Here is a 46894-nt window from a genome sequence, read left to right as displayed (position 1 = left end):
ATAGGTGTTCTCCAGCAACTTGGCCATCTCCGCCTCGCGCGTGCCCTTGGCCCGGACGACCCGCTCCACGAACTTCTCGTACAGCGCCGACGCAGCCTGTGCGCACGACGGTGTCAGCCCGCCCACGATCTTCGGAGTGTTGGCCACCCCGAACACCGGGTTGCCAGGGTCGATCCGCTCGGGAGAGAACGCGAGATGGAAGTCGGCCCCCGCCACGAGCCCCGACTTCTCCAGGATCGGCCGCACGACCTCGTCGGTCGTCCCGGGGTAGGTCGTCGACTCCAGCACGACCAGCATCCCCGGCGCCATCCGCGAGGCGACGGTCTCGGCGGCGCCGCGCACCGCGGTCAGGTCCGGCCCGCCGTCCGCCGACAGCGGCGTCGGAACGCAGATCACCACCGCCCGCGCGCCGTCCAGGATCGCCTCATCCGCGCTGGGCCTGAACCCCTGCGCGAGCATCTCGCTCACTTCGCCCGCCGACACGTCGTCGATGTGCGACCGGCCCGCGGCCAGCGCCGACACGACGCGTTCGTCGCGGTCCAGCCCGCCCACGCTCAAACCGGCGCGGCAGGCCTCACGCACCAGCGGCAGCCCGACGTAGCCGAGCCCGATGACCACCAGATCCACGCTGGTGACTCCTTTCAGTACGCGCCAGAACCGCGGACGACGGCGGCGACGGTCTTCCAGAGGATCTGCAGGTCGAGGATCAGCGACCAGTTCTCGATGTAGCGCAGGTCGAGCCGGACCGACTCCTCCCACGACAGGTCGGAACGGCCGCTCACCTGCCACAGCCCGGTCATGCCGGGCTTCACCGCGAGGCGCCGGAACACGTCCTGCCCGTACCGGCTGACCTCGTCGGGCAGCGGCGGGCGCGGGCCGACCAGCGACATCTCGCCGCGCAGCACGTTGACCAGCTGCGGCAGCTCGTCGATCGAGTAGCGGCGCAGCCGCGTGCCGATCCGGGTGATCCGCGGATCCTTCTTGATCTTGAAAAGGACCTCGTCGTCCGGCACCGCGTGGTCGAGGTCGGCGCGCAGCCGCTCGGCGTCCACGACCATGGTCCGGAACTTGAGCATCGTGAAGTCGCGGCCGTCCCGCCCCACCCGCTGCTGCGAGAAGAACGCCGGGCCGCGGTCGTCGAGCCAGATGAGCCCGGCCGTGACCGCCCAGACCGGCGTGAGCACGACGAGCGCGACGGCCGCGGCGGTCCGGTCGAAGACCGTCTTGATGAGCCGGCGCGCCCCGGTGAGCTCGGGGTGGTCGACGTGCAGCAGCGGCAGCCCGGCGACCGGCCGGATCGAGGTGCGCGGGCCGGCGATGTCCAGCAGCGCCGACGCGACGAGCAGTTCGGTCTCGCTCTTCTCCAGCTGCCAGGCGAGCCGCCGCAGTTCCACCCCGGCGAGCTCGGGGCAGGCGAGCACGGCGACGGTGTCGGCGCCGGTCCGCCGTACGACGTCGGCGACGTTGTCCAGCCGCCCTCGCACCGGGACGGTGAGCACGTTCTCGGTGCCGTGGTCGGCGGGCAGGCAGGCGGCGACGATCTCCATGCCGAGGTGCCGGGCGCGCCCGAACTCCCGGATCAGCTCGGCGACGGCCTCGCGGTGCCCGACCGCCACGGCCCGCCGCAGGCATTCGCCGCGCGCCTGCCGCCAGTGCAGATGCTTGCGCAGGCGGTAGCGCGCGAGCAGGCTCAGCGCGGTCACCGCCGGCAGCGTCACCACGACGAAGCCGCGCGCGACCTCCGCCTTGGTCGCGTACGAGACGATCGCCACGGCGGCGGTGAGGCTGACCCCCGCGTCCAGGATCCGCCGGTACTCCTCCGATCCGGCCCCGAAGAACCGAACGTCGTAGGCGCGGGCGGCGGCCACCCAGCAGACCCAGATGAGCGGCAGCGCGGCGGCCAGCAGCGCGTCCGGCCGCGGCGGGCTGCTCGCCTCGCCGAACCGGAACAGGTATCCCACGAGCCCGGCCGTGAGCGCGCAACAGAAATCCGCGGTAATCGTCAGATGAACGTGACTCGAAACCCAGCGCCGCGATCGGCCCGTCGCGCCGAGCGCCCGCATCGGTACGGTCGTTTCCTGACGGTCGACGACACTCATGCAGTCATCCCCCGACCCTTCTCCCCTGACCCGCGCCCGCTCCCCCTCCAAGGGCGAATGCGGGTCTGACCCGACAGTTAAGCTGCCAGTTTCCGCAGTTAAAGGGAAGCTAAAGGGCACAGGCCGGACGTGGCCGGATTAGAAATGCGTGGTCATTACCCGGGTCGCTGGCCGGATTCGGCCGATGAGTGGCTGATGAGCGAGCGTCACAGTCAGGCAAGCCTACTCTTACGACGTGGTCCATGTCTCCAGATCAGCGGTTGTGACAGCGGCTTCGGCCACCCTTGTCGCCATCGCGGCGGGCGCCTTCATGCTCCGTTCCGACGAACACGGTTCCGGGGAACACGACAATGTCCCGGGCAAAGCGCCCATTGCCACTGGGACAATTGTCCTGGACCACCCGGGACAATTGTTGTTCCGGCAGGCGGGCGGCGGCCCGGACTCCGGCCGCCTGGCCGCCGTGAAGCTCGGCGGGAGCACCGGCGCACCCGCCGTTCCGGCCCCCGCCACCCGCTCGATCAGCGATCTTTCCTGCGTACGGGTGTACGGCGCGGCCGGCGCCGGTGCGTGCCTGACCGTCGAGCGCGGGGCGGTCGCCCAGACCTACCTGATGCTGCTGGACGGCCACCTGAAGAGGACGCAGCTGTTCCCCGTCGACGGCACCCCGAGCAGGACGCAGATCTCCGCCGACGGCCGGATGGTCTCGTGGACGACGTTCATCGCCGGCGAGACCTACACCAACAAGGCCATGGCCACGCGCACCGGGATCTTCGACCGGAAGACCGGCCGCATGTGGCGCGACCTGGAGAAGTTCAAGCTCTACCGGGACGGCACGTGGGTCACCGCCCGCGACCTCAACTACTGGGGCGTCACCTTCACCCGCGACGACGACCGCTTCTACGCGACCGCGCGCACCGGCACCACGACCTACCTGGTCGAGGGCAAGGCCAGCACCCGCACGATGAAGTCGCTCCGCACCAACGTGGAATGCCCGTCGCTGTCCCCCGACGGCACCCGGCTGGCGTTCAAGAAGGCGACCGGGGATCCGGCCCGTCCGTGGCGGCTGCACATCCTCGATCTGGCGACCATGCGCGAGACGCCGCTCGCCGAAACCAATTCGGTGGACGACCAAGCCGCGTGGATCGACGACAAGACCGTCGCCTACGGACGGATCAGAGGTTCCACGACCGACATCTGGTCGGTACCGGCGGACGGCTCGGGTACACCGCGTCTTCTTCTGGAAAACGCATTCTCCCCGGCCGCAATTCACTGACTGCATGCCCGTATAAAGGATCACGCGGATGGGTTCTGTAAGCGTTGTCCATGAGGGTGGGATCAGCGCACCACGACCACCGGACCAATCCGCTCTTGTACGTACGACGCGTTGACTGCTTGATGTTTTACCCGTGGCCCTGACCGAGGTTGGCCACCCGCATCGCTGGCCTTTTACACGGCATCCGTATCAATAATGAGCCGAGTCATGGACGGGGGTAGATCGATTGAGCCGGCTGCACGCATTCCGGAATCGTTTCGTGGACGCGCCGGGTTCCCTTGGCGCTCGGTATCGTTCACGCCGCTGGGAGTGGCTGACCGCGACCTTTCCCGATCTTCGCGAGATGTCGGTGATCGATCTCGGCGGCACCGCCGAGTCGTGGCGGCGCGCGCCCGTCACGCCCGCCGCCGTGCACATCGTCAACCTGGAGAAGCCGCCGGACGAGCTGCCGAGCTGGCTGCGCTCCGACCACGCGGACGCCTGCGAGCTGCCCGAGGAGATCCTGGCGGGCGGCTACGACGTGGTGATCTCCAACTCGGTCGTGGAGCACGTCGGCGGGCACGCCCGGCGCCGCATGTTCGCCGACGCCGTTCACCGGCTCGCGGACCGGCACTGGATCCAGACGCCGTACCGCTACTTCCCGGTCGAGCCGCACTGGGTCTGCCCCGGCATGCAGTTCCTGCCCGCGCCCGCGCGGGCGACCGTGGCGCAGCACTGGCCCCTGGTGCACACGCCGCCCGCCAGCCGGGAGGAGGCGCTGCGCTCGGTGCTGGACATCGAGCTGCTGAGCCGCACCGAGATGCGCGCCTACTTCCCGGACTCGCGGATCCTGTCCGAACGGGTCGCCGGCCTGACCAAGTCCCTGATCGCGGTGAAGACCAAGTGACCAACGAGACCCCGGTGGACGACTCCGTGAACACTCCCGTGAGCAGCGTGACCGAGCAGCCGTGGACCGGACTGCCCAGGATGCGTGCGCTCGGCGACGTCGACCCGGCGGCGCAGCAGACCGTGATCGACCTGCTCGACCGGGCGATGCGGACCATGCCGCGGATGCGGTCGGGTCCGGGCGGGCCGTTCGCGTTCACGCTGCGCGGCCAGGGCGCGTTCCCGGCGGGCACCAGCGTGCGGTACGCGGCGATCGTGGCGCTCGGCGCGCTGCACCTGCCGGAGGACCAGCAGCGCGAGGTGCTGGCCGGTGACACCGTTCACGAACTGGTCGGCTCGCTCGTGTCGCGCCTGGACGACGCCGGGCCCACCGCGCTCAGCTCGCTCGGCGACGTCGCGCTGATCTGCTGGGCCGCCGCGGAGACCCGGCACGACGGCCTCAAGACGGCCGTCGACCGGCTGGCCCGCGCCGACCACGACGGCGGCGTCCACACCGTGGACGCCGCCTGGGTCGTGTCGGCGCTCGCCGCCGTACGGGAGGCCGGCGGCGGACCCGGTTCCGAGGACCATCTGGAACGAGCCCGGCTCCGGCTCCTGCAGGGTCTCAGCGAGAAAGAGCTCTACGCGCACACGGTCGGTGAGGGCGGCAAGAGGCTGGTCCCCGGCTACCGCGCCCACGTCGGCTGCTTCGCCGACCAGGTCTATCCGATCCAGGCGCTCGCCAGGCTCGGCGACGACCAGGCGGTCGCGGCCGCCGAGGCCGTGGCCGAACGCATCTGCGCCGCCCAGGGCGAGGGCGGCCAGTGGTGGTGGCACTACGACGCGCGCACCGGCGGCGTCGTCGAGGGCTACCCCGTCTACAGCGTGCACCAGCACGCGATGGCCCCGATGGCCCTGCTCGACCTCGCCGACGCCGGCGGGAAGAGCCATCTGGACGCCATCGCGCGCGGCATGCGCTGGCTGACCGATCCGCCCGAGACCGGCCAGTCGCTCCTGCCCGCGGACGCACCCGTCATGACCTGGCGCAAGGTCGCCAGGAAGGATCCACGCAAGGCCGTCCGGGGGGTGCGCGCGGCGACCACCAGGCTGCGCTCCGGATGGCGCATCGGCTCCCTCGATCGCGTGTTTCCCCCGGTCGCCGTCGACCGGGAATGCCGCCCGTACGAGCTCGGGTGGCTGCTGCACACCTGGCTTGTGCCGACCACTAGGGAGTGACCATGCAGGGGGAGCATCGGGAGCCGGACCGCAGGCATTTCCTCGGGATGTGGGTGGATCCGCTGACCATCGACGAAACCGTCGCCCGGTGCGTCAAGGCGGTCGAGGAACGGTCGCCGATGACGATCGGGGTGCTGAACGCGGCCAAGATCGTTCGGCTCCGGAAGGACCAGCGGCTGCGCGAGGCCGTGCTCGGGTGCGATCTCGTGCTGGCCGACGGCCAGTCGGTCGTCTGGGCGTCGGGCATCCTGCGCCGGCCGTTGCCCGAACGCGTCGCCGGCATCGACCTGATGCTGGCGCTGCTGCCCGAGGCCGAACGGCGCGGTGACCGCGTCTTCTTCCTCGGCGCCAAGCAGGACGTGCTGGACCGCATGCTGGCGGAGATCGAGCACCGCTTCCCCGACCTCAAGGTCGCGGGTTCGCGGCACGGCTACTTCTCCTCGGCCGAGGCGCCCGGCATCGCCGACGAGATCCGCGAGGCGGGCACCGACCTGCTGTTCATCGGCGTCTCCTCGCCGATGAAGGAGCTGTTCGTGCGGGACTGGGCGCCGCGCGCCGGCGCGCAGGTGACGCACGGCGTCGGCGGCACGTTCGACGTGCTGGCGGGCGAGGTGCAGCGCGCGCCGCTCTGGTGGCAGCGGCACGGCCTGGAGTGGCTGTACCGGTGCCTGCAGGAGCCGCGGCGGCTCGGCCCGCGCTACTTCACGACGAACTTCGCGTTCGTCGTGCTCGTGGCACGCGCAGCCATCCGCGACCGGCTCCGTCTCCCGCGCGGCCGGCGCGACCGGGACGCCCGGCGGGATCGCGGCGGTCCGCGCGCCGCCGCCGGCGGTCGACGGTGACCGCCGCGTACACCGCGCCCATCAGGCCGATCAGCATGATGGCTATCAGAGCGTGGGAGGGCCGGCCCGCCACCGCGACGGGCCGGTCGCTGCCCGCCGTGATCTGCCAGGAGATGTACGACCCGGGCCGCGCGCCCTCGTTCACCTGGTCGCCGCGCAGCTTGTCGCGCATGACCTTCAGCACGGCCTGCATGGTCTGGCGCGCCAGGCCGGGCTCGCCCGCCGTCGTCGTCACGGTGAGGTAGGGCTGGTCGTGGATCGGCACTTCCTCGCTGCCGCGGTTGGCGAACACCACCTGGTACTCCCCGGTGCCGCCCGCCGCCCGGATCGTCCGCCGCGCGACCGAGCCCTGCAGCCACCGCGACGACACCTCGGCCATGGTGACCAGGGCCGGGGTGAAGCTGGCGAACGCGTTCCGCGGGAACGGCGCGGCGGGCGACAGGAACGTCACCACCGAGCGTGCCTGGTACCGGGGTGGCGTGAGCTCGACCCGCACCAGCGGGATCGCCGTGAGCGCCGCGATCAGCAGCACCACCAGCGGGTTGCGCACCAGCGCGCCGAAGAAATCTCGAACCGCCACAAGCCGCTCCTGTCCCCCAAGTACGTCACATCGTGGCACGGACAGGACACCGGCGGCGGCCGCTCGCCGGGTGTGGCCAGATCGGGCGCCCCGGCCAACCGCATCGCTACCGGCCACGTCATCAACAGTGGCTCATAAGGGGGACCGGTGGATCTGCTCGACTGGCTGGGAACGCTCCTGCGGCGCTGGTGGCTCACCGTGCCGCTCCTGCTGTTGGCACTCATCGGGACCGGCTACATCGCCGTCGCCACGCCGTGGACCTACAAGGCCAAGGCGACCGGCGTCCTGCTGGCCTCGCCCGTCCAGGCCAAGCAGGCGGGCGGCAACCCGTGGCTGGTCTTCGACAGCTCCCTCACCGTGACCGCCGAGGTCCTCGGCCGGGAGATGATGGACGAGAAGACCGCCCAGGACCTGAAGACCCAGGGCCTGACCTCCACCTACATGGTCGGTGTGGCCCCCGACTCCGCCGGTCCCGTCCTGGCGATCGAGGTCACCGGCACCGACGCGAGCGACACCAAGAAGACGCTCGACTCGCTGATCGCCATGGTGCCGCAGAAGCTCACCCACCTGCAGGCTCAGGAGAGCGTCTCCCCCAAGGCCCAGATCAAGATGAACCTCATCAGCTCGAGCCCCAAGGCGGCCCGGGCGTCCACCGACAAGCTCCGCCTCATCGTGATGGTGCTCTTCCTGGGGCTGGTCATCACGGTCGCGGTCCCGCTCTTCGCCGAGGTCCTGTCCGAACGCCGCAAGCGCGGCCGTTCCGACCTCGACGGTCCCGGCCGGCGCGGCGTCACGGCCCGTCCTCGCCCGCGCTCGTCGGGCGTTCCGACGATGTCGAACGGGAACGTCCCGAGACGCCGGTCCTCGATGTCGGAGCCGGACGCGTAGGGCCATGTCGCTCTCCCTCTCCGCCGGCCGGACCGCGGCGGCGTCCCGTCCCCTCCTCGGGCAGGTGGACGGCGTCACCGTCCTCAGCCTGTTCGTCATCGTGCTGACCGTGGTCCCGGCCCGCTTCGTGGTGGGCCCGCTGGGCGCCGCCGGAACGCCGGCCGGGATCATGGCCGTGCTCTGCCTGTTCTGGTACATCAGCGCGATGATCACGGCCCGCACCACGCCGGTGCGCGGCACCCAGCCCGTCCGGACCCTCGTGGTCCTCTTCGTCTGCGCGATGCTGGCCTCCTACGCCGCCGCGATGACCCGGCCGCTGCCCGGCCTGGAGTCCAACGCCGCCGACCGGGGCCTCATCCTCACCGCGGGCTGGGCCGGGGTCGCGCTCCTGGCCGCCGACGGCATCCCCCGCATCGACCGGCTGGAGGCCGTACGGCGACGGCTGGTCACGGGCGGCGGCATCATCGCGGTGCTGGGCGGCATCCAGTTCTTCACCGGGCTGGACCTGGCCGGTCACCTGGCCTTCCCCGGCCTCACGACGGCCACCCAGTACACCTCGCTGCTGGCCCGCGACGAGTTCAACCGGCCCATGGCGACCGCCACCCACCCGATCGAGTTCGGCGTGGTGCTGGCGATGCTCCTGCCCCTGGCCGTCCACGGCGCCGTCTACGCCCCCGAGGGCAAGAAGGGGCGGCGCTGGGTCCTGGTCTTCCTGATCCTGATGGTCCTGCCGATGACCGTCTCGCGTTCGGCGGTCCTGGGCCTGGCCGTGGTGTGCGTGGTCATCCTGCCGATCTGGCCGGCGATCTGGCGCGTCACGGCGATCCTGGTCCTGGGCGTCCTCATGGTCGCCCTCCGCGCCGTCGTCCCCGGCCTCATCGGCACGCTGACCAACCTGGTCACCGACATCGGCTCGGACTCCAGCACCGTCACCCGCACCAACGACTACGTGGTGCTCGGCACGACCGTCGTCCATAAGCCGTGGCTGGGCCGGGGCTTCGGCACCTACCTGCCCAAGACGTACCGCATCCTGGACAACCAGTACCTGCTGTCGCTGGTCGAGACGGGCATCGTGGGCCTGCTGGTGCTCCTCACCGTGATCCTGTCCGGCTGGTTCATGGCCCGTTCAGCCCGCCGCGCCAGCACCGATCCCGAGGTACGCCACATGGCGCAGTGCTTCGCCGCCTCGATGGCGGTGGCGCTGTTCTCCTTCGGTACGTTCGACGCCTTCAGCTTCCCGATGGTCGCGAACCTGATGTTCCTGGTCCTGGGCTGCTGCGGCGCCCTCTGGCGGCTCACCCACGAGAAGCAGGCCGGAGTCACTCCTCAGGTGTGACCCCGGCCTGCTTGTCAGGGGGTCACGGGTCTGCCGGTCTCGGCCCAGATGTTGCCCTGCCAGAGGTTGCCCTTGCCCCGGGCCTCGAACGCGGTGACCGGGCCGAAGAAGCCGCCCTTCTTGAAGACGGAACGGCTGAAGATGTTGCGCACGACCTTGATGTTGAAGGACGGGCCGAAGCGTCCCTTGCCGCCGTAGAGCGCGTAGCCGCCGCCCGCCAGGTAGTTGCCTTCGATCGTCACGTCGTGCGCGCGGCCGAAGTCCTGGTAGATGGAGATCGCGGACGTCTGCGACACCGGGTTGAGGATCACGTTGTGGCGGACCACCAGGGACAGGCCGGGCGCGGGACCGCTGTTGGACTGGACGCCCGTCACGTGGTCCTTCGGGAACTCCTTCAGCTGGCGGATCACGTTGTCCTCGATGAGGCCGTGATCGGTGTTGATGCCGTTGCTGACGGTGTGGACCTGGGTCTTGCGCACGGTGATCATGCCGCCCTGGTTGACGATGCCGTACTGGACCTTGGTGCGGCCGTCCCCGTTGATCTCGGAGTTCTCCACGCGCAGCCCCGAGGCGCCCTTGCGCTGGATGATGCCCCACTGGCCCGCGCCCACGAGGTGGGTGTTGCGGATCGTCACGTTGCTGGCCACGACGTTGATCTCGGTGCTCACCAGGAGGCCGTCGATGACGGTGCCGGGCTTGCTCACCGTGATGGGGCCGCTCGGCTTCAGCTTGCGGCCGCGGGGAACGCCGGTGGTGGCGAGCGTGGGCCACGTGATGCTCGCGCCCTCGCCGCCCGTCGGGGCCGGGGTCTTCAGGACCAGTGGCGGCGCGGGGACCGCGTTGGCGGGCGGCGGAGCCGGCGACGGCGCCTGGCCGTTCGCCTTCGCGGCGGGCTTGTCGTCGCCCGAGCAGCCCGACGCCGCGCAGAGCGCGATGGCCGGGACGAGCAGGAGTAGCTTTCGCATGCGGAACCCCTTCAGCCGAGGGACTTGCGCAGGGCGTCGGCGACCTGCAGCTGCTGTTCCTCGGTGATCTGAGGGAACATCGGCAGCGACAGGATCTCCCCGGCGGCCGCCTCGGCCACCGGGAAGTCGCCCGGGGCGTGGCCCAGATGGCGGAACGCCGGCTGGAGGTGCACCGGCACCGGATAGTGAACGCCGGTCCGCACCCCCAGTTCGCCCAGTCTCCCGGCGACCTCGTCCCGCCGGGGAACACGGATGACGTACAGGTGCCAGACGTGGTCCTCGCCCGCCGGGGGCGGCAGGACGACGTCCGGTAGGTCGGCGAGCAGCTCGTGGTAGCGGGCCGCCGCCGTGCGCCGTTGCTCGTTCCACCCGGCGAGGCGGCGCAGCTTGGCCCGGAGGACCACCGCCTGCAGGGTGTCCAGCCGCGAGTTGAAGCCCACGATCTCGTGGTGGTACTTCCGCTCGCTCCCATGGTCCCGCAGCAGCCGGACCTTCCTGGCGAGTTCGTCGGAATCGGTCACGACCGCTCCGCCGTCGCCGTACGCGCCGAGGTTCTTGCCGGGGTAGAAGCTCGTGGCGGCGATCGCGCCGAACAGGCCCGTGCCGTCGCGTTCGGCGCCCTGGGACTGGGCCGCGTCCTCCAGAACGGGAGGACCGAAGTCCAGGAAGTCCTCGACGCCGGCCAGGCGCCCGTAGAGGTGGACGGGCACGATCGCGCCGGTGGCCCGTCCGACGGCGTCGGCCGTCCTCGCGGGGTCCATGAGCAGGCGTTGGTCGTCCACGTCCACCAGGACGGGCATCGCACCCGCCCGGACCACCGCCTCGGCGGTCGCCACGAAGGTGTTGGCCGGGAGGATCACTTCCGAGCCCGGGCCCACGCCCAACGCGCGCATGGCCAGTTCCAGGGCGTCGGTGCCGTTGCCCACGCCGACGCAGTGCTCGGCGTGGCACAGGTGGGCGTACTCGCGTTCGAACGACTCGACGTCCTCGCCGTTCACGAACGCCGTCGTGGCGAGGACGCGATCGAATCCCGCCCGTACCTGCCGCTCCACCTCGGCGTGCGCGGCGGCCAGGTCAACGAAGGGGACGTCGGTCATGCTCGTTCTTCCTTTCGGTGGTGCGGCGACGGCCGCAGATATCGCGCTGGGGAGCCGATCCACACCTCACCTGGTGGTACGTCGTCGAGAACGACCGCGCCCATGCCGATCAGGGCGCCCGCGCCGATGGTGACGCCCTGGCGGACGAGCGCGCCCGTGCCGACGTACGCGCCGGAGCACACCCGGACGCCGCCGCTCAGCCGGGCCCCGGCGGCGATCGTGACCAGGTCCTCGATCACGTCGTCGTGGGTCAGCGTCACGTGCGGCATGATCGCGACGTGCGCGCCGACCCGGACGGCGGCGGTCAGCACCGTCTGGGCCAGCAGGACCGAGCCGGGGCCGATGCGCGAGGTCGGCGACACCCAGGCGGCGGGGTGGACCAGGGTGGCGTAGCGCGATTCCGGCAGGCCGAGCCGCCGCACGATCCGGCCTCGGCTGGCGTAGTCGCCGGGGCTCCCCGTGCAGACGACCAGCCGGGCGCCGGGACGTTCGGCCGCGACCTCCTTGGCGTTGCCCAGGATCGGCACGCCGTCGACCGCGGTGCCGATCCGGGCGGGGTCGTCGTCGGCGTAGCCCAGCAGGTTCCACTCGGGCATGGCGGTCACGGCCTGCGCGGTCTCGCGGCCGAAGCCGCCCGCGCCGACGATCACCAGGTCACGCGGAGCCGGCATCGGCGCCCTCCAAGGTTCGCAGCCCGCTGAGGGTGCCTCGGGTCCGGTGGAAGAACAGCGCGATCGCCGCGAGCGCGACCGTGCCGGCGACGCCGAGCGCGATCAGGTCGAGCGGGATCGCCAGGTGGGCGGCGACGGCGGCCAGCCCGACCGCCGCGGCGACCAGCGCGGGCGGCGCGAGCCGTGCCAGCACGGAGGTCACCGAGATCTCGTCCCGGTGCAGCTCCCAGAGGTAGAGCGGCAGGACGACGAGCGCGGCGACCGCGACGTGCGCGGCACCGACGCCCGGGATGCCCCACAGCCTGGCGCCCGCGACCAGCGCGGGGGTGAGCACGACCAGCCAGATGAGCTGGATGGTGAACACCGCGCGGGACTGGGCCAGCACGACGAAGTAGTCGTACATCAGCTCGAACATGATCCGCAGCCCGCCCAGGATCGCCAGCCACTGCAACGCGTCGGCCGCGGGCCCCCACTGCGATCCGTACACCAGCCTGATCAGCGGCTGGGCCGCGCCGGACAGCAGCAGGCAGATCGGCAGGGTCAGCCCGGCGAGCAGGCCGAGGGTGGACAGGAACGCACCGCGCAGCTTGGGCGGATCGTGCTGCAGGCGGGCGAACGCGGCGGGCGCGACGCTGCGGACCGGCTGGGAGAACATGGTGACCGGCCAGTTGGACAGGTTGAACGCCAGCACGTAGAAGCCGAGCGCGGTCGCGCCGAGCACGTTGCCGACGACCAGCTGGTCGACGGTGGCGACGGCGAAGACGACGACGCTCGACCCGGCCAGCGGCAGCCCGAACCGCAGCAGCGCCCGCGCCTTCTCGACGTCGAAGCCGAACCGCAGCGGCTCGGGTGAGGCCTTCACCAGCAGCAGCGCCGAGGCGGTGGCCCCGACCAGCCGCCCGATCGCCAGGCTCATCGCCCCGGTGCCGGTCGCGGCGAGCGCGATCGACACGACCGCGCCGCCCCAGTTGTTGACCTGGTCGGCGAGCATCTTGCGGTCCTGCCGGAAGCCGCGCTGCAGCAGCGCCGCCGGGACGGCGACGAGCCCGCTGACGACGACGCTGAGCGTGAGCAGCCTGATCACGCCGGTCGCCGCCGGCGCGCCCATCGCGGAGGCGAACGCGGGCGCGCCGAGGTAGCACCCGGCGTAGATCACGACGCTGGACGCCACCGAGATCGTCGCGACCGTGGGGGCGATCTCGCGCGGGTCGCCGGGCCAGCGCACGATCGCCAGGCTCACGCCCAGCTCGTGGAAGCTCAGCACGGCCAGCAGCGCGACCATCGCGACCGCGAAGACGCCGAACTCCTTGGGTCCGAGCAGCCGGGCGAGCGCGATGCCGATGGCCAGCGTTCCGAGCCGTGCCGCGGCCGTGTTGACCAGGCTCCAGCCGAGGGCCCGCGACGCCTTGCCGAACAAGGAGTCCTCGTCGCCCACCGTCAGACGTGTCTTCCTGGGGGGACGACCCCCCAGACCCCCCGGCAACCGCTCCTTCATCACTTGGCCACCGCGTTGAAGTCGTCGCGGGCGGCGGAGCCGCGGAGGCGGCGTGCCTTGCGCGCGACCTTGTAGGCCAGGACGCGGCCCGCGGAGGCGGCCACGTCCCAGCGTTCGGCGACGGCCGGTGCGGCCCGGGCCGCCAGCGCCTCTTCGTAGATCGTCTCCTGGACGCGGGCGGCGCGCTCAAGGCTGAACCTGCCGGTGACCACCTCACGCCCGTAGTCGCCCAGCTCCTTGCGGCGGCCCTCGTCGGCGGCCAGCTCGCGCAGCAGCAGTTCGAGGGTGGCGGCGCCTTCGCCGCCGACGCCGTACCAGCCCTGCTCAAGGAACGTGGCGCTCGTCTCCGGGGTGAGGAGCTCGAAGAAGCCCCGTTCCCCCTGAACGATGAGCGGCCGGGCGAACGCCATCGCGCGCAGCGCCGACCCGCCCATGCCGAGCGCGATGGACGCCGCCGCGTACGCGGGCCGCGGGTCGTCGATCGAGCCGGTCAGCACGACCGCCTGGCGGCCCGCGCGCCGGTTGACCTCGGCGGCGCGCGCCTCGACCACGTCGCGGCTCGGCCCGTCCCCCACGATGATCAGCCGCAGCGGCAGCTCGCCCGCGAGCCGGCCCGTCACCTCGATCGCCGTCAGCAGCCCCTCCAGCTTCAGCTCGGCGACCAACCGGCAGACCACGACCACGTCGATCGGCCCCGGCTCAAGCCCGAACCGCGAACGGAAGGCCTTGACCGGATGGCCCGGCGAGTTCGCCCGCACGTCCACCGGCGGCTCGATCAGGTGCACCGCGCCCGGACGGCTCCCCCGCCGGTCCAGGACCGACCGCCTGATCTGGCCGGTGCCGACCACCAGCGGCAGCGACGGCGGCAGGAACGGCGCGACCGACATCGACATCACCGTGCAGACCGCCGCCGAGCCCGCACGCGACCGCGCCGCGTAGAAGGCCTCCAGCCCGGGAGGCCACTCGTACCCGTGCACGATGTCGAAGCCGCGCTCGGCGACCAGCCGCCGCAGCAGCCGGACCGTCGACACCGACGGCCGCCGCCGCCCCGGATCCAGCGGAACGTGCTCGATCCCGGCCTCCAGGACCCGCTCCACGAGGGGACCGGGCTCGCCCGCGACGACCACCTCGTGGCCCAGGTCGCGGACCGCGCCGGCCAGTTCGATCGCGTTGAGCTGGCTGCCGCCGATCTCCATCGCGTGCGGATAGACCAGAACTCTCATAGGCGGGCCGCCACCACCTCGACGACCCGGTCCTGCTCGTCCGCCGTCATCTCGTGGAACAGCGGCAGGATCAGCGAGCGCGCGGAGAACCGGTCGGTCACCGGCAGGTCGGCCGGCACGCCGTCGTAGGCGGGCTCCCGGTGCGCGGCCATGATCCCGCGCCGCGCCGAGATCCCCGCGTCCATCAGCCGCTGCAGCAGCGCGTCGCGGCCGATCGGGTAGTCGTCCGGCAGCATGATCCAGAACGACTGGTAGTTGGTGCGCCCGTAGGCGGGGTCGCGCACGCAGGCGATGCCCGGCACGGCCGCGAACAGCCGCTGGTACCGCGCGGCGAGCTCCCGGCGCCGCGCGATGATCGCGTCCAGCCGGGTCAGCTGGACCAGGCCGATCGCCGCCTGCAGGTCGGTCATCCGGTAGTTGAAGCCGGTCTCCTCGTACTCCTCGATGACCACCTTCGCGCTGCCGTGCCGGTCGGCCGCGCTGACGCTCATGCCGTGCTCGCGCAGCCGCCGCGCCCGCTGCGCCCGTGCCTGATCAGCGACGGTGAGCATGCCACCCTCGCCGGTCGTGAGGAGCTTGCGCGGGTGGAACGACCAGGCGGCGAGCTCGGCGCCCGCGCCGACCGGCCGCCCGCGGTAGACCGAGCCGACGGCGCACGCCGCGTCCTCGATCACCACGACGCCCTGCGGCTCGCAGATGGCACGCAGCGCGTCCAGGTCGGCCGGCACCCCGGCCTGGTCGACCAGGATCACCGCGCGGGTGCGCGGGGTGAGCACCGCCTCGACGGTCTTGGCGGTGAGGTTGCCGGTCACCGGGTCCACGTCGGCGAAGACGACGTTGGCGCCCGCGTGCCGGACGACGTTGGCGGTGGCGATGAACGACAGCGACGGCACGACGACGTCGTCGCCGGGGCCGGCGCCCGCCAGCAGCAGCGCCAGGTGCAGCGCGGTGGTGCAGGAGGAGGTGGCCACGCCGTGGGCGGCGCCGACGCGTTCGGCGAAGGCGTGCTCGAACGCCGTGACGCGCGGTCCCTGGGCCACCCAGCCCGACCGTACGACCGCGGCGACCGCGGCGGCCTCCTCCTCGCCCAGCACGGGCCTGATCACCGGGATCACGGTGCCGGTTCCTCCTGTCGATCGGTGTGTTGCTCGGCGGAAGGGTCGATGTTCAGCAGCCGCGCGAAGGCGCGGGCGCGGTGCGTCCAGTCGTGCCGCCCGGCGAACGCGCGGCGTCGCCCGGCCAGCTCGGGCGTCGGTTCGGCGGCCAGCTCCAGGTCCACGGCGTGCACGAACTCGCGGACGGTGGACGCGGACCTGATGAGGTCCTCGCCGTCCTCGAACGCGCGCAGCCACCGCGTCGCGGGCAGGTCGGTCGAGACCGCGCCGCGCCCGGCCGCCAGATAGTCCAGGGTCTTGATCGGGAAGCTGGCGCGGTTGAAGTCGTCCAGCCGGTAGGGCGTGAGGCCCACCCGGATCGTGCCGAGGTAGGCGGGCAGCTCGGCGAAGCTCTTTCGACCGGTCCAGCAGACGTTCGGCCGGTCGGTCAGGGCGCGGAACCGTTCCGGCTCGTACGCGGCGTCATGCGGGCCGACCAGCAGCAGCGGATGCCCGGCCCCGGCCACCGCCTCCAGCAGCCCGAGGTCGATGCGCGCGTTGATGTGCCCGGCGAACCCGACGGCGGGCCGGTCGAACCTCGGCACGTCGTCCGGCCAGGGCGCGTCGTCGATGCCGGTGTAGGCCTCGGGCGCGCAGCCGTTCGGGATCAGCACCGCCTCGCAGCCGCGCTGGCGGAACTGGTCGCGCAGCGGCGGCGACACCACCGCCACCTCGTCGGCACGCGCGATCATCCGGTCCCGTACGGCGGCCAGCCGGCGCCGGGGCAGCCTGATCAGCCCGGCCCCGGCGACCAGGTCGTCGGTGGCGTAGTAGACGGTCCGGGCGCCCGGCACCGCGCCGAGCGTCTCGATGTGCGTCGCGACGACCACCGCCGACACGGTGTCGCCGAGCGTGGCCGCCAGCCGTCGCGCCGCCTGCCGGGCGGATCGGCGGACGAGCGCGGCGGTGAGATGGTGCATGCCGCTCCGGTACGCGCCGGGCAGCACCCGGGGGCACAGCCTCCACAGGCGCGGGGTGACCTTCCGCAGCGTCGATCCGCGCAGCGAGCCGGCGAGCTGCGGCTGCCGCAGCGGCGTCAGCACCGACACCGGCGGATCGACGTACAGCACCGGCGTGAACGCGCTGAGCCTGTCGGCCAGCTGCCGGTCGGTCCCCGCGACCCCGTCGTAGGCCGTCCCCCCGAAGTAGACGATCACACGGGCTCCTGGCGTTCGGCCCGCCACCACTCGACGAGCCGCCGCAGTCCCTCGTCCAGCCCGATCTGCGCCTTCCAGCCGAGCTCGCGCTGCGCCGCGGACACGTCGGCGAGCCGCCGGACCACGTTGTTGACCTTGCGGGCCGGGCCGTACTCCACGCCCAGGTCCTCGGCGTCCATGATCCGCAGCAGCGCGTCGGCGAGCTCGCGCAGGCTGGTCTCGGTGCCGCTGCCGATGTTGAAGACCGCGCCCGTCGCCTCGCCCTCGGCCGCGAGCAGGTTCGCGCGGGCGATGTCCTCGGTGAAGACGAAGTCCATGGTCTGGAGCCCGTCGCCGAGGATGAGCGGCGGCTTGCCCTCCACGATCCGCTCCATCCAGCGGATCAGCACCTCGGTGTAGACGCCGTACACGTCCATCCGCGGGCCGTAGACGTTGAAGTAGCGCAGCGCCACGTAGTCCAGGCCGCGCATGGTGTGGAAGCTGCGCAGCATGCCCTCGTTGAACGCCTTGGCCGCGCCGTAGAAGGTGTCGTTGGCGTACGGATGGTGGTCCTCGGCCGTGGGGAACCGCTCGGCCATCCCGTACACCGACGCCGACGAGGACGCGACGACCTTGCGCACCCCGGCGTCGGCCGCCGCCTCGATCACCTCGTACGTGCCGTCGACCAGCACCTCCAGCGCCAGCCGCGGCTCCTCGGCGCACTGCGTGATGCGGATCGCGGCCAGGTGGAAGACCAGGTCCATCCCGGCGGTCAGCGACCGCACGAGCCTGCCGTCCCGGATGTCGCCCTCGACCACGCGCAGCCGCCCGGTCTCGGCGGCGCCCGCGAGGTTGGCCCGCCGCCCCCTGACGAAGTCGTCCAGGACGACGACCTCGGCGGCGCCCGCCTCGACCAGCTGGTCGACGACGGTGGACCCGATGGTCCCGGCTCCCCCGGTCACCAGGGCACGGGCTCCAGCGATCATGCTCTCCTCCTCGAGGGGGGACGACCCCCCACTCCCCCGGAGCGCTCGCTCCGCTCACTCATGCGTTCTCCCTTATGACGTTCTCTACCTGAACGAGCGCGCCGCCGGCCGCGACGCTCCTCGTGGCGGCCTCCAGCAGGCCGACGACCCGCAGGCCCGAGCCGCCGTCGGTGGTGGCCGGGCGGCCCTCATTGATCGCGCCCGCGAGCTCGGTCATGACCTCGCGCAGCGCCTCGCGTTCGGGCAGCGCCGGGACGAGGATGTCGCCGACGCGGTAGGAGATCAGGGCCTGGTGCCGCTCGTCCTGCCCGAGCGAGCTGGCCTCGGCCCGGTCCACGCCGCGGTCGTACACCGCCAGGCGCTGCACCGGGTTCAGGTCGTCCCACACGATCGTGCGGCGCGACCCGCCGATCACCGTGGTCCGGATCTTGGTCGGGCTGAGCCAGTTGACGTGCACGTGCGCCATCACGCCGGTCGACAGGTGGACCGACAGGTGCGCCACGCAGAGCCGCCCGGCGTCGATCGGGTCGCTGCCGCGCGCGGCGACGGCCTCGACCGTCACGTCCGGCGGCAGCACGAAGTCCAGGATCGACAGGTCGTGCGGCGCCAGGTCCCACAGCACGTCCACGTCCGGCTGCACCAGCCCGAGGTTGATCCGCACCGAGTCGACGAACTGCACGTCGCCGATCTCGCCGCCGTGGATCAGCTCGCGGATCTTCCGTACGGCCGGGGTGTAGCAGTAGGTGTGGTCGCACATCAGCACCAGCCCGGACTGCTCGGCGAGCCTCACCAGCTTGGCGCTCTCAGAAACGCTCGGCGTGAGCGGCTTCTCGACCAGCACGTGCTTGCCGGCCTCCAGCGCCGCCCGCACCAGGTCGAAATGGGTGGCCGCGGGGGTGGCGATCGCCACCGCGGCCACGTTCGGATCGTCCAGCACCCGCTGGTAGGACGACGTCGCCCGAACGGTCGTGTAGGGGCCGAGGACGGCGCGGGCCCGCGCCTCGTCCAGGTCGCACAGCCACTCCAGCTTGAGAGCCGGAGTGGCCTGCGCGGTCCGCACGAGGTTCGGTCCCCAGTAGCCGGCGCCGATCACGGCCAGGCCGATGGGTTCCATCAAAGGTGTTCTCCTCAAGGTTGGGTTGTGGTGAACACGACATCGATCCAGTAGTTGGAGCTGGACGGGCTGCTCGGGAAGCCACCGGAGCCGTAGCCGTAGACGCCGTTGGCTCCGTCGGCCCCGTTCTGCAGGGCGTGCAGCGGCGGCGCGTCGACACCGGCGTTCTGGAAGCCGCCCACGTCCGCCGAGTAGTGGCCGTTCGGGGCGAGGTAGGACACCACGTAGGTGTCGCCCGCCGTCACCTGGACCGGCGTGGAGAACGTGACCTCCTGCCAGCCGGCCGCCGACTCGTTGGAGAACGTCGCGGTGGCGAGCTTGGTCCCGTCCTTCTTCCACAGGTTGCCGACGTGCGTCCCGGTGTTGCCGACGCCCTTGTAGAAGCGCATCCCGGTGACCCAGCCGTTCGAGTCGGCCTTCCACTTGGTGCCGACCTCGACCGAGCTGGAGTCGTCCACGTCCGCGATCTGCGGCGTCGCCTCGTCCGTCCAGATCGAGCAGGGACAGGTGCCGGGCGTCGTCTGCTTGGCCGTGGTGAACGACCAGGTCTTCGAGCCCGACATCGTGTTGCCCGCCAGGTCCTTGGCGCCCTGCACCTTCACCGTGTAGGCCGTCTTCCAGGCCAGCGGCGAGTCCGGGACGAAGGAGGAGGTCTTGCTCGCCGAGTCGTAGCTCAGCGAGCCCGAGACCGCCGCCCCGCCCGGGCCGGTGAGGGTCATCTGCACCGTGCTGCCCTGGACGTCCTCGTCGAAGGTGACCGACGGGTGCACCGCGCGCGGCACGCTCGTCGCCCCGTCGGGCGGCCCGACCGCGTCGATCGTCGGCGGCGTGGTGTCACCGGGCGAGGCGACCGAGAAGATCGGGTCGACCCAGTAGTTGGCGCCACCGTAGGTCTGGTTCGGGAACCGCGAGGTGTTGCTGTAGATGTACAGCCCGTTCCCGCTCGCCGAACCGGTGTCCGGTGCGCTCAGCGGCGCGTTGACGTAGGCGTTGTTGAAGAAGCCGCCGTCCACCGCGTAGTTGCCCTTGGGCGCGTAGTACGAGGCGACGTAGGCGTCCCCCGCGGTGATGTGCGCGGGCGCGGAGAACGTCATCGTCTGCCAGCCCGAGGCCGTCTCGCCGGTGAACGTGCCGGTCGCCATCTTGGTGCCGTCGTTCTTCCACAGCGTCCCGATGTGCGTGCCGGTGTTGTTCGCGCCCTTGTAGAAGCGCACGCCCGACACCCAGCCGTCCTGCGAGGCGACGAACCGCACGCCGAGCTCGACCGCGCCGTTGTCACCGGACGAGGCGACGGTCGGCGTCGCGTCGCTGGCGAACAGCGTGCACGGGCACGAGCCGGACGTGGTGAACGACCACGACGTGGTGCCGCTCATCGTGTTGCCCGCGATGTCCTTGGCCCCGCTCACGCTCGCGGTGTAGGCGGTGCCCGCCGCCAGCCCCGAGGACGGGGTGAACGTCAGGACCCTGCCCGAGGAGTCGAGCGCGGAGCTGCCCGCGACCGCCTGGCCGCTCGGGCCGGCGACGGTGAACGTCGCGCTGCCCGACCGGATGGGCTCGTTGAAGGTCACCTTGACCTTGCCGCTCGTCGGCACGCTGGTGGCCGAGTTGCCGGGGCTCTTGGCCGCGACGGTCGGCGGCGTGACGTCCGGCGGCGGGTCATAGACCACGTCCACCCAGTAGTTGGTCTGGCCGGCCGACTGGCTCGGGAAGCCGCGCGCGCCGTACTTGAACACGCCGTTCCCGCCGCCGTTGCCGTCCGCGAGCGCGTGCAGCGGCGGGTTGTCCGCCGCGCGGCCGAGGCCGCCGTAGTCGGCCGAGTACCAGCCCTTGGTGGTGTGGTACGAGGCGATGTAGGTCGTGTTGGCGGTCACCTGGACCGGGGTGGAGAAGCGGACCTCCTGCCAGCCGAGCGTCGACTCGCTCGTGAACGTCGCGCTCGCGAGCTGCTGCTGGCCGGTCGTCCACAGCGTCCCGATGTGGGTGCCGTCGTTGTTGCGTCCCTTGTAGAAGCGGATGCCCTTGATGTAGCCGTCGGTGTCGGCGGTGAAGCGGACGCCGAGCTCCAGCTCGTTCGGGTCGTTCACGCCCTCGATCGCGGGCGTGGTGTCGTCCGACCAGATGCTGCACGGGCAGTTGCCCGGCTGCGGTGTGGCCTGGGCGGTCGTGAAGGTGTAGGTGAAGTCCTGCATGGTGTTGCCCGCGTCGTCCTTGGCCCCGCTGACGGTCGCCGTCAGCTTGGTGGCGTTCGGCAGCTGGGCGGACGGGGTGAACGTCATGACCGTGCGCGAGGCGTCCATGCTGGCCGAGCCCGCGACGGTGTCCGTCCCGTTCTTGACGGTGAACGTCGGCGTGCTCGTCTGGACGGGCTCGCTGAACGTCACGGTCGGCTTGGTCGAGGTCTTCACGCTCGACGAGCCCGCGTACGGGGCGTTGTCCACGATCGTGGGCGGCATCGTGTCCGGCGGCTTCACCGTCACGAACGTGGCGTCCACGTAGTAGTTGCCGCCGTGGTAGGTGAGCTCGGGGTAGCCGGCGCTACCGGACTTGTAGACGCCGTTGCCGTTGTCGTCGGTGGCCTTCGGCGCTGTCAGCGGCGGGCTGACGTGCGGCGTGATGGAGAAGTAGTCCGGATCGGCCGCGTAGTGCCCGTTCGGTGCGAAGTAGGAGACGACATAGGTGTGCCCGGCCGTCACGGCGATCGCCGTCGGGAGCTCGGCCGACTGCCAGCCGGACGCGGTCTCGTTGGTGAACGTCGTCGTCGCGAGCCGCGACTTGTCGGTGGTGTCCCACAGGCTGCCGGTGTGCGTGCCGGTGTTGCCCGTTCCCTTGTAGAAGCGGATGCCCGTCACCCAGCCGGACACCGACGGGGTGAACTTCACACCGGCCTCGAGCGAGGTCGTGTCGCTGTCGGCGGGCTTGGCGGGCACGGTCGAGTCGCCGAACAGATGGCACGGGCAGGCGACGCTCACGCCGATCCCGGCACCCGGGTTCTCGATGTTGCCGCTGTCGTCGGTCGCCCTGGTCTTGATCGTGACGGCCCCGTTGCCGGTCGCGTCGAACTTGTAGGTCCACGAGGCGCGGCCCGTCGCCGGGTGCCAGGTGGTGCCGCCGTCGGTGGATACCTCGACGCCGCCGACCTGGCCGCCACCGCCGTCGGTCGCGGTGCCGGTGACGGTCACGGTGCGGCCGTTCACGATCTGCGTGCCGGACGTCGGCGAGGTGATCGTCGAGGTCGGCGCGGTGTGGTCGGTGGACGCCGACGCCGCGCTCAGCCCGGTCTGCAGGGTGAGCGGCTGCACGCCCATGTCGGCGAACAGGTTGACGGTCGCCTGCCGCATGTTGGAGTCGGGTGCCGTGGGCGCCTCGGACGGCCCGTCATGGTCGGCGTCCAGACCCCACGACCACTGCACGGTCCCGGCGCCGAACACCAGCGCGCCGCTCGGCGCCCGGTACAGCGTCAGATGGTGGGTCGCGGTGCCGGGCGCGACGTCCTTGCCGTAGTCGATGAGCTTCTCGGGCACATCGGCCGTGGTCGTCGACATCTGGACCAGGCCCGCGGGTCTGGACCCGTTGTCGATGTCCTCGTCCCACTCGTACCCGAGCGTCTGGTCGGGCAGCGTCCAGGTGGCGCCGGCCGACTGGCCGGCTATCTGTGTGCCGCGCCAGAAGCGCATCTTCCCGTCGGCGGCGGGCACCTTCATGGCGATGCCGCAGCAGTTGACCGTCCAGATCGTGCCGGTCAGCCCGTTCTCGGGGCGGCCGCCGTCGGCGGGCGGGCTGAAGCGCGGGTCACGCCAGCTGCCCGTCCACACGTTCGGGGTGGGGTCGGTCTTGGCGTTGTCGCGGGTCTCCTTGTAGGTCACCAGCGTGCGGTACGAGGTGTTCGAGCCGTCGGTGGAGTTCTCCCACCGCGTCTTCCAGAAGACCTCGTTGCCGCTGAAGAACGCCAGGTTGACGCCCGCGTCACGGGCCGCCTCGACGTTGGCGCGCTCGGTCCCCGACCAGTACTCGTCGTGGCCGACCGACATGAAGACCTTGTGGTTCTTGATGAGGGCTCCGCGCTGGTCGACGTCGGAGCTGCTCATGTAGCTGACGTCGTAGCCGTTGGCCTCCAGGTAGCGGACCATCGGGTACTCGTTGGCGAAGACGAAGTCGCGGCCCCACGGCGTGCCCTCGCGGGTGTCGAACGGCCGGTTGTAGCTGACCTTGACGGCCCGGCCGGGCGCGGCGGTGCTGTCGCCGAAGTAGAGGCTGTTGCCGCCCCACCGGTTGTAGGCCTGCCAGGTGGAGTCGGAGGTCTTGAAGACCATGTCGGAGTGGCTGGCCTCGTTGCGGACGACGAACAGGATGTGGTTGTCGTCGTCGGTGCCGTCGGTGCGGGTGATGTGGGCGAAGTAGATGCCCGACACGGCGGTCGAGGGCACCGTCCAGGACGCCGAGACGCCCCAGTTGCCGCAGTCGATCAGACCGGTCGCGTCGTCGGTCCGGCAGCTCGGCTGGGTCTGCGGCAGGGACGCCGACGGAGACACCGAAGCGATCTTTCGGGCGCCATTACCGCCGTAATAGCCCATCCGGTAGATGTCGATGGTGTAGGACCGCGCGGGTGTCTTTATTTTGAACCCGACCTGCTGTCCGACATTAACGCTGAATGACGTCGAGAAGCCCTCGATCGTCTGTCCGCCGCCGGAGATCTTTTCCCACTCCGAGGACGGTGATCCAGGTTTGGAATTCTCGCACGCGATGGGATTGCCGCCCGCGTCGCAGGGACCCGCGGCGGCCCGTACCGCCGGCGTCGCCAGGGCGGTTACACCCGCCGCGACCAGTGCGAACAGCAGTATGACGAAGACCGGTCCCCCGGCGCCCCGTCGTGTCTTTCCCCGATTCATGACACACACGACCAGCGCATTAGTTCCCCTCAGGCTCCACCCGTTGAGCAGAACCACGGATGCCTGACCGAGAACCCGTGTCCACCCCGACTACCGGGCTCGACAAAGCCCGTACTCGAAAGCACTCCGACTATAAGCGGGGATCACAGTTGTGCAGCCCCATTGGCCGGAGTAGGACTTGACCTGAAGGGGCGTCATCTGGAAGCGCGACTCACGCGTCCCGCGCCCGGCTGAGCCGCCCGTCGATCTCCACGTACTTCTCGCCGGTGCGCGGGCAGAGCCAGTGCCCCTCACCCTCGTCCTTGAGCGGCTCGCCCGCACGGCCGACCCAGCCGATCCGCTTGGCCGGGCTGCCGACGACGAGCGCGTGGTCGAGGACGTCGCGGGTGACGACCGCGCCGGCGCCGACGAGCGCGTACCGCCCGATCGTGAGCCCGGCGACGACGACGGCGCGGGCTCCGACCGACGCGCCCTCCCGTACGGTCACGCCGAGCGCGTCCCAGTCACCAGGCCGCTTCAGGCCACCGTCCACGTCCGCCGAACGCGGATACATGTCGTTGGTGAGGACCACCGCCGGGCCGATGAACACCCCGTCCTCCAGCACGGCGGGCTCGTACACCAGCGCGTGGTTCTGGAGTTTGACCCGGTCACCGAGCCGCACGCCGGGCCCCACGTACGCGCCGCGGCCGATGATGCAGTCGCGCCCGACGGCGGCGTCCTCGCGCACCTGCGCCAGATGCCAGACCGTCGTGCCCTCGCCGATCAAGGCGCGCTCGTCGACGTCCGCGCTGGCGAGGATGCGGGCTTCGGCCATTGGTTCCTCCGGGCTCATGTCGGTGGTTCATACTCGGCGGTTGTGGTGAGCATCGTGATCCCCGCGCACAACGAGGAACGGGTCATCGGCAGGCTGCTGGACGGCCTGCTCGCCGAGGCCGAGCCCGGTGAGCTCGACATCGTGGTGGTGCCGAACGGCTGCACCGACGAGACCGCGCAGGTCGCGGCGGCGTACGGCGACTCGGTCCGGGTGGTCGAGTCGCCCGAGGCGTCCAAGGCGGTCGCGCTGCGGGTCGGCGACGAGGCCGCGCGCGGCTTCCCCCGGCTGTACGTGGACGCCGACGTGGAGCTGCGGACCGGCGACGTACGGGCGCTGGCGGAGGCCCTGGCACGGCCAGGTGTGGCCGCCGTCGCCCCGGCCCGCCGCCTCGACATGACCGGACGGCCCGCGCTGGTCCGCTCGTACTACCGGGTCTGGACGCGGCTGCCGGAGGTGCGGCGCGGGCTCTTCGGGCGCGGCGTCGTCGGCGTGACGGGCGAGGGGCACGCCAGGCTGGCCGCGCTCCCGCAGGTGATGGCCGACGACCTGGCGTCCTCGCTGGCCTTCGACGCCAAGGAACGGGCCGTGGTCGACTCGGCGTTCGTCGTCGTCCACCCGCCGCGCACGTGGGGCGACCTGCTGCGGCGGCGCGAACGGGCCGCCGTGAGCGTGGAGCAGCTGGAGAACGCCGAGCTCGACCAGCCCGGCGGATCGGCGCGGACCAGCCCGTCCGACCTGGTCGCGATGGTCAAGCGCGAGCCGCGGCTGGCGCCGCACGTGGCCGTCTTCCTCGCGGCGGCGGTCATCGCCCGGAGGCGGCAGGCGCGGCGGCGCGGCGACTACTCGACGTGGCAACGCGACGAGAGCAGCCGAGCCTGAACGGGCCGTCACCCGCGCGGCCATCCGCCCGTCCAGTCGCGCCTGGCCTCCCAGAGGCGGCGCCAGTCATCGCCGGAGGTGGTGGGGCGTCCCTGCCGCTGCGCGCGTACCGACAGCACCCGGCCTAGCGTCGCGCGCAGGAGGACGCCGGACGCGAGGAGCGCCACGGCGGGCCTGCGGGCGCCCGGGCGCAGGTGGCGGCGCACTAGGGTGGCCTTGCCGGTGAACAGCAGCTTGAGCTTGCCGATGCTGGTCGACGAGCCGCCGCCCTCGTGCACGAACGCGGCCTGACCCGTCACGGTCGGCCGGTAGCCGAGGGCCGCCGCGCGCAGGCACAGGTCGGCGTCCTCCCCGTACATGAAGAAGCCGCGGTCGAACCCGCCGGTCTCCTCCCACAGCTTGCGCGACACGAGCATGAACCCGCCGGTCACGATCGGCGCGGTGCGGGCCTCGGTCGCGCGTTCCGACCAGGGCCGCGGCGACTCGGGGTCGAACGCCCGGCTGCCGGGGAAGAGCGTGCTGAGCATCGAGGCGAAGCAGAACGTCGACCACAGCGACGGCCGCCCCCACCACGAGCGCGGGTCGGTCGAGCCGTCGGCCGCGACGCACCGGCCGCCGACGATGCCGCGCCGCTCGTCGGCGAGCCCGCAGTCCAGCAGCGCCGCGATGCTGCCCGGCGCGGGCTGCGCGTCGGGGTTGACGAACACCAGCCATGGAAAGCGTGCCCGGTCCACGCCCTCGTGGATCCCGTAGGCGAAGCCGCCGTTGTTGCCGGTCTCGACGACGCGGGCGTCCGGGGCCACCGTGCGCGCGACCTCGGGCGTCTCGTCGCCGGAGTCGTTGTCGACGATGATCAGCTCGGCCGGGACCTCCCCGATGGCCTTGCGCAGCGAGGCGACGCAGGCCTCGATGTAGCGCGCGCTGCGGTAGGTGAGAACGATGATCGACACTCCTGGCGCGGGCGGCTGATCCGCCGGGCCGAGGAACCGGGTTCCAGTGAGATCGGGCCGCACGGACACAGGGTGCCCCATGAAGCCGGGTGCGCCCGCTCCCCTGACCGGTCGTGGTCAGGGGTCGGGTCAGCCGATGATCTGAGCGGGATCAGCCGCCGACGGGCGGGTCCTCGTCGGGCAGCGACCAGCCGAACGCGACCAGCAGCCAGAACGCGACCATGACCCAGCCGAGCGCGATGCCCGTGATCGCCAGGCCGAGCCCGCGCTGCTTGTTGCGGCTGATCTTGTACCAGGCGATGTGCCCGGCGACGATCGCGGGGATGGAGGAGATCCCGCAGGTGAGCAGGCCGACCGCGCCGAACGACACCGCGTAGATCGCGGCGTGGCTGTAGCCGGGCTGGGCCGGGGCCTGCGCCGTGTAGCCCTGCTGCGTGTAGGCGGGCTGGGCGAACGCGGCCTGCTGGCCGTACGAGGGCTGGGTGTAGGCGCCCTGGTTGTAGCCGCCCTGCGCGAAGCCGGGCTGGCTGCCCCGGGCCCGCTGGTACCAGTAGTCGGCCTCGGCGGTCTGACCGCGCCAGCTCAGCAGCACGCCCAGGTTGTACATCGCCGCCGTGTCCCCCGCCTCGGCGGCCTGCCGGTACTGCCGTTCCACCAGCGCGGCCGCGTCGTCGGTGCTCATCGCGGGCGGCGGCAGGATCGACTGGTTCGGCTGAGCGGGCGCGGGCTGGTTCTGCTGAACGGGCTGGGGCGTGGGCGGCGGAGTCGGCTGGGGTGTCGGCGGCAGGGTCTGCTGCGGCGCGGGCCGGGACGAGGCGGACTTGGAGCTGGAGACCAGGCGTTCCAGCACCTGCTGCGCGGTCGGGCGGTCCTTCGGGTCCTTGGACAGGGCCTCGCGGACGACCTGGAGCACGACGCCGTCCAGGCCGCTCAGGTCGGGCTCGGCGCTCATGATCTGGTGGATCATCGCCGGGATCGAGTCGCCGGTGAAGCAGGTCGCGCCGCGCGCGGCGAACGCCACGGTCGCGCCCCAGGCGAACACGTCGGAGGCGGCGGTCGCGGGCGTGCCGGTGAGCTGCTCGGGCGACATGAACGCGGGCGTGCCGATGATGCCGCCGGTCGCGGTCAACCGGGTCGCGTCCGTGTGCCGCGCGATGCCGAAGTCGATCACACGCGGGCCGTACGGGGACAGCAGCACGTTGGCGGGCTTCAGGTCGCGGTGCACGACCCCGGCGTCGTGGATCGCGGTCAGCGCGGAGGCCATGCCGACCGCCAGCGCCTCCAGGTCGGCGCCGCTCAGCCTGCCGTCGCGCCGTACCGCCGCGTCCAGGCTCGCGCCGGACACGAACTCGGTGACCAGATAGGGCGGGTCGGCCTTGGGGTCGGCGTCCAGGACGGGCGCGGTGCAGAACGGGCGCACCCGCTGGGCCGCGTTGACCTCGGCCTCGAAGCGGGCCCGGTACTGCGCGTCCGCCGCGTACTCCCGCCGGATCACCTTGATCGCGACCTTGCGGCCGTCGTCGCCCAGGCCGAGGTAGACGGTGCCCATCCCGCCCTCGCCGAGGCGCCTCATCACCTGGTACGGGCCGATGCGCGCAGGCATATCGAGGTGGGGCGTTTCCGGCACGATCTACTCCTCGATGACCTGGCTGAAGCCCCTCAAGCGTCGCATATCACCGGTCGCGCCGGGGACACGATCAGAGGTCGAGCCCGATCCGGCCGCCACTGGCCCGGGAGACGCAGATCAGCATCGAGTCCTCGCCGGCCCGATCGGAGGAGGCCCGCCGGTCGACGTCGCCGGACAGGACGCCGACCCGGCAGGTGCCGCAGAAGCCTTGCTGGCACGAATAGGCCACGTCGGGCAGCTCGGCCTTGATGGCCTCCAGCGCGGACCGGTCGGCGGGAACGGTGATCGTCTTGCCGCTGCGCGCGAGTTCGACCTCGAACGGCTGCCCGCCGACCACCGGAGCAGGGGCGAACCGTTCGAAATGCAGGGTGCCGGAGGCGCGCTCGCCCGCCCGGAACGCGGCGCGGACGCCGTCGATCATCGGCGCGGGCCCGCAGCAGTAGATCGCGGCGTCGCCCGGCGTGCCCGCGAGCAGGTCGGCGCAGTCGGGCACACCGTGCTCGTCGTCGGTCCGTACGGTGACGCGGCCCTCGGGCAGGCCCTCCAGCTCGTTCAGGAAGGGCAGGGAGGCCAGGTCGCGGCCGGTGTAGATCAGCCGCCAGTCGGCGCCGACGCGCTGCGCGGCCTTCACCATCGGGAGGATCGGGGTGATGCCGATGCCGCCCGCCAGGAAGAGGTACCGCTCGTTCGGCAGGAACGGGAAGGCGTTGCGCGGGCCCTGCACCCTGACGACGCGGCCCTCGGTGAGCGTCTCGTGCACCTCCAGCGAGCCGCCCTCGCCGCCGGGCAGCCGCCGCACCGCGATCCGGTAGGACGTGCGGTCGGCCGGGTCGCCGCACAGCGAGTACTGCCGCCGACGCCCGGACGGGAGCCGCAGATCCAGATGGCATCCGGGCTGCCATGCGGGCAGCGGCGCGTTGTTCCAGGTCGCGAGCCTGATGCTGACGACGTCCTCTGCCTCCTGCGTGACCTCACGGACCAGCAGGATCAGCTCGCGGCTGAGCGGGCGCGGGGCGCGCGTGACGCGGGCACGACGCAGGCTCCGGACCCGTTCGATGCCGGTGAAGAACCGGGTGACGGCCACCAGGAAGGGGTCGTGCTCCCGCCGCCCGTGCAGGTCGGGCGGGATGTCGAACACGTTCTTCACAGCAGCACCTTCTTCACAGCAGCACCTTCTTCACCGCAGCGCCGCCTGCGCGGCCGGGGACGACGCGAGGTAGGCCAGCGCCTGCGCGGTGTCGCCCTCGGTGGCCGGGCTGTAGCCCGGCTTGAGGTAGCGCCGGATCGACCCGCCCATCTCGCCGAACGTGGGCAGCAGGCCCTTCGGCCCGAGGGTCTTGAAGTGGTGCAGCCCGCCCTTGTACTTGCCGCCGGCGATGGGGTCGTTGTCGAGCAGGAACACGTGGCCGCGGTGCCACAGCGTCATCAGCATGGCGATGACCTGGGTGAACGCCCGGACCCGCGCGGTGTAGCGGCCGTCCAGGTGCATGAACAGGTCGTGCGCCACGTGCCGGTGCTCGACCTCCTCTGCGCCGTGCCAGCGCAGCAGGTCCATCATCGTCGGGTCGGCGCCCGCCTCGTCCAGCGCCTTCGCATCGAGGATCCACTGGCCGAGCAGATGGGTGAAGTGCTCGATCGCCGCGATGATCGCGATCCGTTCGAACAGCCAGCCCCGCGCGCGGTCCCCGGTCAGGTGGTCGCGGTCGCCCATCAGGCTGCCGAAGATGAACTCCACCTGCCGCACGAACGGCCGGGTGTCCAGGCCGAGCTCGCGGAAGTGGTCGAGCACCTCGTCGTGGCTGGAGGCGTGCACCGCCTCCTGCCCGATGAAGCCCAGCACGTCCTCGCGCACCCGGTCGTCGGTGATGTACGGGAGGGCGTCCTTGAAGATCTTGACGAACCACTCCTCACCGGCCGGGAGCAGCAGGTGGAGCACGTTGATGAAGTGCGTGGCCACCGGCTGGTCCGGAATCCAGTGCAGCGGCACCGCCGACCAGTCGAAGCTGACGTCGCGGGCCTGGATGACCAGATGGTCAGGCTCGGCGAGCTGGGCGCTCATGCGGGGCCTCCCCCGGGGTGTGCTGGGAAAGCAATGGCTTATTGACGAACAGTCCAGAACGTTACATCGCCCGATGTCACGGAACAACGGACCCGTCCCGTGAGGCTGGTCACCCGGTCCGTAGAGCCCATTGTGATTACTCTGCGTAGTCAGTAGATTTCTTGTCGTGCACGCCGGGCCTTCCCGTACAGGCCCGGCGCGCACCCGCGCCGAATGGTCTTCTTACAGGTGCTGTTCATCACACCATCGCATGGACCATTGCTGACCTGCGCACCTCAATTGTCCAGGCTCCGATGGACAAAGCTCTGGATTTTCCCCGCTTGACCCGCCGACCGCCGCGTTGTGAACCTGGCCGAGCAAGATCATCCACCCCGCAACGCGACAGGGAGCCTCCATGTCCTTCTCGACGCGCACGCTCGGCCTGGGCCTCGCGACCGCCGCCGCCGTCACCGCACTGGGCGCCACGACCGCCCAGGCCTCCGAGGGCGGCGCCACCACGCAGCGCGCCTGCACCTACGACGTCTGCATGTACAGCGGCAAGAACTTCACCGGCAAGTGGGAGGGCTACAACCACTACAAGAACCACTGTGTCTCCTACGACCACGCCTTCAAGATGCGGTCGCTCAAGATCAACAGCTCCGTCGGCACCACGTTCTGGTCCAAGAAGGGCTGCACGGGCACCCCGTCGGTGAGCTGGGCCGGCCACGCCAAGGTCAAGAGCTACACCTTCACCGCGCGCTCCAGCCGCTGACGCCCTGACGCGGGTGCTCACGGCGCCGCCGCTCGTACGGCTGAAGGTCAGCCGACCGGGCGGCGGCCCCAGGCGCTGACGAACGCCTCGCTCGCGTCCACGAACGACGGCTCGTCGAAGAGGGCGCGCGCGGCGGCGATCTCGTCGGCGGTGACGAGGCCCTTGGCGACCATGGCCGCGCCGACCTGGTCGAGGAAGGCACGCCAGAACCGTTCGGTCGGGCCGCCGTCGCCGATGGTGAAGACGTTCACCGCGAGCCCGAGGTCGGTCAGCCCGGCGTCCGCCAAAGCGCGCGGCTGGCGGCGGCGCGACCAGCCGAGGTCGCCGCCCTGCGCCTCGACGAGCGCGATCAGCGCCTTCGCGACCTTGGCCCACGCCGGATGCGGCGAGCTGTCGAACGGGAACATCGCCAGGTCCTCGACGACCAGGCAGCCGCCCGGGGCGAGCCAGGACGCGGCCCGCTTCAGCAGCTCCTCGCGTTCGGGTAGGTGCATGAACAGCGCGCGGGCGTGGATGAGGTCGTAGGTTCCCTCCGGCAGGTCGATGACCCGCACGTCCTCCTCGCGTACGTCCAGGTTCGTCGCCCAGCCCGGGTCCAGGTACCGGGTGTCGACGTCAACGACCGTCACCCGCCCGGCCGGGAAGCGCCGCGTCATCCAGCGGGTGACCGAGCCCGCCCCGCCGCCGAGTTCCAGGCAGCGGGCCGAGTCCGGCAGCGACACCGCCCGGTCGGCGAGCACGGCGAGCGTGACCGGATCGAGCTGCTCCTCCAGCAGCTGGAGCCGCCGCAGTTCGGTCGGGACGTCGTGGCTCATCGCCCCCTCGCTGTAGCGGTCGGCCGGGGCGGTGGGGTGCTGGGTCATCTCGCCGTCCTTGACTTGAGAAACGGTCTGAGGCGGGGGGCGAGTCCCAACATAAACGATCTTGGATGGTCCCGTTATTCGGGGATGTGGGGGGTTCCGTCGCGGAGGGGCGGGAAGCGGTGGGTGGCGGCGGTGGTGCCGCGGGTCATGCGGGTGATGTCGGCCTCGGGGAGCACCTCGGTGTCGTCGTCGATGATGACCTCCCAGCGGCAGTGCGGGACGCGGCCGGCGGGGACGCGGGGCGGGCGGTGCACCGGGCGGATGCGTGCCTTGGGGTTGACGGCCTGGGCGGTGATGTCGAACGTGCCGTCCTCGATGGTGTGGCACATGCCCTTGATGGAGCGTTCGCCGAACGGCTCGACGTCCAGCAGCGCGCCGCAGGAGCGGAGCTGGAAGAAGCCGTGCGTCTCGGAGATCAGCTCGTACTCGACGTCCATGTAGTGCTGGGCGAAGCCCGGGTCGAGCTGGAGGCACTTGAAGATGGCCGAGACACCGTCGCCGTCGATCTTCATGATGTCGCGGACACGCTGGGTATAGACGGGGCTCGCGCCCTTCCACTCCTCGATGGCGACCTCCTCGACGACCTGCTGGCCGTAGCGCATCCCGACCGAGATCAGGGTGGAGCGGTCGAGCAGGTGGACGATCAGGGCGTACTCGCGGACGAGGCGCACCAGCGCCTCCTTGGACAGGTCCTCGAAGCGGAAGTCGGGATCGAATTCCCCCGAATAGTCCTTGCGCTCAGTCATGAACCGAACTGTAGTCTGGACAGGTGTCCAGAACAACCGATCGCTTGCTTGTGGACGGGCGCCTCGTTCCGGGAACGGGCGGCACGTTCGAGACCATCGACCCCGCGACCGAAGAGGTGCTCGGCGAGGCCGCCGACGGCACCGCCGACGACATGGACCGGGCGATCGACGCCGCCCGGCGCGCCTTCGACTCATCAGGCTGGGCGGGTGACGTCGCGTTCCGCGCGCGCTGCCTGCGCCAGCTCAGGGAGGCCCTGCAGAACCACGCCGACGAGCTGCGCGAGCTCACCATCAAGGAGGTCGGCGCGCCCCGCTTCCTGACGTTCGGCGCGCAGCTCGACGCGCCGGTGAACGACCTGGGCTGGTTCGCCGACCTGGCCGAGTCGTACGAATGGACCACCGGCCTCGGGCGCGCCGAGCCGATGGGCATGCCGAGCGAACGGAAGGTCTACCGCGAGCCGGTGGGGGTCGTCGGCGCGATCACGCCGTGGAACTTCCCGCACCAGATCAACCTGGCCAAGCTCGGGCCCGCGCTGGCCGCGGGCAACACGGTGGTGCTGAAGCCCGCGCCCGACACCCCGTGGTGCGCGTCGGTGCTCGGCTCGATCATCGCCGAGGAGACCGACATCCCGGCGGGTGTCGTCAACGTGGTGACCTCGTCGGACCACGCGCTCGGCGCGCAGCTGGTCGAGGATCCGCGCGTCGACCTGGTGTCGTTCACCGGCTCGACCGCGACCGGGCGCAGCGTGATGACGGCGGCGGCGCAGGGGCTGAAGCGGGTCTTCCTGGAGCTCGGCGGCAAGTCGGCGTTCATCGTGCTGGACGACGCCGACCTGAAGGCCGCGTGCTCGTACGCGGCGTTCAACGTGGCCACCCACGCGGGCCAGGGCTGCGCGATCACCACCCGGCTGCTGGTCCCCCGGGCGCGGTACGACGAGGCGGCCGCGATCGCGGCCAAGTCGCTGCGCCGAATCGGGGTCGGCGATCCGAACGACGACAAGACGCTGTGCGGGCCGGTCATCTCCGCGCGCCAGCGCGAGCGGATCGAGGGCTACCTGGAGCTGGCGGTCAAGGAGGGCGGCTCGTTCGCCTGCGGCGGCGGGCGGCCCGCCGACGCCGACCGCGACCGGGGCTTCTGGATCGAGCCGACGCTGATCACCGGGCTGACGAACGAGAGCCGGACCGCCCGCGAGGAGATCTTCGGGCCGGTGCTGGTGATCCTGCCGCACGACGGCGACGACGACGCCGTCCGCGTCGCCAACGACTCCCCGTACGGGCTGTCGGGCGCGGTGCACGGCGGCGACCTGGAGCGCGCGCGGGGCGTGGCCCGGCGGCTGCGCGCCGGCACGGTCAGCGTGAACGGCGGGGTCTGGTACTCCGCCGACGTGCCCTTCGGCGGCTACAAGCAGTCGGGCGTCGGCCGCGAGATGGGCGTGGCCGGGTTCGAGGAGTACCTGGAGACCAAGGCGATCGCGGAGGGAGTCTGATGGGGCGTTTCGAGGGCAAGGTCGCGATCGTCACGGGCGCGGCGGGCGGCATCGGCGAGGCGTACGCGCGGGCGCTCGCCGCCGAGGGCGCGTCGGTCGTGGTGGCCGACCTGAGCGACAAGGGCCAGGGCGTCGCCGACGACATCAAGGGCCTGTACGTGCGGACCGACGTGTCGGACCCGGCCTCCGCCGAGGCGATGGCCGCCGCGGCCGTCGAGCGCTTCGGCGGCATCGACCACCTGGTCAACAACGCCGCCATCTTCGGGACGATGAAGCTGGACTTCCTGTTCACCATCGACTGGGACTACTACAAGAAGTTCATGGCGGTGAACATGGACGGCGCGCTGCTGTGCGCCCGCGCCTGCTACCCCGCCATGCAAGAGCGCGGCGGCGGCGCGATCGTCAACCAGTCGTCCACCGCGGCCTGGCAGTACTCCGGCTTCTACGGCCTCGCCAAGGTCGGCGTGAACGGCGTGACCCAGCAGCTCGCGCACGAGCTCGGCAGCATGAACATCCGGGTGAACGCCATCGCGCCCGGCCCGATCGACACCGAGGCCAACCGCGCCGTGGTGCCCGGCAACATGTCGCAGAAGATCGTGCGGGACAAGATGGCGCTCAAGCGGATGGGCACCCCGCAGGACCTGGTCGGCATGTGCCTGTTCCTGCTCTCCGACGACGCCGCCTGGGTCACCGGCCAGATCTTCAACGTGGACGGCGGCGAGGTGTTCCGCGCATGACCGAGCCCGCGAAGACCGAGCCCGCGAAGACCGAGCCCGCGAAGACCGAGCCCGCGAAGACCGAGCCTGCGAAGACCGCGTCCTTGAAGACCGGGTTCATCGGCCTGGGGCAGATGGGCGCGCCGATGGCCGGGCACCTCACCGACCTCATCGTCTACGACACCAGCGCCGAGGCCCTGGAGCCGTTCAAGGGCAAGGCGGCGGGCAGCGTGGCCGAGGTCGCCCGCGAGGCGGACGTCGTGTCGGTGATGGTCCGCGACGATGACCAGGTGAACGCGGTCGGCGCGGAGATCCTCGCCTCGGCGCGGCCCGGCACCGTCCTGGCGATCCACTCCACGATCCGGGCCCGTACGGCCGAGGACCTGGCGACCCGCGCCAAGCCGTACGGCATCGAGGTCGTGGACGCCCCGGTGAGCGGCGGCTTCATGGGCGCGAGCGCGGGCAGGCTCGCGGTCATGGTCGGCGGCACGGACGAGGCGTTCGCCAGGTGCGAGGAGTCGTTCGGCGCGTGGGCCGACCTGATCCTGCACATGGGCCCGGTCGGCGCGGGCACCCGCACCAAGCTGGCCCGCAACCTGCTGCACTTCGTCGCGTTCACGGCGGCGGCCGAGGCGCAGCGGCTGGCCGAGGCCTCCGGGGTCTCGCTGCGCAAGCTGGGCCGGGTCGTCCGGCACTCGGACGCGATCACGGGCGGTCCGGGCAGCATCATGATCCGTTCCACCACCGCGCCGCTGGCCGAGGACGACGCGCTGTACGGCATCCTCCGCCACGCTCAGGCGCTCGGCGAGAAGGACCTGTCGCTGGCGCTGGAGCTGGCGGACGAGCTGGGCGTCGACGCGCCCCTGGCCAGGATGGCGCTCGAACGCTTCGGCGCGGGCCTCGGGTTTCCGGAGGAGAAGTGATGGACGAGCGGCGAGCACGCGGCCTGGAGATGATGCGCCAGGTGTACGGGTGGGAGATCGGCGACGCCCCCGGCGACTTCTTCGGCATCACCGTGGACCACCTGTTCGGCGAGATCTGGACGCGGCCGGGCCTCAGCCTGCGCGACCGGCGGCTCCTGCTCATCGGCATGCTGGCGGGCCAGGGTCTGAACGACGTGCTGGACATCCAGATCCCTGCGGCCATGCAGAACGGGGAGCTCTCCCCCGACGAGCTGCGCGAACTCGCCATCTTCCTGACGCACTACATCGGCTGGCCACTCGGCTCAAGGCTGAGCGTCCAGGTGGACACGCTCATCGCCAAGGAGGAGAAGCGGGTGGCTAAGGAGCGTGCCAGGTCAGAGAGATCTGATGCTCCCGGAAGCCCATCGAACGGTAGAGGTGAGCCGCCTCCGGAGTAGCGTGCAGCTCCACCCGGGACACCTCCTTCTCCTGGAACCAGCTCAGCAGCTCGTTCATGATCGACCGGCCGTAGCCGAGCGTGCGGTACGCGGGGTCGGTGACCATGCCCAGGATGTAGCCCGCCAGCGCGTTGGCCTGGTAGGGCGTGGGCAGCCGGTACTGCACGACCCCGATGCCGCAGGCCGCGAGGTCGCCGTCCCTCCCGTCGATCACGAAGACGCCGAGCTCGTCGCCGCCGAGCCGTTCCTTCATGTCCCGTTCGAACGCGCTCTGCCACTCCCACGTGCGCGCGGGGACGTCGGAATCGATGAGCGGCTTGAACAGCAGCTCCCGCAGCCGGGTCAGCTCGGGAATGTCATCGACGGTGGCCGGGCGAACAATCATTTAGCCAGCCTAAGGGACCTTCAGGGCATCAGCATCGGCCCGGTCACCCCGAACCTCTCCACCCCCTTGCGCGTCAGGTGCACGCGAAGGTCGATCCAGCCGGCCCGCCCGGACCCGCGGCACTCCGCGCCGCGGGCCGGGAAGTGCAGGTCCCCGGCCGACAGCTTGGCCCCGCGCACCTGGACCGGCAGCAGGATCCGCGAGCCGCCGGTGAGCGGCGCGATCGCGCATCCGCCCACGTCACGACCCCGCAGCCCGGTGCTGAGCGCCTCGGCGGCGGCGGGCAGCGCGGGCGCGCAGCCGATCACCCCGGGATGACCGGACGGGGCGTACACCCCGTCCGAACGCCCGAGGCCCAGCACGTCCACCACGATGACGTCGCCGGGTTCGGCGCCGACCACCACGATCGGCCCGCACAGCAGGTCGGAGTCCTCGCACTCCAGGCGCACCGACCCGCCCGTGATGACCTCCGCGACCGCCGGGATGTCCGGGTGCCAGCGGATGTGGCCGGGCACCGCACGGCCGGTGCCGGTGTAGCGCGGAGCGTCGAGCGAGAGCGTCAACGAAGGTCCCTTCCCCAGAGATCGCCACGAGAACGACGACAGAGGTGATCATGCCGACGCTCCTGTTTCCGATCGGTTTCAGGCCCCTTAAGGTCCCGTAAGCGAAACCCCTCCGAGCACCGGAGCTCCGGGTCGCGCGGGCTAGGGCAGGATCGGCTTTCGTCCGTAAAGGCCGTTCCGACCGGCCCAGGCGGCCAGTTCCGTGCGGTTTCTCGTGCCGAGTTCCCGGCAAAGCCGTTCCACGTGATGGTGAACGGTGTGGCGGCTCAGATTGACGACGTCGCCGATCTGCCGGTCCGACATTCCGGTGGCGAGCAGCCGAACGATGCGCAGCCGGGTGTCGTCGCCGTTCTTTCCGGGCCGCAGACCCGTCTTCGACAGCAGCAAACCGTCCATGGCGGCGTCGCGAGCCTCATTAAGCGCGGCGTGCAGAACGACGTTCCCGCGCGTCATCGCGTGCAGGACCCGGAGCGATTCGGCGGCCGAGGCCTCCAGGTCGAGCAGTCCGGAGACCCCGGCCTTGGTGAGCAGCCGGAGCTGCAGCGGCGTCACGATGTGCGGGCAGCAGATCACCGCGAGGATGGGCAGCCCCGGCATGCGAGCCCGGTAGGCTTCGCAGATCCGGGCGGAGAACTCCACGTCAAGGGCCACGTCGACGGCCATGACGACATGTCCGGACGCGGTCGGCAGCCGGATCTCGCCGACCGCGTCGGCGTCGGCCGGCAGCGGCCGGATCTGGAGTCCCCGCGCGTCCACGGCCCGGAGGCTCTCGAAGAACGCGCGGACGGCAGGTCGTTCGGAAACAAGCAACAAGCAGGTCCCGGTCATTTCACACTCCCCCGATGGGTCACCCGCGGGCGGGCGCCATGCCTTGAACGGTAGGTCTCGATAGCCATGGCGTCATGTCACCCCTTCGGATGACAAAGAAAAGAATGGACGAGGGCCATATCGAGGGAGAGGACATGAAGCCCGCAGATCACGGGGGGCTGCGCGCCGCCCGCTTTTCGGACTGGGACGACGACCGGCTCGGCGAATGCGATCCGAGGGAGTTCGCCGACCTGCTCCACCGGCGCGCCCTGGACATCGCCGAGGACGTCTACCACGCCGGCAACTACGAGATGGCCGAACTCGATCCGGCGGTGTACCGCGAAAGGCTGACGTTCTATCTGCGCCGCCGGGCGTGGGGCGAGTGCTACTTCGGCACGCTCACGCCCGCCCGGCAGATCACGCTTCTCGGCGCCGACGAGGCCGCGATGAAGCTGCGCCTGGCCCGCCAGATCAAGGACGAGGTGCGCCATCACGACGTGTTCGCCTACGAGGTGAAGCGGCTCGGCGGCGAGTGGCGCATCGCGCACTTCCCGGCGCCGCGAACGCTGCTCCGGATGTACGAGGTCCAGCTGGCGCGGAGCTCGGCCGCCGAACTCGCCGCCGCCAACCAGTACTCCGGCGAGATCGTGCTGTCGGTCCAGGACCGCGAGGAGGACAACGTCCTGCGGATGCTGCTCGACGAACGGATCATGACGGCCCTGGAGGACATCGAGGCCGACGAGCCCGCGCACATCGCGATCGGCCGTGACCTCGTCCGCCAGTACGCGCGTACGCCCGGAGAGATGCGCGCCATGGCCGCCGCCCAGGAGCTCTTCCTGGAGGCGCAGATCGCCCAGCACGTCAGCGAGATCCAGGCCCTCGGCTGCCGCCGCGTGCGGGCCGCACCGGTCTTCGAGAGCCGCGCGAACGACTCGCCCGATTCTCGGGACCGCTAGCCAACTCTGCGTACGCGGTCACGTTCACACCGTGGAGCGACCGGCGCGAAGGCGGTCGCGCGGTCCGAGGAGACACGGCCAGGTGTGGCCACGCTGATCCGGCCGACGTGTCCAACCGTAAACCTGCCACGTTCCATCTGACGTCAGGTCAAACTTTGGGTCACCCTGCGACGTATCTACAGTATGGGCCGTTCTGAGGGACGCAGCCGGGGCGGGCGAGCGGGAGCGGCCAACTGAGGGGACGGAATGGCCGATGTGATCCCTGTCGCCATGATCGGCGAATGCATGCTGGTCGAGGGGTTCCGCGCCTGGGTGGGCGGCGTGCGCGACGTGGACCTGGTCGCCGCCGCGCGCACGGTGGACGAGCTGCTCACCGATCCGGCGGGATCGGACGGCGAGCCCGGCGTGGTGCTGCTCGACCTGTTCCTGCGGGACCGGTCCGACCCCGCCAAGAACGTGCGGCGGCTCACCGAGCGGTGGGACCGGGTCGTGGTCATGGGCCCGGCGAACGAACGCGAGTGGACGGCCCGCACCATCCAGGCCGGTGCCCGCGGGTACGTCGGCAAGGACCAGGACCTGGTCACGCTCGCCGCCGCGATCAGGCAGGTGGCCGGCGGAGACGTCGCCTACCCGGTCGAGTCGCCGCACCGCACCGCTCCCGTACGACCGAGTCTGTCGGCACGCGAAGAGGCGGTGCTGCACGCCTACGCGTCCGGGCTCACGCTGGAGGCCGCGGCCCGGCTCGTCGGCGTCCGCGCTCCCACCGCCAAGACCTATCTGCAGCGAGTGAAGAGCAAGTACGCCGAGGTCGGCCGCCCCGCACAGACCAAGCTCGAACTCGCCGAACGCCTCCGCCAGGACTGCCCCGCCTGCCACCACGGGCTGGCCCACTGAACGCCGTCAGGACCGCCGTGGGCCAAGCCGTACCGGCAGCGACCGCACGCCCCGCATCATCAGGTTGTCGCGCCATCGCAGCTCGGCCGGATCGATCGCGAGCGCCGCGCCCGGGTGCCGTTCCAGCAACGCGCTCACGGCCACGCGCCCCTCCATCCGGCCGACGGCGGCGCCCACGCAGTGGTGAATGCCGTATCCGAACGCCAGATGCGCGGCTTCCGAACGCCACGGATCGAACGTCTCGGCCTGCGGGAACTCCTCCGGGTCACGATCGGCCGCCGCCAGGAGCAGCAGGATCGGCTCGCCCCTGCGGAACACCACGTCACCGAGCCGCACGTCCTCGGTGGGGAAACGCCAGGTCGGCGTCTTCACCGGCCCCTCATAGCGGAGCACCTCCTCGATCGCCCGCTCGACGACCTCGCCGTTCTTGGTCGCCGCGCCGGCCTCGCCCGCCTCGTTGCCCGCGAGCAGCAGGTAGGCGGCGTTGCAGATGAGGTACGCGCTGCTCTCGTGCCCGGCGAAGAACAGCTGGTAGACCAGCGAGATGAGCTCGTAGTCGTCGAGCTTGTCCTCGTCGCGCGCCGACGCGAGCACGGCGGTCAGCCCGGCGCCGGGACGGGAGCGCTGCGCGAGGATGAACGGGACCAGGTAGCCCTCCATCTCCTCGGTCACGCCGTCGAACGAGGCGTCGTCCTCCAGCTCGGCCCGTACCAGCGACAGCCCCCAGCGCCGGAAGTCCTCCCGGTCGTCCACCGGAACGCCCAGCAGCTCGCAGATGACCGTCACCGCGATCGGCAGCGCGTAGTCGGCCAGCAGGTCGATGCGGTCGCGCGGGCCGATCTCGTCGAGCAGGCCGTGCACGTACCGGCTCGTCGGCTCGTACAGCGCGGCGATGCGCCGGGCGGTGAGGGCGCGCGACATCAGGCGGCGGAGCCGGGTGTGGTCGGGTGGGTCGACGCTCAGCAGATGGCGGCCGAGCAGCGCGACCTTCTCCTCGGCCCGCCCACGCCCGATGGCCAGCCCGCGTGCTCCCCACCCGCGTGCTCCCCGTTCGCGTGCTCCCCGTTCGCGCGTTCCGTGCCAGCGCGCGGCCCGGCCGTGCTGGACCCGGCCGGGCCGCGCGTGCCAGTCACCCGCCGCGGCGGGCCGCGCCCCCGGACGCGCCATTGGGGGTCCGTCCGCCCGTGCGGCCCGCCGCGGCGGGGCCATTGGGCCAGGTCAACTGGCTGGCCTTCACCTGCGGCCCGTGGGCGGCGCACTACCGCGACACCGTCCGCGCCTGGCCGCCGGCGATCGCACTGGCGATCGTCGCCGCCGAAAGCCTCGGCGAGGAGGGCCTGCGCGCGAGCGAACTCGCCGTGCTGCGGCCCGCCGGCGGCACGCTCGCCGTGGGCCTGGTCTTCGTTCTGTCCCTGCTGACGGTCCGAGCCCACCCGGTGGCGGCGCGGCGCGACCCGTGGTCCGCGCTCACCGCGGCCGGTGCGCTCGGGGCCGTCCACTCCGCGGTGCTGTGGGCGGTGCCCGCGCTGGTGCCGCTCGTCGCGGCCCGCACGGCTCTCTACGTGCTGGCCGTCATCTGAAATCGATCAAGGAGGCGTCCACCGTGAAGCACGGAATCTCACTGCTGCCCGACTGCCGGCCCGCCCGCCGTCCGGCCCGCGACTACTTCGCCGACGTGCTGGAGGTCGCGCGGATCGCCGACGCGGCCGGCATCGACTACATCAAGATGACCGAGCACTACCTCAAGGACTACGGCGGCTACTGCCCGAGCCCGCTGGGCTTCCTGGCGTCGGTCGCCTCGTGCACCTCGCAGATCAGGCTCATGACCGGCTGCATCCAGGCGGCCTTCCACCACCCCGTGCAGATCGCCGCCGAGACCGCGATGGTCGACGCGATCAGCGACGGCCGCCTAGAGGTCGGCTTCGCCCGCGCGTGGCTGCCGTACGAGTTCGAGGCGTTCGGCGTGCCGCTGGACGAGAGCCGCGCCCGCTTCCAGGCCACCATCGAGGCCGTACTGCGGCTGTGGACCGAGGAGAAGGTCACCGAGGAGATCACCATGCGGCGCGCGGCGGACTGTGCCATAGGGTCCCTAACGTCGTTAGGTGCCGGTATCACTAGACTCGCATTCGCATCGCCGGCACGCAACCGCAAGCGGGAGGGCGCCATGCCACCAGCGCGACGACCAGGCGCCGGTTCATCACCGGACCGCTCTCCGGTCACGGTCACGACCGTGGTCGCCGTGGCGCTGCAGATGCTCGAGGAGGAGGGACTGGAGGCGCTGACCATGCGCCGCGTGGCCGGGCGCCTCGGCATGCAGGCGCCGTCGCTCTACTGGCACATCAGCGGCAAGGACGAACTGCTCGACCTGGTCGCGGACGCGCTGCTGGCGGGGCTCGACCTGTCCGCGCTGGCGGCCGAGGGCGGCGACTGGGAGGACGCGCTGATCGGGCTGGCGATCGCCTACCGCGACTACCTCAAGGCGCGGCGCGACGCGGCGCGGGTGCTCGCCGGGCGGTTCATCGCGGGCCCCGCGTTCATCCGCAACTCCGAGATCATGCTGGGACTGCTGCACGACGCCGGGATGCCGACCCGCGACGCCACCTACGCCCTGCACCTCATCGTCACCTACGTGCAGGGCTTCGTCCTCCAGGAGACAGTGCCGATGTCGGCGCAGGAGGCGGCCGAGAGCCGCGGCGCGACGCTGGAGCAGCTGCGCGCGACGCTGCGCGACCTGCCGCCCGCCGAGTTCCCGCGGGTACGGGACGGCGCCGACGACCTCACCAGCGCCGACGTCGACGGCCGTTTCGTCTTCGGGATCAAGTGCATCACCGCGGGACTGCCGCGCGTGACCGCCGCCCCGGACGAGGCCTAGGGCGGGAGTCTTAGGCGGGGACTCCCTCCAGGACCCACTGCGGCGGTGTGGTCGGCACGGCCTGGCTGAGCCGCAGTCCCGCCGAGCCGAACAGCTCCTCCCACTCGGCCCGCGTGCGCTCGCGGCCGCCGTTGTTGACCATCACCTCGATGTCGATGAACTTGCCCCAGTCGTAGGAGTCGTCCTCGGGGATCACGGTCTCGATGACGACCAGCCGCGCGTCCGGCCGATCGCCGATCGCCGCGCGGACCGAGGCCAGTACCGACGCGGCGAACTCGTCGGTGAAGCAGTGCAGGGTGTTCTTGAGGACGTACGCGTCGGCGTCCACCGGCAGCCCGCCGGGCAGCTCACCCGGGGAGACCGCGACGCGTTCACCGAACTCGGCGAGCAGCCCGGGCGCGCTCATCGTGACCACGTCGGCGCGGTCGACCAGCACGCCGGTCGTGTCGGGGCACGCCCGCAGCAGCGCCGCGAGCAGCCTCCCGTGGCCGCCGCCCAGGTCGGCGATGCGCCGGAACGCGCTGAAGTCGTAGGCGTCGACCTCCTTGCCCAGCTCGTCGCTGAGCGAGGCCCACGCGCCCTGGTAGACGGCGGCGAACTCGGGGCGCGCGTCCAGGTAGGAGAACATCGGCATGCCGTGCACGCGCGGGAAGGCCGGTTCCCCGGTCCGCACGGTCTCCAGGATGTCGCCGAACGAGGCGAAGGTGGCGGGGTCGCCGAGCAGCACGGTCAGGTCGCGCACGCTGTCGGGAACGCCGGTGCGCAGGCACTCGCCGAGCGGCGTCAGCCCGTACCGGCCCTCGGGCAGGCCGCGGAAGACGCCGACCGCGGCGGCCGCGCGCAGGCAGCGCCGTAGCGGGCCGGCCTGCACTCCGGTCTCGGCCGCCAGGTCCTCGGCGGAACGCGGCCCGCCGGCGAGCAGATCGGCGATGCCCAGCTCGGCCAGCACGTAGATCGGCTGCGAGACCCACTTGGCCGCGACGAGCCCGATCAGCTGGACGTGGGCGGGGAGCTCGGGGGGCGCGGGCATCGTTCACCGCTCCCGTTCGTTCTGCCCGCGTTCCTGCCGGGCCTGGCGTTCGCGCTGCGCGTCCTGCTGCCGGGCCTGCTCATCGGCCTGCCGCTGCTGCTTGTCGCGCTGTGCGGCCCGCTGGCGCTCGCGTTCGGCGGGGTCGCCTTTCCACGGCCATCGCATGGCTCCTCCTCGGAGGGCTCGATCGGGAACTGCCGTAGGACCAACGTAACAAGCTCCCTAACAGTGTTCGGCTCGGCGTCCGGAAATGGTCTGAAAAAAGTTGGAATCCGCCGGGAACCAAGGAACCCAGGGCTCCGTCTAAGTGCCATGCGAGCCCGTGCGTACACCCCCGCCGCCACGATGCTCCTCGCAGCAGGCTGCGCCGCGACCGGCGTCCATTCGACGCCCGCCGCCGTCGACGCGCCGCCGATGCGCCTGGTGGCGTACGACAGCTGCGACGACCTGGCCAAGGGTCTGCGCGCGGCGACCGAGAAGCAGGTGACGCCGTACGGGCTGGACGGTCCGATCACGCCCATGATGAAGGGCAGGCTCCCCGAAGGCGCCGCCCGCGCGCCGGGCCCGGCCACCGAGGGCGACCAGGCGGGCAAGCCCGCCGACCACTCGACCACCAACAACCACGAGGCCGGCGCGGACGAGCCCGACCTGGTGAAGACCGACGGCAAGCGGATCGTCACCCTCTCCAAGGGAGAGCTCGTCGTCATCGACGCCGCGACCCGCAAGGTCACCGGGAAGCTGAAGGTCTCCGACGACCGCCTGCCCGGCGCGACGGGCCAGCAGCAACTCCTGCTCAGCGGCGACCGCGCCCTGGTCCTCACCAAGCCGATCTCGCTCATGTACCGGATGCCGGACGTCGCGGGCACCCCCGACGGCCCGGGCATCAGAACGCAGCAGACGACTCTCACGACGGTCGACCTGACCGGCACGCCGAAGGTCACCTCCACGATGAAGGCCGACGGCGACCTGGTGGACGCGCGGCAGACCGGCTCGGTCGCACGCGTCGTGGTGAAGACGCGCCCGCGCATCGACTTCCCGCAGCAGCCGGTGAAGCCCGGCCCACAGGGCCAGCAGGCGGCGATCGACCGCAACAAGGAGGTCGTGCGCAAGGCGCCCGTCAGCGCGTGGCTGCCGAAGTTCACGGTCGGCGGCAAGTCCTACTCGGTGCAGTGCGACCAGGTCAGCAGGCCCGCCTCGTACACCGGCACCACCATGCTGAACGTGCTCACCCTCGACCTGAGTCACGACCTGGGCGACCCGCAGGCGGTCAGCATCGCCGCCGACGGCGAGACCGTCTACGGAACGGGGTCGAGCCTCTACATCACCGGCACTCCCCCGCAGCCCCTCCAGTGGGGCAAGGGGAACGAGCTCAAGGGCACGCCGCAGAAGACCGACGTGCACAAGTTCGACGTCAGGGGCACGGGACGGCCGCGCTATGTGGCGTCGGGCTCGGTGCCCGGCTCGCTGCTCAACCAGTACTCCATCTCCGAGTACGGCGGGAACGTCCGGCTCGCTACTACAACGACTCCCATGTCGACGGAGGGTGACGTTCCTTCGTCCTCCGCGGGAGGGGGTCCTGCCTCCCAAAGCGCGGTTTACGTGCTCGGACAGCGGGGACCGCAACTAAGTGTGGTCGGAAAGCTCGACGGCCTGGGCAAGGGCGAACGGATCTACTCGGTCCGTTTCATCGGCACGGCCGGCTACGTGGTGACGTTCCGGCAGGTCGACCCGCTGTACGTGCTCGACCTGTCCGACGCCGCCCACCCGAGGTCCACCGGCGAGCTCAAGATCACCGGCTATTCCGCGTACCTGCACCCGATGGCCGACGGCCGGCTGCTCGGCGTCGGCCAGGACGCCGACGACCAGGGCCACCGGCTCGGCACCCAGGTGTCGCTGTTCGACGTCGCGGGCGGCACTCCGAAGAAGGTCGGCTCCTACCGGCTGCCCGGCACCAGCGCCTCGACCGACTTCGACCCGCACGCGTTCCTCTACTGGCCGCAGTCCGGTCTCGCGGTGGTCCCCGTCAGCGGCGACGGGATCAGCAACACCGGCGCCGGGACCGGAGAGGCGCTCGTACTCAAGATCGACGGCAACGGTCTGCACAAGGCCGGCACCGTGCACCACCCCGGGAGCTCCTATGAGAACTCCATCCAGCGTTCCCTCGTCGTCGGGAACACGCTGTGGACGATCTCGGACGGAGGCGCCCGGGCCACCGACGTGTCGAGTTTTCACGACCAAGGCTGGCTGCGGTTCTGAGGGGATGCCGTAGCCAAGCCCTCCGTGGACCGGCCGTGGGATCAGAGTGATCCTGCGGCCGGTCCCTTTTTGAGCAGGAGAACAGTCGGCCGGGCGGTTACCTGAGTCCGGTCGCCTTGGTGAGGGCCGTCTGGATCAGGCGGTCCACCAGCGCCGGGTAGTCCAGGCCGCTCGCCGCCCACATCTGCGGGAACGCCGAGGCGGGCGTGAAGCCGGGCATGGTGTTGATCTCGTTCAGGATCCAGCGGCCGTCGCCGGTGTAGAAGAAGTCGACGCGGGCCAGGCCCTCGCAGTCCAGCGAGTCGAACGCCTGGGCGGCGAGGCGCCGGACCTCCTCGACGGCGGCCTGCGGCAGGTCCGGCGGGATGTCCAGGCGGAGCGTGGCGTCGAGGTACTTGGCCTCGAAGTCGTAGAAGTCGGCCTCGGTCACGACCTCGGCGGGCAGGCTCGCCTCGGGCGGCCCGTCGTTCAGGCCCTGCAGCACGCCGCACTCGATCTCGCGGCCGACGATGGCGGCCTCGACGATCACCTTCGGGTCGTGCTCGCGGGCGGCCTCGACGGCGGCCTCCAGGCCGGCCTCGGAGTCGACCTTGGTGATGCCCATGCTCGAACCCGCGCGGGCGGGCTTCACGAACACCGGCCAGCCGAGCTCCTTGATCTCGTCGATCTTCCGCTTGCGCTCGCGGCGCCACTCGCGGTCGGAGACCAGCACATAGCGGCCGATCGGCAGGCCCTGGGCCTCCCAGACCATCTTCATGAAGCCCTTGTCCATGCCGACCGCGCTGGCCAGCACCCCGGCCCCGACGTAGCGGACGCCCGCCAGGTCGAGCATGCCCTGGATGGTGCCGTCCTCGCCGTATGGGCCGTGCAGCAGCGGCAGCACCACGTCGACCTCACCGAGCGTCGAGGGCACCTCACCGGGCGCGACCACCATCAGGCCGCGGCTCTCCGGATCGAACGGCAGCGCGAGCGCCGAGCCGGAGGGATCGACCTCGGGCAGCCGGCCGTCCTCGATGGCCAGCCGCTGTCCCTCG

43 protein-coding genes (1 of these 43 cut by a window edge) are annotated in these 46894 nt (G+C 71.3%); 17 read left to right on the top strand and 26 right to left on the bottom strand.

All coding sequences use genetic code 11. The annotated features are described in order from the left end of the window. The coding region (locus J4573_RS48395) for a nucleotide sugar dehydrogenase (protein WP_208263204.1) at positions 1-627 on the bottom strand (627 nt) is incomplete at its 3' end. Positions 628-641: 14 nt separating this feature from the next. Beyond that, the gene (locus J4573_RS48390; RefSeq protein ID WP_443606445.1) at positions 642-2099 is read right to left on the bottom strand and encodes a sugar transferase; all 1458 of its coding nucleotides are present in this window, start codon (positions 2097-2099) and stop codon (positions 642-644) included. Between the two features lie 412 nt (positions 2100-2511). On the opposite strand from J4573_RS48390, the gene J4573_RS48385 reads away from it, so the two are divergent. From J4573_RS48385 to J4573_RS48360, 6 genes are all read left to right on the top strand, one after another. After that, complete coding sequence (locus tag J4573_RS48385; RefSeq protein ID WP_208263203.1) at positions 2512-3372, top strand: TolB-like translocation protein; 861 nt, start codon at positions 2512-2514, stop codon at positions 3370-3372. A gap of 343 nt (positions 3373-3715) precedes the next feature. Beyond that, positions 3716-4258, top strand: a complete 543-nt coding sequence (locus J4573_RS48380; protein WP_208263202.1) for a class I SAM-dependent methyltransferase — start codon at positions 3716-3718, stop codon at positions 4256-4258. After that, positions 4255-5472: a hypothetical protein gene (locus tag J4573_RS48375; protein WP_208263201.1), complete on the top strand. Its 1218-nt coding sequence runs from the start codon at positions 4255-4257 to the stop codon at positions 5470-5472. Before J4573_RS48380 ends, J4573_RS48375 begins: the two co-directional genes overlap by 4 nt. A gap of 2 nt (positions 5473-5474) precedes the next feature. After that, the gene (locus J4573_RS48370) at positions 5475-6314 is read left to right on the top strand and encodes a WecB/TagA/CpsF family glycosyltransferase (protein ID WP_208263200.1); all 840 of its coding nucleotides are present in this window, start codon (positions 5475-5477) and stop codon (positions 6312-6314) included. Positions 6315-7041: 727 nt separating this feature from the next. Beyond that, entirely contained in the window at positions 7042-7782 is a 741-nt protein-coding gene (locus J4573_RS48365; protein WP_208263199.1) for a YveK family protein, read from the top strand. Between the two features lie 4 nt (positions 7783-7786). Continuing rightward, complete coding sequence (locus tag J4573_RS48360; RefSeq protein WP_208263198.1) at positions 7787-9118, top strand: O-antigen ligase family protein; 1332 nt, start codon at positions 7787-7789, stop codon at positions 9116-9118. A gap of 14 nt (positions 9119-9132) precedes the next feature. On the opposite strand, the gene J4573_RS48355 is transcribed toward J4573_RS48360, so the two are convergent. The 11 genes from J4573_RS48355 to J4573_RS48305 form a co-directional block, all read right to left on the bottom strand. Continuing rightward, entirely contained in the window at positions 9133-10083 is a 951-nt protein-coding gene (locus tag J4573_RS48355) for a right-handed parallel beta-helix repeat-containing protein (RefSeq protein WP_208263197.1), read from the bottom strand. 11 nt (positions 10084-10094) lie between these two features. Then, a complete protein-coding gene (locus J4573_RS48350; RefSeq protein WP_208263196.1) occupies positions 10095-11180 on the bottom strand; it encodes a DegT/DnrJ/EryC1/StrS family aminotransferase in 1086 nt (361 codons plus the stop codon). After that, positions 11177-11851 carry an acetyltransferase gene (locus tag J4573_RS48345; protein ID WP_208263195.1) on the bottom strand — a complete coding sequence of 225 codons (675 nt, stop codon included), beginning with the start codon at positions 11849-11851 and terminating at the stop codon, positions 11177-11179. Before J4573_RS48345 ends, J4573_RS48350 begins: the two co-directional genes overlap by 4 nt. Further along, positions 11835-13286 (bottom strand): lipopolysaccharide biosynthesis protein, encoded by a 1452-nt coding sequence (locus J4573_RS48340; protein WP_208263194.1) that lies wholly within the window; start codon positions 13284-13286, stop codon positions 11835-11837. Before J4573_RS48340 ends, J4573_RS48345 begins: the two co-directional genes overlap by 17 nt. A gap of 59 nt (positions 13287-13345) precedes the next feature. Beyond that, the gene (locus J4573_RS48335; protein WP_208263193.1) at positions 13346-14569 is read right to left on the bottom strand and encodes a glycosyltransferase; all 1224 of its coding nucleotides are present in this window, start codon (positions 14567-14569) and stop codon (positions 13346-13348) included. Next, positions 14566-15684, bottom strand: a complete 1119-nt coding sequence (locus tag J4573_RS48330) for a DegT/DnrJ/EryC1/StrS family aminotransferase (RefSeq protein ID WP_208263192.1) — start codon at positions 15682-15684, stop codon at positions 14566-14568. The genes J4573_RS48335 and J4573_RS48330 overlap by 4 nt, the downstream gene beginning before the upstream one ends. Then, positions 15681-16880, bottom strand: a complete 1200-nt coding sequence (locus J4573_RS56490; protein ID WP_208263191.1) for a glycosyltransferase — start codon at positions 16878-16880, stop codon at positions 15681-15683. Before J4573_RS56490 ends, J4573_RS48330 begins: the two co-directional genes overlap by 4 nt. Then, positions 16877-17845, bottom strand: coding sequence for an NAD-dependent epimerase/dehydratase family protein (locus J4573_RS48320; RefSeq protein ID WP_208263190.1), 969 nt, complete (start codon positions 17843-17845; stop codon positions 16877-16879). Before J4573_RS48320 ends, J4573_RS56490 begins: the two co-directional genes overlap by 4 nt. Before the next feature lie 58 nt (positions 17846-17903). Next, the gene (locus J4573_RS48315; RefSeq protein WP_208263189.1) at positions 17904-18959 is read right to left on the bottom strand and encodes a Gfo/Idh/MocA family protein; all 1056 of its coding nucleotides are present in this window, start codon (positions 18957-18959) and stop codon (positions 17904-17906) included. A 14-nt stretch (positions 18960-18973) separates the two neighbouring features. After that, positions 18974-23845, bottom strand: a complete 4872-nt coding sequence (locus J4573_RS48310) for a DUF4082 domain-containing protein (protein WP_307797504.1) — start codon at positions 23843-23845, stop codon at positions 18974-18976. A 211-nt stretch (positions 23846-24056) separates the two neighbouring features. Continuing rightward, on the bottom strand, positions 24057-24659 hold the full coding sequence (locus J4573_RS48305; RefSeq protein WP_208263187.1) for an acyltransferase: 603 nt from the start codon (positions 24657-24659) through the stop codon (positions 24057-24059). Between the two features lie 42 nt (positions 24660-24701). Between J4573_RS48305 and J4573_RS48300 the strand changes: the two genes are divergently transcribed. Then, entirely contained in the window at positions 24702-25538 is an 837-nt protein-coding gene (locus tag J4573_RS48300; RefSeq protein ID WP_208263186.1) for a glycosyltransferase family 2 protein, read from the top strand. An 8-nt stretch (positions 25539-25546) separates the two neighbouring features. Here J4573_RS48300 and J4573_RS48295 read toward each other — a convergent pair whose 3' ends face one another. The 4 genes from J4573_RS48295 to J4573_RS48280 all read right to left on the bottom strand — a co-directional run bounded on the left by J4573_RS48295 (position 25547) and on the right by J4573_RS48280 (position 30174). After that, on the bottom strand, positions 25547-26551 hold the full coding sequence (locus J4573_RS48295) for a glycosyltransferase family 2 protein (RefSeq protein WP_208263185.1): 1005 nt from the start codon (positions 26549-26551) through the stop codon (positions 25547-25549). A gap of 88 nt (positions 26552-26639) precedes the next feature. Then, positions 26640-28115, bottom strand: a complete 1476-nt coding sequence (locus J4573_RS48290; protein WP_208263184.1) for a protein kinase domain-containing protein — start codon at positions 28113-28115, stop codon at positions 26640-26642. Between the two features lie 70 nt (positions 28116-28185). After that, positions 28186-29262 carry a PDR/VanB family oxidoreductase gene (locus J4573_RS48285; protein ID WP_307797503.1) on the bottom strand — a complete coding sequence of 359 codons (1077 nt, stop codon included), beginning with the start codon at positions 29260-29262 and terminating at the stop codon, positions 28186-28188. 30 nt (positions 29263-29292) lie between these two features. Beyond that, positions 29293-30174, bottom strand: coding sequence for a metal-dependent hydrolase (locus J4573_RS48280; protein ID WP_208263183.1), 882 nt, complete (start codon positions 30172-30174; stop codon positions 29293-29295). Between the two features lie 394 nt (positions 30175-30568). Here J4573_RS48280 and J4573_RS48275 point away from each other — a divergent pair, with 394 nt between their 5' ends. Continuing rightward, positions 30569-30925 carry a hypothetical protein gene (locus tag J4573_RS48275; RefSeq protein ID WP_208263182.1) on the top strand — a complete coding sequence of 119 codons (357 nt, stop codon included), beginning with the start codon at positions 30569-30571 and terminating at the stop codon, positions 30923-30925. Positions 30926-30972: 47 nt separating this feature from the next. On the opposite strand, the gene J4573_RS48270 is transcribed toward J4573_RS48275, so the two are convergent. Beyond that, the gene (locus J4573_RS48270; RefSeq protein ID WP_208263181.1) at positions 30973-31788 is read right to left on the bottom strand and encodes a class I SAM-dependent methyltransferase; all 816 of its coding nucleotides are present in this window, start codon (positions 31786-31788) and stop codon (positions 30973-30975) included. 74 nt (positions 31789-31862) lie between these two features. After that, positions 31863-32534: a hypothetical protein gene (locus J4573_RS48265; RefSeq protein WP_208263180.1), complete on the bottom strand. Its 672-nt coding sequence runs from the start codon at positions 32532-32534 to the stop codon at positions 31863-31865. Positions 32535-32557: 23 nt separating this feature from the next. On the opposite strand from J4573_RS48265, the gene J4573_RS48260 reads away from it, so the two are divergent. Genes J4573_RS48260 through J4573_RS48245 form a run of 4 tightly spaced genes read left to right on the top strand, consistent with a single transcriptional unit; the run spans position 32558 to position 36097 of the window. Beyond that, complete coding sequence (locus tag J4573_RS48260) at positions 32558-34021, top strand: aldehyde dehydrogenase (protein ID WP_208263179.1); 1464 nt, start codon at positions 32558-32560, stop codon at positions 34019-34021. Beyond that, positions 34021-34758 (top strand): SDR family oxidoreductase, encoded by a 738-nt coding sequence (locus J4573_RS48255; protein WP_243774782.1) that lies wholly within the window; start codon positions 34021-34023, stop codon positions 34756-34758. Before J4573_RS48260 ends, J4573_RS48255 begins: the two co-directional genes overlap by 1 nt. Beyond that, positions 34755-35660 carry an NAD(P)-dependent oxidoreductase gene (locus J4573_RS48250; protein ID WP_243774781.1) on the top strand — a complete coding sequence of 302 codons (906 nt, stop codon included), beginning with the start codon at positions 34755-34757 and terminating at the stop codon, positions 35658-35660. The genes J4573_RS48255 and J4573_RS48250 overlap by 4 nt, the downstream gene beginning before the upstream one ends. After that, positions 35660-36097, top strand: a complete 438-nt coding sequence (locus J4573_RS48245; protein ID WP_208263178.1) for a carboxymuconolactone decarboxylase family protein — start codon at positions 35660-35662, stop codon at positions 36095-36097. The genes J4573_RS48250 and J4573_RS48245 overlap by 1 nt, the downstream gene beginning before the upstream one ends. Here J4573_RS48245 and J4573_RS48240 read toward each other — a convergent pair. From J4573_RS48240 to J4573_RS48230, 3 genes are all read right to left on the bottom strand, one after another. Then, complete coding sequence (locus J4573_RS48240; protein WP_208263177.1) at positions 36018-36482, bottom strand: GNAT family N-acetyltransferase; 465 nt, start codon at positions 36480-36482, stop codon at positions 36018-36020. The two genes, J4573_RS48245 and J4573_RS48240, sit on opposite strands and share 80 nt — an antisense overlap. 20 nt (positions 36483-36502) lie before the next feature. Further along, positions 36503-37045 (bottom strand): acetamidase/formamidase family protein, encoded by a 543-nt coding sequence (locus J4573_RS48235; RefSeq protein ID WP_208263176.1) that lies wholly within the window; start codon positions 37043-37045, stop codon positions 36503-36505. Positions 37046-37186: 141 nt separating this feature from the next. Further along, complete coding sequence (locus tag J4573_RS48230) at positions 37187-37873, bottom strand: response regulator transcription factor (protein ID WP_208263175.1); 687 nt, start codon at positions 37871-37873, stop codon at positions 37187-37189. A gap of 134 nt (positions 37874-38007) precedes the next feature. Between J4573_RS48230 and J4573_RS48225 the strand changes: the two genes are divergently transcribed. Together J4573_RS48225 and J4573_RS48220 are read left to right on the top strand one after the other, a co-directional pair. Next, positions 38008-38808 carry a hypothetical protein gene (locus J4573_RS48225; protein WP_208263174.1) on the top strand — a complete coding sequence of 267 codons (801 nt, stop codon included), beginning with the start codon at positions 38008-38010 and terminating at the stop codon, positions 38806-38808. A gap of 246 nt (positions 38809-39054) precedes the next feature. Next, the gene (locus tag J4573_RS48220; RefSeq protein ID WP_208263173.1) at positions 39055-39702 is read left to right on the top strand and encodes a helix-turn-helix domain-containing protein; all 648 of its coding nucleotides are present in this window, start codon (positions 39055-39057) and stop codon (positions 39700-39702) included. 6 nt (positions 39703-39708) lie between these two features. Here J4573_RS48220 and J4573_RS48215 read toward each other — a convergent pair whose 3' ends face one another. Beyond that, on the bottom strand, positions 39709-40869 hold the full coding sequence (locus J4573_RS48215; protein ID WP_208263172.1) for a cytochrome P450: 1161 nt from the start codon (positions 40867-40869) through the stop codon (positions 39709-39711). Positions 40870-40910: 41 nt separating this feature from the next. On the opposite strand from J4573_RS48215, the gene J4573_RS48210 reads away from it, so the two are divergent. Both J4573_RS48210 and J4573_RS48205 read left to right on the top strand, forming a co-directional pair. Further along, positions 40911-41282 (top strand): hypothetical protein, encoded by a 372-nt coding sequence (locus J4573_RS48210; RefSeq protein ID WP_208263171.1) that lies wholly within the window; start codon positions 40911-40913, stop codon positions 41280-41282. A 23-nt stretch (positions 41283-41305) separates the two neighbouring features. Continuing rightward, positions 41306-42574, top strand: a complete 1269-nt coding sequence (locus J4573_RS48205; RefSeq protein ID WP_208263170.1) for an LLM class flavin-dependent oxidoreductase — start codon at positions 41306-41308, stop codon at positions 42572-42574. Positions 42575-42584: 10 nt separating this feature from the next. Here the strand turns inward: J4573_RS48205 and J4573_RS48200 are convergent, their stop codons facing one another. Both J4573_RS48200 and J4573_RS48195 read right to left on the bottom strand, forming a co-directional pair. After that, positions 42585-43604, bottom strand: coding sequence for a methyltransferase (locus tag J4573_RS48200; protein ID WP_208263169.1), 1020 nt, complete (start codon positions 43602-43604; stop codon positions 42585-42587). Between the two features lie 3 nt (positions 43605-43607). Continuing rightward, positions 43608-43769: a hypothetical protein gene (locus tag J4573_RS48195; RefSeq protein WP_208263168.1), complete on the bottom strand. Its 162-nt coding sequence runs from the start codon at positions 43767-43769 to the stop codon at positions 43608-43610. A 147-nt stretch (positions 43770-43916) separates the two neighbouring features. On the opposite strand from J4573_RS48195, the gene J4573_RS48190 reads away from it, so the two are divergent. After that, positions 43917-45860, top strand: a complete 1944-nt coding sequence (locus J4573_RS48190) for a beta-propeller domain-containing protein (protein WP_208263167.1) — start codon at positions 43917-43919, stop codon at positions 45858-45860. 97 nt (positions 45861-45957) lie between these two features. Here J4573_RS48190 and J4573_RS48185 read toward each other — a convergent pair whose 3' ends face one another. Beyond that, on the bottom strand, positions 45958-46894 hold the 3' portion of the coding sequence (locus J4573_RS48185) for a D-alanine--D-alanine ligase family protein (protein WP_208263166.1). 200 nt of this gene lie beyond the right edge of the window; only the last 937 of its 1137 coding nucleotides appear in the window; its start codon lies off the right edge, out of view; the stop codon is at positions 45958-45960.

It is taken from the genome of Actinomadura barringtoniae (genome assembly GCF_017573505.1).
Lineage (GTDB): Bacteria > Actinomycetota > Actinomycetes > Streptosporangiales > Streptosporangiaceae > Spirillospora > Spirillospora barringtoniae.
This window is presented reverse-complemented; position numbering and strand designations above follow the sequence as displayed.

What these genes read in the sequence shown, in the direction of transcription:
- J4573_RS48390 (WP_443606445.1), bottom strand. Translation starts at nt 2,099, where the DNA reads ATGAGTGTCGTCGACCGTCAGGAAACGACCGTACCGATGCGGGCGCTC.
- J4573_RS48380 (WP_208263202.1), top strand. Translation starts at nt 3,716, where the DNA reads ATGTCGGTGATCGATCTCGGCGGCACCGCCGAGTCGTGGCGGCGCGCG.
- J4573_RS48370 (WP_208263200.1), top strand. Translation starts at nt 5,475, where the DNA reads ATGCAGGGGGAGCATCGGGAGCCGGACCGCAGGCATTTCCTCGGGATG.
- J4573_RS48360 (WP_208263198.1), top strand. Translation starts at nt 7,787, where the DNA reads ATGTCGCTCTCCCTCTCCGCCGGCCGGACCGCGGCGGCGTCCCGTCCC.
- J4573_RS48355 (WP_208263197.1), bottom strand. Translation starts at nt 10,083, where the DNA reads ATGCGAAAGCTACTCCTGCTCGTCCCGGCCATCGCGCTCTGCGCGGCG.
- J4573_RS48350 (WP_208263196.1), bottom strand. Translation starts at nt 11,180, where the DNA reads ATGACCGACGTCCCCTTCGTTGACCTGGCCGCCGCGCACGCCGAGGTG.
- J4573_RS48345 (WP_208263195.1), bottom strand. Translation starts at nt 11,851, where the DNA reads ATGCCGGCTCCGCGTGACCTGGTGATCGTCGGCGCGGGCGGCTTCGGC.
- J4573_RS48335 (WP_208263193.1), bottom strand. Translation starts at nt 14,569, where the DNA reads ATGAGAGTTCTGGTCTATCCGCACGCGATGGAGATCGGCGGCAGCCAG.
- J4573_RS48320 (WP_208263190.1), bottom strand. Translation starts at nt 17,845, where the DNA reads ATGATCGCTGGAGCCCGTGCCCTGGTGACCGGGGGAGCCGGGACCATC.
- J4573_RS48315 (WP_208263189.1), bottom strand. Translation starts at nt 18,959, where the DNA reads ATGGAACCCATCGGCCTGGCCGTGATCGGCGCCGGCTACTGGGGACCG.
- J4573_RS48310 (WP_307797504.1), bottom strand. Translation starts at nt 23,845, where the DNA reads ATGAATCGGGGAAAGACACGACGGGGCGCCGGGGGACCGGTCTTCGTC.
- J4573_RS48305 (WP_208263187.1), bottom strand. Translation starts at nt 24,659, where the DNA reads ATGGCCGAAGCCCGCATCCTCGCCAGCGCGGACGTCGACGAGCGCGCC.
- J4573_RS48280 (WP_208263183.1), bottom strand. Translation starts at nt 30,174, where the DNA reads ATGAGCGCCCAGCTCGCCGAGCCTGACCATCTGGTCATCCAGGCCCGC.
- J4573_RS48275 (WP_208263182.1), top strand. Translation starts at nt 30,569, where the DNA reads ATGTCCTTCTCGACGCGCACGCTCGGCCTGGGCCTCGCGACCGCCGCC.
- J4573_RS48270 (WP_208263181.1), bottom strand. Translation starts at nt 31,788, where the DNA reads ATGACCCAGCACCCCACCGCCCCGGCCGACCGCTACAGCGAGGGGGCG.
- J4573_RS48265 (WP_208263180.1), bottom strand. Translation starts at nt 32,534, where the DNA reads ATGACTGAGCGCAAGGACTATTCGGGGGAATTCGATCCCGACTTCCGC.
- J4573_RS48255 (WP_243774782.1), top strand. Translation starts at nt 34,021, where the DNA reads ATGGGGCGTTTCGAGGGCAAGGTCGCGATCGTCACGGGCGCGGCGGGC.
- J4573_RS48250 (WP_243774781.1), top strand. Translation starts at nt 34,755, where the DNA reads ATGACCGAGCCCGCGAAGACCGAGCCCGCGAAGACCGAGCCCGCGAAG.
- J4573_RS48245 (WP_208263178.1), top strand. Translation starts at nt 35,660, where the DNA reads ATGGACGAGCGGCGAGCACGCGGCCTGGAGATGATGCGCCAGGTGTAC.
- J4573_RS48240 (WP_208263177.1), bottom strand. Translation starts at nt 36,482, where the DNA reads ATGATTGTTCGCCCGGCCACCGTCGATGACATTCCCGAGCTGACCCGG.
- J4573_RS48230 (WP_208263175.1), bottom strand. Translation starts at nt 37,873, where the DNA reads ATGACCGGGACCTGCTTGTTGCTTGTTTCCGAACGACCTGCCGTCCGC.
- J4573_RS48225 (WP_208263174.1), top strand. Translation starts at nt 38,008, where the DNA reads ATGAAGCCCGCAGATCACGGGGGGCTGCGCGCCGCCCGCTTTTCGGAC.
- J4573_RS48220 (WP_208263173.1), top strand. Translation starts at nt 39,055, where the DNA reads ATGGCCGATGTGATCCCTGTCGCCATGATCGGCGAATGCATGCTGGTC.
- J4573_RS48215 (WP_208263172.1), bottom strand. Translation starts at nt 40,869, where the DNA reads ATGGCGCGTCCGGGGGCGCGGCCCGCCGCGGCGGGTGACTGGCACGCG.
- J4573_RS48200 (WP_208263169.1), bottom strand. Translation starts at nt 43,604, where the DNA reads ATGCCCGCGCCCCCCGAGCTCCCCGCCCACGTCCAGCTGATCGGGCTC.
- J4573_RS48195 (WP_208263168.1), bottom strand. Translation starts at nt 43,769, where the DNA reads ATGCGATGGCCGTGGAAAGGCGACCCCGCCGAACGCGAGCGCCAGCGG.
- J4573_RS48190 (WP_208263167.1), top strand. Translation starts at nt 43,917, where the DNA reads ATGCGAGCCCGTGCGTACACCCCCGCCGCCACGATGCTCCTCGCAGCA.